The 57,671-nt window shown below is 55.7% G+C and carries 48 protein-coding genes, 2 tRNA genes and 1 other RNA gene (1 of these 51 running past the window's edge); 34 read left to right on the top strand and 17 right to left on the bottom strand.

The features are described from left to right. The 3 genes from ACI77I_RS19195 to ACI77I_RS19185 all read left to right on the top strand — a co-directional run. Positions 1 to 114 carry the 3' portion of an ATP-binding domain-containing protein gene (locus tag ACI77I_RS19195; RefSeq protein ID WP_406998185.1) on the top strand. 2,580 nt of this gene lie to the left of the window's left edge, so 114 of the gene's 2,694 nt are visible here — the last part of the coding sequence; its start codon lies beyond the left edge, outside the window; the stop codon is at positions 112 to 114. 84 nt (positions 115 to 198) lie between these two features. After that, positions 199 to 2,064 carry a site-specific DNA-methyltransferase gene (locus ACI77I_RS19190; protein ID WP_406998184.1) on the top strand — a complete coding sequence of 622 codons (1,866 nt, stop codon included), beginning with the start codon at positions 199 to 201 and terminating at the stop codon, positions 2,062 to 2,064. Positions 2,065 to 2,074: 10 nt separating this feature from the next. Further along, positions 2,075 to 5,125, top strand: coding sequence for a type III restriction-modification system endonuclease (locus ACI77I_RS19185; protein ID WP_406998183.1), 3,051 nt, complete (start codon positions 2,075 to 2,077; stop codon positions 5,123 to 5,125). Positions 5,126 to 5,545: 420 nt separating this feature from the next. On the opposite strand, the gene ACI77I_RS19180 is transcribed toward ACI77I_RS19185, so the two are convergent. The 3 genes from ACI77I_RS19180 to ACI77I_RS19170 all read right to left on the bottom strand — a co-directional run bounded on the left by ACI77I_RS19180 (position 5,546) and on the right by ACI77I_RS19170 (position 7,519). Further along, positions 5,546 to 6,469, bottom strand: coding sequence for a hypothetical protein (locus ACI77I_RS19180; protein ID WP_406998182.1), 924 nt, complete (start codon positions 6,467 to 6,469; stop codon positions 5,546 to 5,548). Beyond that, positions 6,438 to 7,067 carry a histidine phosphatase family protein gene (locus tag ACI77I_RS19175; protein WP_406998181.1) on the bottom strand — a complete coding sequence of 210 codons (630 nt, stop codon included), beginning with the start codon at positions 7,065 to 7,067 and terminating at the stop codon, positions 6,438 to 6,440. Before ACI77I_RS19175 ends, ACI77I_RS19180 begins: the two co-directional genes overlap by 32 nt. 92 nt (positions 7,068 to 7,159) lie before the next feature. Beyond that, positions 7,160 to 7,519, bottom strand: a complete 360-nt coding sequence (locus ACI77I_RS19170) for a hypothetical protein (RefSeq protein WP_406998180.1) — start codon at positions 7,517 to 7,519, stop codon at positions 7,160 to 7,162. 247 nt (positions 7,520 to 7,766) lie between these two features. On the opposite strand from ACI77I_RS19170, the gene ACI77I_RS19165 reads away from it, so the two are divergent. Further along, complete coding sequence (locus tag ACI77I_RS19165; RefSeq protein WP_256858702.1) at positions 7,767 to 8,111, top strand: helix-turn-helix domain-containing protein; 345 nt, start codon at positions 7,767 to 7,769, stop codon at positions 8,109 to 8,111. Between the two features lie 50 nt (positions 8,112 to 8,161). On the opposite strand, the gene ACI77I_RS19160 is transcribed toward ACI77I_RS19165, so the two are convergent. The 4 genes from ACI77I_RS19160 to ACI77I_RS19145 all read right to left on the bottom strand — a co-directional run bounded on the left by ACI77I_RS19160 (position 8,162) and on the right by ACI77I_RS19145 (position 11,622). Beyond that, on the bottom strand, positions 8,162 to 9,073 hold the full coding sequence (locus ACI77I_RS19160; RefSeq protein WP_406998179.1) for a hydrolase or metal-binding protein: 912 nt from the start codon (positions 9,071 to 9,073) through the stop codon (positions 8,162 to 8,164). Between the two features lie 74 nt (positions 9,074 to 9,147). Further along, positions 9,148 to 10,152, bottom strand: coding sequence for a YqaJ viral recombinase family protein (locus ACI77I_RS19155; RefSeq protein ID WP_406998178.1), 1,005 nt, complete (start codon positions 10,150 to 10,152; stop codon positions 9,148 to 9,150). Positions 10,153 to 10,231: 79 nt separating this feature from the next. Beyond that, positions 10,232 to 11,200 (bottom strand): DUF932 domain-containing protein, encoded by a 969-nt coding sequence (locus ACI77I_RS19150; protein WP_406998177.1) that lies wholly within the window; start codon positions 11,198 to 11,200, stop codon positions 10,232 to 10,234. Positions 11,201 to 11,292: 92 nt separating this feature from the next. After that, positions 11,293 to 11,622 carry a hypothetical protein gene (locus ACI77I_RS19145; protein ID WP_406998176.1) on the bottom strand — a complete coding sequence of 110 codons (330 nt, stop codon included), beginning with the start codon at positions 11,620 to 11,622 and terminating at the stop codon, positions 11,293 to 11,295. Positions 11,623 to 11,996: 374 nt separating this feature from the next. Between ACI77I_RS19145 and ACI77I_RS19140 the strand changes: the two genes are divergently transcribed. Genes ACI77I_RS19140 through ACI77I_RS19130 form a run of 3 tightly spaced genes read left to right on the top strand, consistent with a single transcriptional unit; the run spans position 11,997 to position 17,561 of the window. Continuing rightward, positions 11,997 to 13,967 carry an ABC-three component system protein gene (locus ACI77I_RS19140; protein WP_406998175.1) on the top strand — a complete coding sequence of 657 codons (1,971 nt, stop codon included), beginning with the start codon at positions 11,997 to 11,999 and terminating at the stop codon, positions 13,965 to 13,967. A 1-nt stretch (position 13,968) separates the two neighbouring features. Beyond that, a complete protein-coding gene (locus ACI77I_RS19135) occupies positions 13,969 to 14,568 on the top strand; it encodes an ABC-three component system middle component 1 (protein ID WP_406998174.1) in 600 nt (199 codons plus the stop codon). Further along, positions 14,565 to 17,561 carry an AAA family ATPase gene (locus tag ACI77I_RS19130; RefSeq protein WP_406998173.1) on the top strand — a complete coding sequence of 999 codons (2,997 nt, stop codon included), beginning with the start codon at positions 14,565 to 14,567 and terminating at the stop codon, positions 17,559 to 17,561. Before ACI77I_RS19135 ends, ACI77I_RS19130 begins: the two co-directional genes overlap by 4 nt. 320 nt (positions 17,562 to 17,881) lie before the next feature. Here ACI77I_RS19130 and ACI77I_RS19125 read toward each other — a convergent pair whose 3' ends face one another. From ACI77I_RS19125 to ACI77I_RS19100, 6 genes are all read right to left on the bottom strand, one after another. Next, positions 17,882 to 18,811, bottom strand: coding sequence for a hypothetical protein (locus ACI77I_RS19125; RefSeq protein WP_406998172.1), 930 nt, complete (start codon positions 18,809 to 18,811; stop codon positions 17,882 to 17,884). Between the two features lie 133 nt (positions 18,812 to 18,944). Further along, positions 18,945 to 20,201, bottom strand: a complete 1,257-nt coding sequence (locus ACI77I_RS19120; protein ID WP_406998171.1) for an integrase domain-containing protein — start codon at positions 20,199 to 20,201, stop codon at positions 18,945 to 18,947. Between the two features lie 185 nt (positions 20,202 to 20,386). Next, positions 20,387 to 20,783: a transfer-messenger RNA gene (gene ssrA / locus ACI77I_RS19115) on the bottom strand. A gap of 104 nt (positions 20,784 to 20,887) precedes the next feature. Continuing rightward, on the bottom strand, positions 20,888 to 21,169 hold the full coding sequence (locus tag ACI77I_RS19110; RefSeq protein ID WP_094951694.1) for a hypothetical protein: 282 nt from the start codon (positions 21,167 to 21,169) through the stop codon (positions 20,888 to 20,890). Positions 21,170 to 21,305: 136 nt separating this feature from the next. Further along, the gene (locus ACI77I_RS19105) at positions 21,306 to 24,116 is read right to left on the bottom strand and encodes an FAD-binding and (Fe-S)-binding domain-containing protein (protein WP_406998170.1); all 2,811 of its coding nucleotides are present in this window, start codon (positions 24,114 to 24,116) and stop codon (positions 21,306 to 21,308) included. A gap of 71 nt (positions 24,117 to 24,187) precedes the next feature. Then, the gene (locus tag ACI77I_RS19100) at positions 24,188 to 25,882 is read right to left on the bottom strand and encodes a lactate permease LctP family transporter (RefSeq protein WP_263274017.1); all 1,695 of its coding nucleotides are present in this window, start codon (positions 25,880 to 25,882) and stop codon (positions 24,188 to 24,190) included. 250 nt (positions 25,883 to 26,132) lie between these two features. On the opposite strand from ACI77I_RS19100, the gene ACI77I_RS19095 reads away from it, so the two are divergent. Then, positions 26,133 to 26,900 (top strand): FCD domain-containing protein, encoded by a 768-nt coding sequence (locus ACI77I_RS19095; protein WP_094951697.1) that lies wholly within the window; start codon positions 26,133 to 26,135, stop codon positions 26,898 to 26,900. A 38-nt stretch (positions 26,901 to 26,938) separates the two neighbouring features. On the opposite strand, the gene smpB is transcribed toward ACI77I_RS19095, so the two are convergent. Beyond that, a complete protein-coding gene (smpB, locus tag ACI77I_RS19090; protein ID WP_003176160.1) occupies positions 26,939 to 27,421 on the bottom strand; it encodes an SsrA-binding protein SmpB in 483 nt (160 codons plus the stop codon). A 166-nt stretch (positions 27,422 to 27,587) separates the two neighbouring features. Between smpB and ACI77I_RS19085 the strand changes: the two genes are divergently transcribed. Then, entirely contained in the window at positions 27,588 to 28,022 is a 435-nt protein-coding gene (locus ACI77I_RS19085) for a type II toxin-antitoxin system RatA family toxin (protein WP_406998169.1), read from the top strand. Then, entirely contained in the window at positions 28,015 to 28,317 is a 303-nt protein-coding gene (locus ACI77I_RS19080) for an RnfH family protein (RefSeq protein WP_406998168.1), read from the top strand. The genes ACI77I_RS19085 and ACI77I_RS19080 overlap by 8 nt, the downstream gene beginning before the upstream one ends. Positions 28,318 to 28,380: 63 nt before the next feature. Here ACI77I_RS19080 and ACI77I_RS19075 read toward each other — a convergent pair whose 3' ends face one another. Beyond that, positions 28,381 to 28,908: an outer membrane protein assembly factor BamE gene (locus ACI77I_RS19075; protein WP_406998166.1), complete on the bottom strand. Its 528-nt coding sequence runs from the start codon at positions 28,906 to 28,908 to the stop codon at positions 28,381 to 28,383. Between the two features lie 98 nt (positions 28,909 to 29,006). On the opposite strand from ACI77I_RS19075, the gene fur reads away from it, so the two are divergent. Beyond that, positions 29,007 to 29,411, top strand: coding sequence for a ferric iron uptake transcriptional regulator (gene fur, locus ACI77I_RS19070; protein ID WP_083360362.1), 405 nt, complete (start codon positions 29,007 to 29,009; stop codon positions 29,409 to 29,411). 87 nt (positions 29,412 to 29,498) lie between these two features. Here fur and recN read toward each other — a convergent pair whose 3' ends face one another. Continuing rightward, positions 29,499 to 31,172, bottom strand: a complete 1,674-nt coding sequence (gene recN / locus ACI77I_RS19065) for a DNA repair protein RecN (RefSeq protein WP_094951701.1) — start codon at positions 31,170 to 31,172, stop codon at positions 29,499 to 29,501. A 254-nt stretch (positions 31,173 to 31,426) separates the two neighbouring features. On the opposite strand from recN, the gene grpE reads away from it, so the two are divergent. The 8 genes from grpE to ACI77I_RS19025 all read left to right on the top strand — a co-directional run bounded on the left by grpE (position 31,427) and on the right by ACI77I_RS19025 (position 41,893). Further along, positions 31,427 to 31,987, top strand: coding sequence for a nucleotide exchange factor GrpE (gene grpE, locus ACI77I_RS19060; RefSeq protein WP_094951702.1), 561 nt, complete (start codon positions 31,427 to 31,429; stop codon positions 31,985 to 31,987). 102 nt (positions 31,988 to 32,089) lie between these two features. Further along, positions 32,090 to 34,006, top strand: a complete 1,917-nt coding sequence (gene dnaK / locus ACI77I_RS19055) for a molecular chaperone DnaK (protein ID WP_094951703.1) — start codon at positions 32,090 to 32,092, stop codon at positions 34,004 to 34,006. Between the two features lie 316 nt (positions 34,007 to 34,322). Then, positions 34,323 to 35,447: a molecular chaperone DnaJ gene (gene dnaJ / locus ACI77I_RS19050; protein ID WP_406998165.1), complete on the top strand. Its 1,125-nt coding sequence runs from the start codon at positions 34,323 to 34,325 to the stop codon at positions 35,445 to 35,447. 10 nt (positions 35,448 to 35,457) lie between these two features. Next, complete coding sequence (gene dapB / locus ACI77I_RS19045; RefSeq protein WP_094951705.1) at positions 35,458 to 36,264, top strand: 4-hydroxy-tetrahydrodipicolinate reductase; 807 nt, start codon at positions 35,458 to 35,460, stop codon at positions 36,262 to 36,264. Between the two features lie 259 nt (positions 36,265 to 36,523). Continuing rightward, complete coding sequence (carA, locus tag ACI77I_RS19040; protein WP_094951706.1) at positions 36,524 to 37,660, top strand: glutamine-hydrolyzing carbamoyl-phosphate synthase small subunit; 1,137 nt, start codon at positions 36,524 to 36,526, stop codon at positions 37,658 to 37,660. A gap of 105 nt (positions 37,661 to 37,765) precedes the next feature. After that, a complete protein-coding gene (carB, locus tag ACI77I_RS19035) occupies positions 37,766 to 40,987 on the top strand; it encodes a carbamoyl-phosphate synthase large subunit (protein ID WP_094951707.1) in 3,222 nt (1,073 codons plus the stop codon). Continuing rightward, entirely contained in the window at positions 40,984 to 41,460 is a 477-nt protein-coding gene (gene greA / locus ACI77I_RS19030) for a transcription elongation factor GreA (RefSeq protein WP_406998164.1), read from the top strand. Before carB ends, greA begins: the two co-directional genes overlap by 4 nt. A 28-nt stretch (positions 41,461 to 41,488) precedes the next feature. Next, entirely contained in the window at positions 41,489 to 41,893 is a 405-nt protein-coding gene (locus ACI77I_RS19025; protein WP_094951709.1) for an MFS transporter, read from the top strand. Positions 41,894 to 41,913: 20 nt separating this feature from the next. Here the strand turns inward: ACI77I_RS19025 and ACI77I_RS19020 are convergent, their stop codons facing one another. Continuing rightward, positions 41,914 to 42,222, bottom strand: coding sequence for a YhbY family RNA-binding protein (locus tag ACI77I_RS19020; RefSeq protein WP_017139256.1), 309 nt, complete (start codon positions 42,220 to 42,222; stop codon positions 41,914 to 41,916). 106 nt (positions 42,223 to 42,328) lie between these two features. On the opposite strand from ACI77I_RS19020, the gene rlmE reads away from it, so the two are divergent. From rlmE to pnp, 15 genes are all read left to right on the top strand, one after another. Further along, a complete protein-coding gene (gene rlmE, locus ACI77I_RS19015) occupies positions 42,329 to 42,979 on the top strand; it encodes a 23S rRNA (uridine(2552)-2'-O)-methyltransferase RlmE (RefSeq protein ID WP_065892263.1) in 651 nt (216 codons plus the stop codon). 200 nt (positions 42,980 to 43,179) lie between these two features. Then, complete coding sequence (gene ftsH, locus ACI77I_RS19010) at positions 43,180 to 45,090, top strand: ATP-dependent zinc metalloprotease FtsH (RefSeq protein WP_242152587.1); 1,911 nt, start codon at positions 43,180 to 43,182, stop codon at positions 45,088 to 45,090. A gap of 8 nt (positions 45,091 to 45,098) precedes the next feature. Further along, a complete protein-coding gene (gene folP, locus ACI77I_RS19005; protein WP_406998163.1) occupies positions 45,099 to 45,950 on the top strand; it encodes a dihydropteroate synthase in 852 nt (283 codons plus the stop codon). A gap of 16 nt (positions 45,951 to 45,966) precedes the next feature. Further along, entirely contained in the window at positions 45,967 to 47,304 is a 1,338-nt protein-coding gene (gene glmM / locus ACI77I_RS19000; RefSeq protein WP_263274013.1) for a phosphoglucosamine mutase, read from the top strand. A 66-nt stretch (positions 47,305 to 47,370) separates the two neighbouring features. Beyond that, the gene (tpiA, locus tag ACI77I_RS18995) at positions 47,371 to 48,126 is read left to right on the top strand and encodes a triose-phosphate isomerase (RefSeq protein ID WP_083356722.1); all 756 of its coding nucleotides are present in this window, start codon (positions 47,371 to 47,373) and stop codon (positions 48,124 to 48,126) included. Positions 48,127 to 48,130: 4 nt separating this feature from the next. Then, positions 48,131 to 48,514 carry a preprotein translocase subunit SecG gene (gene secG / locus ACI77I_RS18990; RefSeq protein WP_406998162.1) on the top strand — a complete coding sequence of 128 codons (384 nt, stop codon included), beginning with the start codon at positions 48,131 to 48,133 and terminating at the stop codon, positions 48,512 to 48,514. A 22-nt stretch (positions 48,515 to 48,536) separates the two neighbouring features. Then, positions 48,537 to 48,622 (top strand) — tRNA-Leu (locus tag ACI77I_RS18985). Between the two features lie 96 nt (positions 48,623 to 48,718). Then, a tRNA-Met gene (locus ACI77I_RS18980) sits at positions 48,719 to 48,795 on the top strand. 140 nt (positions 48,796 to 48,935) lie between these two features. Beyond that, the gene (rimP, locus tag ACI77I_RS18975; protein WP_032865935.1) at positions 48,936 to 49,394 is read left to right on the top strand and encodes a ribosome maturation factor RimP; all 459 of its coding nucleotides are present in this window, start codon (positions 48,936 to 48,938) and stop codon (positions 49,392 to 49,394) included. Between the two features lie 47 nt (positions 49,395 to 49,441). Continuing rightward, positions 49,442 to 50,923, top strand: a complete 1,482-nt coding sequence (nusA, locus tag ACI77I_RS18970) for a transcription termination factor NusA (RefSeq protein ID WP_078739144.1) — start codon at positions 49,442 to 49,444, stop codon at positions 50,921 to 50,923. Positions 50,924 to 50,950: 27 nt separating this feature from the next. Continuing rightward, positions 50,951 to 53,476 carry a translation initiation factor IF-2 gene (infB, locus tag ACI77I_RS18965; protein WP_242152577.1) on the top strand — a complete coding sequence of 842 codons (2,526 nt, stop codon included), beginning with the start codon at positions 50,951 to 50,953 and terminating at the stop codon, positions 53,474 to 53,476. A 159-nt stretch (positions 53,477 to 53,635) separates the two neighbouring features. After that, the gene (gene rbfA / locus ACI77I_RS18960) at positions 53,636 to 54,031 is read left to right on the top strand and encodes a 30S ribosome-binding factor RbfA (RefSeq protein ID WP_016973761.1); all 396 of its coding nucleotides are present in this window, start codon (positions 53,636 to 53,638) and stop codon (positions 54,029 to 54,031) included. A gap of 3 nt (positions 54,032 to 54,034) precedes the next feature. After that, positions 54,035 to 54,952, top strand: coding sequence for a tRNA pseudouridine(55) synthase TruB (gene truB, locus ACI77I_RS18955; protein ID WP_016976825.1), 918 nt, complete (start codon positions 54,035 to 54,037; stop codon positions 54,950 to 54,952). A 115-nt stretch (positions 54,953 to 55,067) separates the two neighbouring features. Further along, positions 55,068 to 55,337, top strand: coding sequence for a 30S ribosomal protein S15 (gene rpsO, locus ACI77I_RS18950; RefSeq protein WP_003176135.1), 270 nt, complete (start codon positions 55,068 to 55,070; stop codon positions 55,335 to 55,337). 194 nt (positions 55,338 to 55,531) lie between these two features. Further along, a complete protein-coding gene (gene pnp / locus ACI77I_RS18945; RefSeq protein WP_094951715.1) occupies positions 55,532 to 57,637 on the top strand; it encodes a polyribonucleotide nucleotidyltransferase in 2,106 nt (701 codons plus the stop codon). Positions 57,638 to 57,671 lie beyond the last annotated feature (34 nt).

The raw sequence follows: 57,671 nt of genomic DNA, 5'->3' as shown, positions 1-57,671 counted from the left end.
TACTTGTATGTGGGCACTACCCGTGCGGCTAATTATCTGGGCGTGACCTGTGAGGGCATCTTGCCATCGACTATCGAGAGTTTGCGTGTGCACTTTTGCCAGGACTGGCAATAAGACAACTGAATTTATCAAAACGAACTTGAACAATTGAGCCTCTGAGCTTCTTTCACGGAAGCACGGAGGGCAGAGGAAAAGAATATGGAAAAACTGAAAATGCACTCACCCGATCTTACGCAGGGCAACGTCGCCCGTATTCGCGAGTTGTTCCCGAACTGTGTCACCGAAGCTAAGGGCGAAGATGGCGCTTTGAAGCTGGCTGTGGACTTTGATCAACTGCGCCAGGAGCTTGCTGAATCGATTGTCGAGGGGCCGCAAGAGCGCTATAACCTGAACTGGCCGGGTAAGCGCGAGGCGATGCTGACGGCCAATGCGCCTATTGCCAAAACATTGCGCCCTTGCCAGCACGAAAGTGTGGACTTTGATAACACGAAGAATCTGTTCATCGAGGGAGATAACCTCGACGCTCTAAAGCTGCTGCAGGAAACCTACCTCGGCAAGGTCAAGATGATCTACATCGACCCTCCGTACAACACAGGCAACGACTTTATTTATGAGGACGATTTCGCGGAGGAGACTGAAGGCTATCTGCAACGTTCAAATCAAAAAGACGATGAGGGGAATAAACTAGTAGCAAACACTGCATCGAACGGGCGCTTCCATTCTGACTGGTGTTCCATGATGTATTCGCGCCTTCGTCTCGCAAGAAATCTTCTTAGTGAAAACGGTGCCATCTTTATTTCGCTCGACGATGGTGAACTTGCAAATCTTCGCAAGATTTGTGATGAGATCTTCGGTGAAGACAAGCTTATCGCGACGTTTATTTGGAAGAGCAGGCAAAACAAAGATAACCGCTCAAAGAACGGAGCGTCGGTCGATCACGAGTATGTGCTTGCTTATGGCAAGTCAATTCGGGGTTCGGACAGAGATCTGACTGCGTATTCGAATCCAGACGGCGATTCGAGGGGTGACTGGACTAGTGCAAATATGGTTGGCCTTGCTACCGCAGATCGTCGACCGAACCTTCATTACGATTTAATCGACCCAGCAACCGGTATTAACTACGGACGTCCGCCAATGGGGTGGCGTTATGACCGAAATACAATGGCTAAGTTGATTGCAGAAAATCAAATTCTCTGGCCCGCCGCGTCGGATGGAAGACCTAGGAAAAAAGCGTTTGTTCAAGAGTTAGGTTCTGAACAGACTGGGTACTCTTCAATAATTGGCAAAGACATTTACACTAGGAATGGTACGTCTGATATTGAGGCGCTTTTTGGAAGTCGCGTGATGGATTTTCCAAAGCCAGTGTCTCTGCTAGAAGAACTGATCAAGCAGGCAAATGTAGAGTCAGACGAAATCGTTCTGGACTTTTTTTCAGGTTCAGCGACAACCGCGCATGCAGTTTTAAAGCTGAATGCAGCCGATGGAAAAAATCGAAGATTTCTAATGGTTCAGCTCCCTCAACACTGCGATGACACATCTGAAGCCTCCAAAGCTGGATATGGAACCATTGCTGATATGTCGAAAGAGCGAATCCGACGTGCAGGGCAATCAGTTATTGATACGGTGAGAGCTCACGAAAACTGGAACAAAGATGTGGGTTTCCGCGCCTTTAAGATCGATACATCTAACATGGCCGACGTCTACTACGCACCAGATTCGATGGACAAAGCAAAGTTCGACTTGTTCGTTGACAACATTAAAGTGGATCGCACGCCAGCAGACCTGCTGTTCCAGGTGATGCTGGATTGGGGAGTCGACCTGGCCCTGCCCATTAATAATCAATCTATTCAAGGCAAGGAAGTCTATTTTGTTGATGGCAATGTGCTTGCCGCCTGCTTCGACGCCAGCGGTAGCATCGACGAAGATTTTGTGAAGGAACTGGCCAAGCAGCAGCCGCTTAGGGTGGTGTTCCGCGATGCAGGTTACAAAGACAGTTCGGTCAAAATCAACGTCGAGCAGATTTTCAAGCTGCTGTCGCCGTCTACCGAAGTCAAATGCATTTGAGGCACGCGCGATGAAACTTAAATTCAAGATGCAGGCCTATCAGACAGCAGCTGTGCAAGCTGTCATCGACTGTTTTAAGGGACAACCACCCACGTCAGCAGAGGCCATCAGCTACCGCATCGACCCGGGCAAGGCCAAGAAGGGAATTGAGGACCTATTTGCAGAGGGCGGATTTAAGAACGCCGATCTGAAGCTGACTGAACTTGCCGTTCTGGAAAACATCACCCAGGTGCAGCATCAGCAAAATCTGCCGCTGTCCACCAAGTTGGTGAATACCAAAGTCAGCAAAGTCAATCTCGACATCGAGATGGAAACCGGCACCGGCAAGACCTACTGCTACATCAAGACCATATTCGAGCTTAATAAACAGTTTGGCTGGAGTAAGTTCATCATCGTGGTGCCCAGCATCGCGATCCGTGAAGGAGTGGCCAAGTCGCTGGAAATTACGGCTGAGCATTTTCTGGAGACATATCACAAGAGGGCACGCTTCTTCATTTACAACTCCAAGCAGTTACACCACCTGGAGAGCTTTTCGTCGGATGCAGGTGTCAACGTGATGGTGATCAACGTCCAGGCGTTTGCCGCCCGGGGTGCTGACAACCGGCGCATCTATGACGAGTTGGATGATTTCCAGTCCCGCCGCCCGATTGATGTTATCAGCGCCAACCGCCCTATCCTGATCTTGGACGAGCCACAAAAGATGGAGGGTGCGGCAACCTTGAAATCGTTGGAGGAATTTAAGGCTTTGATGGTGCTGCGCTATTCGGCCACCCACAAGACGACGCATAACAAGATCCACCGACTGGACGCGCTGGACGCATATAACCAGAAGCTTGTGAAAAAAATTGCTGTGCGTGGCATCTCAGTGAAAGGGTTGGCTGGTACCAATGCCTACCTTTACCTGCAGTCCATCGATATTTCGACCAAGAAGCCGCCCGAGGCCCGCGTTGAGTTCGAACAGAAGCTCAAGAGCGGCGAGATCAAACGCGTGGTGCGCAAGCTCTCCAAGGGCGACAACCTCTTCTCTGATGGCTTTTCAAACGAGCTGGATCAGTACCGTGGCTATGTGGTCGCGGACATCAATGCCAACACCGATACCCTGAGTTTCACGAACGGCATCGAGCTTTTTGTTGGCGAGGCCACCGGGGATGTCAACGAAGAAGCGCTGCGCCGCATCCAGATTCGGGAAGCCATCAAGGCACACTTCGATAAAGAGCTGGCCTTATTCCAACAAGGTATCAAGGTGTTGACCTTGTTCTTCATCGATGAAGTGGCCAAGTATCGCGATTACTCGGTAGCGGACGAGAAAGGCGACTACGCACGTATCTTTGAAGAGGAATACCTTCAGTACCTGAACGAGGTGATGGACCTGGATGAAACACCGTATATCAAGTACCTGAAGGGAATTGATGCAAGCAGGACGCACAGCGGCTACTTCTCCATCGACAGGAAGACCAAACGGTTGGCCGATCCAAGTGTGGAGAAACGCGGAGAAAACGCAGGGCTGTCCAATGATGTGGACGCCTACGACCTGATACTAAAGGACAAGGAGCGCTTGCTGTCATTCGAAGAGCCCGTGCGTTTTATCTTCTCGCACTCCGCTTTGCGTGAAGGCTGGGACAATCCTAACGTGTTCGTTATATGTGCGCTCAAGCACAGCGACAACACCATCTCGCGGCGGCAGGAAGTAGGTCGCGGTTTGCGCTTGTCCGTTAACCAGAGCGGTGACCGGATGGATAACCCCGCCATCGTCCATGACATAAACGTGCTAACCGTGGTGGCAAGCGAGAGCTATAAAGACTTCGTATCTGCGCTGCAGAAAGACATCAGCGAGTCTTTGTCGGCGCGTCCTAAAATCGCTGACGAAGCCTATTTCACCGGCAAGGTGCTCAAGACTCCGACTGGCAATATTGAAGTTACGCAGCAGCTGGCCAAACAGCTCTACAAGTACCTGCTCAAGAATGACTACAGCGACGATGCGGACCACATTACAGGCGCGTACCACGAAGCTAAGAAGGAAGGCACCCTGGCTCCGCTGCCTCCGGAACTGCAGGCTCATGCCGAGCAGGTATACCAACTGATCGACAGCGTCTTTAGCGACAGTCTGATGTTTGAAATCAGCGACGACCGTCGGCCAAAGAAGAATCCGCTCAACAGTAACTTCGACAAACAGGAATTCAAGGAACTGTGGAATCGAATCAATCGCAAGGCAGCTTACAGTGTCGACTTTGATTCGGCGGAACTGGTCAAGAAGGCGGTCGAGGAGCTGGACAAGAGCCTACGAGTGACGCCCTTGCAGTACACGATCCAGAAAGGTGAGCAGATCGATCAGGTAACTGCCGATGCGATGAAGAGCGGTGATGGTTTCAAGGTTTCTGAAACGACTGTTGAGTACGACAAACAGTCAATTCATTCAACGGTGAAGTACGACCTCATTGGTAAGGTCGCCGAGGGTACGCAACTGACGCGACGCGCTACGGCGGACATCCTTAAAGGCATCAGTGTGGCGATATTTGCGCAGTTTCGTACCAATCCTGAAAGCTTCATCGCCGAAGCAATTCGACTGATCAATGAGCAGAAGGCGACGATGATCATTGAACACTTGGCCTACGACCCCGTTGAGGACAAGTTTGATTTGGACATCTTCACCTGTGGCCAGACCAAGCAGGACTTCAGTAAGGCCGGTGACAAGCTCAACCGTCACATCTACGACTACGTAATCACCGACTCCGGCATCGAACGCGACTTTGTGAAAGAGCTGGACACCTGTACTGACGTGGTCGTGTACGCCAAATTACCGCGCGGCTTCCTGATCCCCACGCCGGTTGGCGATTACAACCCCGACTGGGCAATTTCGCTCAAGGAAGGAGCGATCAAGCATGTGTACTTTGTGGCTGAAACCAAGGGCTCAATGTCATCAATGGATCTGCGCCCGATTGAGGCTACAAAAATCGAATGTGCACGGAAGTTCTTCGACGAGATCAATAGGAAGTATGCCCCCGAGAACGTCAAGTACGATGTGGTGAACAGCTTCGGGAAGCTGATGGAGCTGGTTAAGTAAGCAGAATTAACGCCCAGACAGATAAAATTAAAAAATGATCTGTTGCTTATCAAGGGCGGTGAAAAAAGAAAAGTCCTGTATTGAGCCGTTAAAGCGTTACTCAGACAGGGCTTTTTTATTCAATATGTTTTCGATAATATCCTCAGTTCAAGTGGAGAACTCGGAGCAATTTCGCGATTGCGGGTATATTTCACACCGACGCGTCTGTTGACGCGGCGGGCGGATGATTTTGTGCTGTAGCCTAAATGTAAGTTGCAATGGGTGTTGTGTACGTAAGGAAAAATATCTTTCTCTCTTGAATTGAGAATCACGGCGAGCTAAATAGCTAACGGTCTGTTGTTTCGGTTGTGTTATTTTTTTTAGTAACGAAGGTCTTCATATAAAAATAAGGCATGGGGGAAGCTCCCATGCCTATATGTATCAATGAATTCCTACCGGTTTATCATTTTTGTCATAGCAAATTGGATACTCACAGTGCCCGCCAGAATTGAGCACTTCTAGTTCATATACCGCCGGCAGGTATTGCTTGAGCTCCGCCTTGGATACTTTCTTGCCATTGATGGTGCATTCATCGTCTGCACGCGGGTTGCACCAGGCTTCTTTTACTTCGATGGCTTTTGTGGGTTTTGTCATGGGTGTCTTTTCGACCTGTGGCACGTCATCGACTGACGAATCACTCGTTGCATTCGCATCCAACGAGTAGGCATTAATAGAGTCTTTTGCGCTCGCTTTGCTGATGCCGTGATCTAGCAAAAAGTCTTGAAGTATTTTTCGGGATTGTGCGTAGGTAACCTCTTTCCCCTTTTTATTTGGCCCACCATCCATGCGATAGGCAATCGGATAACCATCCTCACTTTCATAGATGTAATAGTAAATTGAGAGACTAAAGCTGAGGTCTTGGCCGTACGTTCCATAGATACCTGAGCCATTGGATGCACGGCAAGTGCCTCGTACGCATTTGCCGCTGATGTGGTTGCTGAAGGTGACGTTGCGCTGCTGCTGTGCATTCCACTGAGTAATGTTTCTTGGGATGCTATACCAGGTGCAACGGAAGAACTTTGCCCCGTACTGGTTTTTGGCCTCTGCGCACGGAATGGCATAAGGTAAATCATTCATATTTTGTTCATTTGGTAGCACGGGCGGATACATGTACCCGTAGTCAACTTCGGCTTGTGCGTTCAATGAAAGTGCAAGTGCCAAGCAGCTTGCTGCTTTGAGTGCAGTTGATTTTATATTCACTGTCTTAAACTCAGGGTGGGAGGAAGGAAACAGTTGGGTTTTTTGTAAGGTTCTTTGTGAATGGCTTTTGGTTTTAAAACGGTGATGGGTATTTACGGACTTCATCAGCATTTAACTTGCCGACAATCTGTATTTCATTTTTGCTTGTTGCTTTTGCAAATAGGAGGCTCCCGTATTCGGGGCTCCATGAATACCTGTGTCCGCTGGATTTTATTAAATCTTTCATGCAGGTGTTGTGGGTCATCACTATAAGATTTCTGCCGGAGTTCTTGTGTTCGAGTAGCTTATCCACGATGTCGTTTCCGCAAATGGCCTCTCTATCGGATAGCAGGCTCGCTTTACCTAGCATGAAGTCGGATGTTTGAACTGTTCTGGTCATTGGGCTGGTAAAAATGTCAGCATCTTCAAAATCAAAGTGTGCTTTTAAATGAATGCCTGTTTCTTTTGCTCTTTCGCCTCCAAGAGCAGTGATTCCTTCGTCTGGGCCTAAGCAGGGATTGTTTGAGCGATCACAGCGCTCTTCGTGCCTTATTAACAGAATAACGTTCCCACTTTTCCAGTGTTCAGAAAGTCCAGAGCCGATTAGTTTTTTATGTGAGTCTAAATTTGCTACGGCGTTTCTTGTAAAAGCCTCGTAAGCAAAGAGTGTTGTGCTTATAAAGCCAGCGATTAGTATTGTTTTTGTTAAGCTGATATTTATCATTTGAAGTGTCCAATATTTTAGTTTTATTGGTTGTGTTCGGTATGTATTGACTTTTTAGCGTGAGTACGAGCGCAGACTGACTGTGTTGCTTGCTATTTTTTGTAGACAACTCTCAGTTTTTTATTGATGTAGTCTTTTATGATTTCGTAATCGGGGTTGTAGGTGGCTAGAGTGTGGCCAGTACTGGCCAAGGTAGCAGCAGCTGCTAATGCTACGCCGACGGGTAAAGAAGCTGCGCCGATGAAAGTGCCCAATATGCCGCCTTGAGCGATAGCGCCTTTCATGTCGCTTTTAACTCGGCATTTTAATCCAAGACGCTCAATTTCGTTTTCTACGGACTTTATGGACGCCGTGAAGCTTCCTCTAAGTCCGATAACTTCAAACGAAGACTTGTTTAATAAAAGCTTGATTATTTCTGCTTTATTAAGTCCCGTTATAATTGGTGATGTCATATCTTCCTCTCCTATCTTTTTCAAATTTATCGTTCTGTGGGTATCCCATACGAGCTCTAAAAAGCTAATCCCTGCTTCTGAGCTGACTGCTTCGTCTCGGAGGGATTCGTGCACCAAGCGACAATTTCGACTTGAGGAAGGACTGTTGTTGGTGTGTCTGTTGGTTTCATACCGACCCTCGGATGGAAGCGGCTAACGTTCAAAAACCCAATACTACCAAAACGGTAGTATTTAGCTAGCGATTGCCATGCACGATCATTTTTTTGGTCGGGCTATGTCGATGTCAGTACTCGCAAAACGAATCAAGGAAGCGCGTATTCGTGCTGGTATGTCGCAGGAACGCTTGGGTTTAGATGCTGGCCTTGATGAAATGTCTGCCAGTACACGTATGAACCGCTACGAGCTTGGCAAACGCACCCCCGCACCAGATTTTGTTGAGCGTCTGAGCAAGGTACTCCACGTCCCTGCGGCGTATTTTTACGCTGTCGAAGACAACGAAGCAGAGCTGCTGATTAAGTTTCATCTCCTGAGCAATACAGCGCAGGCAAAGGTGTTGACATGCATCGAGGAGATCTCGAAAACTGTTGATTAGCATGCGAGGGCGCCCGTCCCTGGTGGCGTCTATTACCAATACAGTGACGTTCAATCAGCTTTTGCGCTGATCGAGGCAAGTGCTTCAAGCTTTCGGGCGAGCTGTGTCGCTGGCACAGATCCTTTGGATGCGCCAGCGGGGCCGGTGCAGGAGTCACTGTCGGTACCGGTAAAAAACTCCTCGATTACCGCACCACCGTCTTCCTCGTTATCTTCAAAAATCCCATTGCTAAAGCCTTTCTGAGCGGCTGCATCTAGAGCCGATTGTAGGAAGCCTGCTGCCTGGCGTATTTCATCCAACTCTTTCCCGGCCTGCAGTGCTTCTTCCAGGCTCATGCCGCTGCGCACGGTGATGTCTGCGTAGAAGATTGGTGTGCCATGGCTCTGCCGAGTGGATTTTCCGCGTAGGCGCAGTTCCAGTGGTAGGCACGCCAGGCGGTTGCCAGACACCGCCTGGAAGTACTGCAAGCGGGCCGCCAGTGTACGAATGCTATTAAAGCCTGTTGTGCGAAACACGAAGCTGCCGAGTGTGTCATCGTTGCCGATCACCACATTAAGTCGTCCGTAAGGCTTGCAGGCATTGCTCTTGGCCAACAAGCAGGCGTCTGGTGAAGGGCAGGGCAAGGACTTGATGCCGTCCTCACATTGCCGCTTGCAGGTCTCGCCGTTACCGACACACAGCGGGCGACCCGTGTTGCGGTCGAACAGGGTGTACTCAGCCCTGAAGTTGAGCTCTGGATCGTTGAACAGCACGCGAATGGGGATGCTCCGTAGCTTGGTGTCAGGCGTCTCGCGTAATTCGTCATTCAACGGATGCAGCAGCCAGCCGTCCCTACTTTGCACCTGTGAGGTGATCGTGAATTGATCGTCTTTCTCCGGTAGGCGCTTACCGTTTTTCTCGACGATTTTGCCAATGGAAATACGTCCGAGCACGGGCGGTGTAATGACCAGGCCTTTGAGCATGGTGGTTCTCCTTGGAAGTGAAAATGGCCACCCGAAAACTGAATCGCGTAGGGACGGCCAGACAGGAAAAAAGATCAGTTGATAAGGAAGCGGCGGCTGCCTTCCTTGCGCATGCTGAAGCGGACTTGCAGGTAGGGCTTCTCCTTCAGCAGGCGCTCGACATCGAGCACGGTGCTGTCTTTGGAGCGTTTCCAACTGATAAAGCCATTGCTGAACTGCGCACGTGTGGCTTCGCCCATGGCTTGCAGCAGGATCTGTTTCAGTTGAGATTCGCGGCTTTCTTTTGCCGTAATGGACTGCCGAACAGCCTTGAGTTCCAAGTAGGTCGCGGCCAATCCAGCATGGGCGCTGAAGTCCACGGTTTGGCCGTTGTCGTGAGGGTAAAGGCAACGCAGCGCCGCTTCAGATGAGGCGCTACCATCGACGGGAGGTGGGGTGTCGGTTTGTACGTAATGCCAGAATTTGCGTTCCAGTTCGATCAGGCGAGCAATCATTTGCTCGTCCCGTTCGATGCGGTAGATCTCTAAATGCTGGCCACCAAGCAGAACTGCAACATCAGCCGCCTGCTTGCCGGTGACGGCCAACTGGTGCATGACCTGCAATTGCACATACTCAGGCACGCCTTCTTTCCAGAGGCGTGCTCCGTTTATGCCGGCAGTTTTGCATTCAAGGATTTGTACATCGTCGGCACCGTTCACTTCGCGGTCAATATTGGCGAGCATCCAGGGTAGTTCTGGATCAGGATGCTGCAGCACGGCGTTAATCCGTCGCACTTTCTTGCCGGTGCGTTTGCTGTAATGCCAGGCAACGATGGGCTCCAGCACATTGCCCCAGTAGGCAGGGCTTTCCTCATCATGAGGGTCTATTTTCGGTAGCGCGGCATCCCGGCCCGTCTTTTCAAGCCACAACTCAAGCTGCGATTTATAAGGGTTCAGGCCAACCGCTGCGCCCGCGTCTGAGCTGCCAATGCCTTGTTTGCGTACGGTGAGCCAGTCTTCACGGGGCAGTTCTTTGGTGCCAATTAAACGAAGGGCCGGACGGCTCTTGTAAGCATTTTCATTTTTAGGAATCGCTTTCATGAGGGATACCTTACGGATGTAAAAACGCCCGTTGAGCTGGATGCTGAACGGGCGTTATGGTTGAAGGGTAGAGGTCATTTCAGGCAGCGAGTTGTTGGGCAGCCTCCAATGCCCGTTGTTTGATTTGCGCCCCCTGACCGAACCAGGCGGAGTCCATGCGGTACTCGTTGCTACGTGCTCTGCGCTCGTGGTCGACATACTCGGTCACGGCGTTGAGCAGACCCCAGGCAGTGCCTTGTGACGACTCAAGCGTTGCGCCACGTCCGCGTCCTTCGTACAGGCTTTGTACTTTGCGCAGGGCACGTTCGTTGGGGAGGACTTCAGGTAGTTTGCTATTGGGCGTTACTTCACATAAGACGTTCATGAAGAACCCCATAGCTTCATGCCACTGGACTTTACGGTCGGCCAGCACGCGCATGCGATACATGAACTCGTCCCATTGCGAGACGGCTACACCCAATTGCTTTTTGACGGCCCGGGCATCGAACCGGGTGCTGTGCGGCACCTTGATGGCGCGTGTGGTGCCATCCAGGGCGATGGTCAAAGTGTTGTTGCAGACCACGCGAACGGTAGTCGGCGTGGCGGTAGTGGCGAGCGTGCCGTCGCAAGAGGTCGCCAGCAACAAGTAGCCATTCACCACGTCGTTGCCTTTCAGTGCTGTTCTTTGCCCGGTTCGCGCTAATGCCCAGAACTTACGACCGCCTTTGAGCACTCCAGCGGTTTCCAGCTCATAGCCGGACACTTCAGTCAGGTCTCGGTAGAACTCCATCACCTCACGTGGCTGAACGATTTGATAGCGGTTAGAAACCACCGACAGCGGTGCCTTGGTGTCGGAACGGTACAGCACCTTTTGTTCCGGGAATGAGTGAATGCTGCCCATATGGCCGATAGCGTCGGCCTTGAAGTGAACCGGACTTTCCTGAATCTGCCAGTCCATACCGGCTTCACGCTGCCAGACTTCGATCGGCTGTTTCTGTGTCAGTTGACGGCCGAGGCCGTGCCACGGGGTTGCGCCAATGTAAGCCATTTGTTCGATTTGATGAGCCATGATTAAGGTTCCTTGGGGTGCAGGCCGGCATAAACGCCACGCATCGCGTGGCACTGTCCGGAGGTAATAGAAAGAAAGGAGTAGAAGACGGATTAAGCAGGGAGGTTGAAGCGGTGCCCGCAGATCAGGCAGAGGTTGTGGGCGAGTACATGGCGGTCAAGCTTGCCGCCTAGTTGAGCTCCTAATGCGCAGCCGCCAGCGCCGCCGACAAGTCCGCCTAGGATGGCGCCAGAAACGGCTCCGAGTGTGACGCCGAACGGACCGGCAATAGCGCCAACGGTGGCACCTGCCTGACCGCCAGCAAGTGCTGCACTGACGCCGCGTGCTGCTCCGCCGACCGTACCGATGGCCGCTGCAATTTTCATGGCTTGGTGGAAGGAAGCGATTTTGGGTGAGTTACAGCGAGGGCACTGCAATGACATGGTTTGAGGCTCCATGGTGGGGGTGTCATGGCAGTGATGTAGAGTTGAGTTTTTTTCGAATCGAATATCCGTTTTTGATGAATGATTTGAACTGTGCGGCAGAAGTAGGCATACGCTGTGTAAAAACAGAGGCGCCGTTTTATGGCTATTGTGTTTTTGCGGCTACGCCCCGTTGATTGAGACGTTAGAACACACCAATTTGTTTAGTCTCCGTTGATAATCTTGAGTGATGCCGGAGCCCTCCTTCACTAAAGGCGAAGCGTCAGCGGGAACCTTTTGCCGATTCTCTATATCTCGTGTCTAGCACAATCGTTACTATGTGGCACACTGCCAGCGGAGCAGGGTGATGGCTTTTGGATTGAAAGGATTCCAGGATGATCAAGAGGTTCCGACTAGAGCAGAAGTCTCATTACGAGCGCCTCGTTATTGCTCAAAGATTGTCGGACATGCTGGATAAGTTTCTCGGCGGGAGACTTGCGCCGATTGAAATTGGCGCTGAACAGGGGGGAATCAAGGAGTGGGATGACGTGGTCATCCTGCATGCTTCTGGTCAGTACGAGCATCTGCAGATAAAGCGGCAGACGACACCGTTTTGTACTAAAGCCCCCGACAAAGGCGAGTATCTTGCTTCGCGGAGCCAAAAGAAGAAGCAACAGCAGACCAAGACACCATCGGACCCCAACCTCCCCTCAACCCCGGAGTCAACTGACAAGCAAGACGCTGTTGAGGGCTCAGTGCTCGATTCAGCCTTTGGGCACTTGGCCAGTTGGTCTGCTTCTGATGAAGGTCAACTCGCACCTGACCGTACGTTTTCGCTTACCCTCTTGGGTGCGCACCTCGGGATTAAAAATAAACTCACCGTGAATCACTTGGATGAGTTTTGTGGGCTATGCCGCCAGGACGGCGTCGATCTTGAAGCACTTGCTGCTCGGGACGATGGGCCTACGAAAAGCATTTATCAGTGGCTCACCACCTGGTGTGGCTTCACGGACTGGGCACACATTCAGAACACGATGAAACGTGTAACTGTTGTCTGCGTCGGAAACGAGGCGAATCTCGAAAAGCGAGCAATTGAGTCCCTTGAGCGCCACTTCATCAATCCGAAGCAAACCCTTGATCTACTGATAGCGTACATCACCAGCAACACCTCTGATGTATCTGCGGTGCAATGTCACGCAGTAGTCCGGCACCTTCGAGCGATGTTGCGCCCAGATATTGAAACTTGGACTCAGTACCTTCTGGGCCAGCCAGCCTCAGGAAATAATCCATGGTCTGTCTCAGGTACTCACAATGTTGAGGGCGCGACCTCAATCGCAGGCTGCTCCAACGCTGTAGTTGAGCACCTGTGGAGCACCGTTTCACGGAATAGCAGGCTCCGGATCTACGCCAAGCACTCCGCCCCAGCTGGGACAAGTCTGACTTTGCCCTCTGCCATACTTCGCCTGGCACTGCATCTGCAACAGGGTAGCCAAAGTCTGTTGCTCGATGAAAGTTCTTGGCGTACCAGCGCAGGCCACCAAATTGGCCACACGCTTGGTAACGGGGAGCGAGACCTCAAAGACCTTCCGTGGTTTGAGAACCCAGAAAGCCTCGTTTGTGCGGCCCAGCGCGACCTCACGACTCAAATCGCCGCGCGTACCGAGGCCGAGGCGCTTGCCAGGGCAATGGACGAAGTCGTCTGGAAACAGCTCAGGGAGAGCGTCTCAGCGCGTTTGGGCGAGATCAAAGATCTAGCGTTATTGAACGCGATGGACATGACCTGGCAATCCTGGTCATCAGAGTTGACTGTCGACTGCGTAAGCCGTCAGCTTCTCTTGGAGCAGCTGTTATATCCAGCGACCGAGGGAATGAATGCCACACACGCATTGCGTGTCGGACCTCGCACTATAGAAATGATGGACGTTGCAATTGTAACCCTTCTGTTGGTTGCTGTTGCGGTCGGCGGTGATGGAGCCAACTGGCGGTCGTTCCCCAATTGTGGGGAGGTGCTCAGCATTGCTCTCAAGCATTGGTCGGGACCCGCGACTGACAAAGGATGTGTGCGGGAGCTGTCAGAAGACGGTTTGATGGCAGTCGTAGGGCCTTCGCCTGCGTCTGTTGTCATCCTTTCAGGTGTCAGTGCATCACCAACAACGTTACTTGATGAAGGGATGGCGGACGATGCCGGGACATCTACAAGTATGGCTGCGGAACGCCGGCCTCAGTTATTGGTGACGAGGTTTAAGGCTATCCAGTTCTTGCGCCAAGGAACCCTACAAAGCGTACAACAGTATTTTGGAATGCAGTGGCAAGATCGGCAAATGGCCCGAGAGGCCGCGATCAAAGCCAATGGGAAAGGAGTCTGAGATGGTGACAATTGAAACGGTGGTCAACGCCATCTCCGAGCGTGCTGCAGATCGGTATGAGATTCAAAGCGCTGATTCAGAGGCGCTCGCTTTGCCGGGAACAGCCCTCGACTCTGTTGTTTGTAGGCTCAAGCGCTTGAGCACCACAAATGCTGGTTGGCGAACCATCTTGATTGCAGAGTTGCCTTTCGAGCCATCTTCAATTCAAGCAGCCTTTCGCTGGGCGGCTGATACCCGAGATGTCCTCCCCGAACCTCAGACAGCCGATCTCTACATGTTCCTGCTGATCAATGGAATAACTGAAGAAGACGCTGCCCGGATCGAAACGGATGATCGATTCTGCAGAAAGGTGGTAGTACGGGACTCAGAGCCGGCCAACGATTTCTTAGATCGTACCTTCCTAGCCTCTCTTTCACCGGTCGGGGGAGGGGACTCGATCAGCGATCCTCTATTGGCCGCACTGAGTTCTCTTTCAAAGACCCATCCTTGGACGGCTACGCATCTCGATGCTTGGTATGAATCACTACTGTCCGGCAAACCCGGAAGCGAAGTGGCTAAGGTCTTGAGCGAAGTGGCTTTTGGTGTCGAGGAGGCAAAATGACGAAGCTGAAATCTGTCACGCTTTCGAATATACGACGATTCGGCTCAGAAGCTACGATCGAATTAAGTCCCGGGGCTACCATCTTGATCGCTCCGAACGGTACGGGTAAAACGGCAGTCTTTGAAGCCATTGAGTTGGCTTTGACGGGAAAGATCAACCGTCTTGGTGACGACCTCTCCCCTATTATTCGAGATTCGCAAACTCACGCTCAGGTAAGCCTGAACTTCGACGGCATCATTGCTTCGTCCCGAGTAAACTTGGCTGGCGAGGTTGTCCAAGGAGGAGACCTGAGCGCTATATTTCCCGATACGGCACCTGGCGACTTACCGTATTTGTTACGGCTCACGCATTTGCTGGATCAACGTGAGCGCGACTGGCTAGTTCAGACCGACCCAAAAGCGGCGGGTGCTCAACTCGCGCGACTGCCTATTGGTCGGGATGGGGCTCAAGCTAGTACAGTGCTCGCAGGTATCCGTCGCTCTCTTACAGAGCAGGTTAATCAAGCCAAAGTACTGCTGGCAGCCATTGAGGTAGAACAGAGGGATTGGCAGAGCTTGGCCCAAGAGCGGGATATAGCTGCGGCCCAATCCCAGGGGGCGTTGAGAACCAGAGACACCATCGCCCGCACGATCTCTGATATTGCGAACCAGACACAAAGCCTTGCGCTGCTGCCGCCGGGTCTTCTTACTGAGCCTGTTCGGCAGGACTCACTAGAGACTGTCCACTTAGCTTTGGCAGAGATGCTCCAAGTTAAGGTTGCCCGCCTGCGAGAACAGATCTCGGCGCTGACTGAGGTCGATGACCTGATCGGGAAATTCCTTTCTGATCAGTCTCAAGTGCAAATTCTGAGTCAGGCGAACACGTCCGCGAAGGTCGCTCTCGATGACAAGATGCAGGAGCGCGCCGACACCTCTATTGCCCATGATCTTACTCACAACGATATTGTACTAGCAGAACAGGAGCGCGCAGCCGTTGATCAGCAGTTGGAACAGCATGTTAGCGAGGCTAACTCCAAGCAGGAAATCCTTCAGCGTACTGCGGCACTTCAAGAGGCTAGTGGCACCTTAAACGATTGCGAGCGAGCCTGTGCCAGGCTTCGTGATCTACACCAGAACAACGAACAGTTGCGTAACCAGCATGAGCTGCTTGATAAACAGCTCCAATCTCTGGCTCAGACCGAATCTGATCTTCAAAGAGGCTTGCAGATAGTAGAACTCTGGGCACAGGCACTAAAGCGCGCCGAAGTTGTGGCAACTGAAATTGGTCTCGCCCAAGAACGATTGGAGGTGATGGGCAAGCAGCTCGTCGATGCGGTGTCTTCGCGCAGCATTTGCGAAACCGAGGAGACTCAGGCGAGAAGTAACCATCAAACGCTGAGTTCAGCCGCAGATACTATTCGCCAGGCAGTGGCTTCCATTGCCGCGCATTTGCCACCTGATCGTGGTGATTGCCCCTTGTGTGGAGAGCCGCATGGAGCACAGAAGCTACACGAACGTGTAAACAATGCGTTGCAGGCTATTGACCCGAGTATTGTCGAAGCAGAGCTCAGACTAAAGAGCGCGACCGATCAACTCCGGGCCAGCCAGGACGCGGTGGCTGCTGGCCAGACTGCCATGCAAGCGGGTCAAGAGGAGCTGTTCGAGCTGGAGGCTGATCAAACCAATTTAGTTTCGCAGATCTGCGAGTACCAATCTGAGTCCATTCTTGCAAGCGATACGCTGCCCTTGGCGAAGGAGTCAGTTCGGCTTCAGTTGGAGGCAAATAACACCGGTAAACACCAACTCTCTGAAAAGAAAAAAAGTCTGGCAGTGCTTCCGACAAGGGAAGATTTCGATCGGACGAAGAATGCCTATGAGCTCGCTACTCGGTCACTGGAATCAGCGAGACAAGCCCAATCCGACGCAAGCACACGTCTAGATCAAGCCACCGCATCGCACGCTGCAATTATCGCTGATGCGCCTCCGTTGCGCTCGCAGGATGAGCTTTCCGCCGATAAAAATCGAATTGTCCAGCGTATTTCAGACCTTCAAGCGAAAACCATCATTGAGCAATCGTTGTTGGATAGGCAACAAGCTCAGTTGGGAGAGCTAACCTTTTTGGCTTCGGGTGCGGCGACCCAATTCACGGAGGCGGTGACACGACTTGCGGCCCTTAGAGGTACTTGGCGTCAACTTAGCTTGACCGGTGACCCTGGTGCTGAGGTGGCGCGCAGTCATGAGGCTAAGTTGAACGCGGACCTTGTAGAGCTGGAGCGGCATTCTGAGTCGCTTGAGACTATCAAGATAGAGATTTCCGCTTGGGCCAACCTTGAGCAAACACGTGTAGCTCAGGGACTATTAGATCATCGGCGCGGAGGACTGTCTGAAGAAGAGTTCTCCAGTCAACTACAAAAGCGGATTGATGAAAAAAGAGCGTCACTAGGGCGCCTCACGAAAATGTCTACTGCTATGGACGCATTCAATCAATACCTGAAGCAGGAAATTGAGAATGTGCAGAAGCACGTAGTTGCGGTTGTTCCCCGATGGCAAGCACTGCTGAAACGAATAGTTAGAGACCAGCGCTTCTCCGCTACGAAAATGGACTTTTATAGTGCTTGGAAAAAAGACCGCGCAGAGGTCTCGGTGCCGCTCCATGGCAACGATGTCCCAGTGCCGGCAATCGCCAGCGAAGCCCAACTGACCGATTTACAACTCACGTTCCTGCTCTCCATGGCCGTCAATCATCGTTGGTCGCCTTGGAAAGCTCTGCTCTTGGATGATCCGACTCAGCACCATGACCTGGTACACGCCTCCTCGGTGTTCGATGTTCTCCGTGACTATATTGTCGACCACGGTTTTCAGGTGGTGATCGCGACACATGATGCTCTGCAGGCTCGATATTTCATGCGAAAACTGCAAAACGATGGGATTGATGCTCGAATATGGTCGCTCGTGCCCACGATTGAGGGAGTTAAGGCTGAGGAGAGCCAATGGCCTGGGAGAGTTAGTCAATAGTAGGCTGCGTTAATATCTACTATTAAACGGGAATACGTAAAAGACATACGTCGATAAATTGATAGCTTCATGGTTGAGCTGAGCCTGCTTTGCTCAGACTCAGGAGCGCGGACGATCTAAGCGTCGTACAGAAAGGACTACTGTGAGGTCAAAAATAGGGACGCAGATCTTGAATTTTGCGGAAAGATAAAGTGCGCGTTAATGCAGCCCTTTTCAATCTCCGCGAGTTAACTGGCCCCCTGGTCATTGGACTATCCAGTCCTCCTCAGAGTAAAAGCAGTCCCGCTGAGCGCTCTGGAGGCGAGACGGGAATAGCAAACCTACTCCGCGATCACCTGTGCATTCGGAGTCGAACCTGCGGGTTCACGGAACAATAAGGTGAGCTCCAATGCCAACTGGAAGCCTTCTTCAGCTTTTTCCTCAATCTCGGCATGACCATCGATATCGATTGCCAGGCGTGACTCACTGCCGTGCACAAGGCTGGATCGTAATTTGTAAAGTTTTTCGAACTCTTCGGCTTTCTGCTCTCCGAGGAGCGCTTTGACCAGGCGTTTCCCTGCTTTTGAAATCGATTCCCTTTTGGCTTCACCCAACACACTTTTAAGCCAGTTTTTAACCTCATCGGTGGATTGTATCTCCGATACTTTTTTCTTGAGGGTATCAAGCGCGTCCTGGAAGTTCTTCTCTACGCGTCCTCTATCGCTGAGAGTTTCTACTGCAGTCATTGCCAGAATGAGCTTGGATTTAGCATGTGGGTCAGCCAAAGCAAGCCCAAGCACATTCAACGCTTCCAGCGTGCGAATCGTGCCGAAGTTGAATTCAGTATCAGGAAGGGCGATTTCTGTGAGTGATCCAAGATCGAACGTGGTGCCTGTAGGCATGGCGCCAGGCCAATGTTGGCTGCGCTCGGTTTCATAGACCTGGGGCTTGTAGCTCACCGCGACAATGTTAGATTTCTCAAAGAAGCTACCAATGGTATTTGTCGCTAAGCGCTGAGTAGTGTCGAAGGACAGCCAATCAAGGTGAGCAATCTTGAGCTTAAGCAGTGTGATTTTAGTTTTCATCATCATCGTAGCCAGATGCTGGAGTGCGCCCTCCTTGCTTGAGTAGCCATCGGATGAGATCAGCAAGACGTTATCCTCTTTGCGTTCAACCTTGACAGCTTGATTTTCGCTGTCGAATAGGGCTTCAGGGGACTTTGTACCGATGTTGCGATCTGTTAGTTTCACTGCAAAGGAATAAGAAAACACCGTTGATCCCTCAAGGTTAGATTTGGACGTAATTACGTATTCCATATAACGAGAAAAATGGCTAGCGCCATGTGCTTTTCAAGTAAATGCAACCCTCCACAACGCCTGTTTTGAGTCGAAAGCTGCCCTTGGTTCAACGTATCGAAACGACTTTTTTATCTCGATTTTCTCTGATAGCTGACACAGACAAGTTACCGGTAGCAGCTTCTTGGATATGGCCGCTCCACCAGGCCATCATTGGGCGTCTGCGCTCAATGTAGTCCGCTCGGTTATAGGCGCTGCGTACCTCGTCTTTATCGACGTGGGCAAGTGCGACTTCTATCAATTCAGGATCCCAGCCCTGCTCGTTGAGAATAGTGCTCGCCATTGAGCGCATTCCATGACTTACGAGGCGCCCCTCGAAACCCATCCGCTTCAGGGCCATGTTGGCCGACTGACTGTTGCAGTGGGTGCGTGGATCTCTGTCAGCGGGGAATACGAACTCTCTATGGCCGCTGTAGGGTTTGATCGTCTCAAGGAGAGCAAGTGCTTGTTCAGTCAGTGGTATGACGTGCGCACGTCGCTTTTTCATGCGCTCAGGTGGGATGGTCCAGATCTTCCTTTCGAAGTCGATGTCAGTCCAGGAAGTTGTAGCTGCTTCCGCAGGGCGCGTCATGGTGTGAAGCTGCCACTCGATCAAGCAGCGTGTTGTTCTTTTGATGCTGGCATTGGCGATTGCAATCATCAGTTCTGGCAGTTCTTCTGGCCGAAGAGCGGCCATGTTCTGCTTTTTCGGTTTCTTGAAAACGGCCCGGATGCCGCTGAGTGGGTTGGCAAAGATCATTCCCGAGTTCACTCCGTAGGTCATGATCTCGTTGAGTCGTTGGGTCAGTCGCTTCACTGTCTCCAGGCTACCTTTAGTTTCCAAAGGGCGCAGCAGTTCGATGACCATCGGGGCATTGATCTGCGAGATAGGTGTTGTTTCCAGTGAGGGAAAGACATGCAGTGTGAGCGAGCGCCAGATGTCCTCGGCATAAGCCTGAGTGACCGAATCCTTTTTCAGTTCAAACCAAGCAGACGCCACGTTCTCGAATGTGTGCTCGGTAGCCTGCCTTTTTGTCTGCTCCAGCTCGCTACGTCGTTCTTTCGGGTCGATGCCCTGGGCGAGAAGCTCTCTGGCTTCAACTGTTTTCTTCCTGGCTTGCGCGAGTGAGAGTTCTGGGTAGGTGCCTAGGCCCATATTGATGCGATTTTTGGTAATCGGCTGCCGGTAATTGAAGTTCCATAGCGTAGAGCCATTGACCCTAACGCGCAGCTGTAAACCGTCTCCATCGCTGAGGACGTAGTCCTTGTCTTTCGGCTTTACCGCTTTGAGCTGGCGGTCAGAGAGGCGGGTGGCTTGGGCGCACATGAGGTATTCCATGACATCAATTGGTATTCCAAAAATTATCACTGAAAGGCTTGGAATACCATCTGGAATACCAGGTGGCGTGGATTGTGCCGGACGTCCATGGACGCTAGTAGACCCTAAAGCCCCGTATTTACTGGGTTTCAGGCACAAAAAAAGACGTCCGTGGACGTCTTTAGATGTTGAAGTGGTGGAGCCGGGGGGATTTGAACCCCCGTCCGCCAGTACTCCGCTGTCGGTACTACATGCGTAGCCGTTTCTATTAAGTTAACCCTCAGCGACCCGAAGGGCAGGGTGCTTTGGGCGAGTTGTGTAAGTTTTAGCCGCTTCGTCCACAACGTACTGCACGGCGATTCTGTTCTATATGACAATCACTTTGGGTTTACAGACATCCCCTGGTGATTGCTGGACCCGAAGGTACCAGAAGCTCAGGTCTAAGGCTGCTTACGCAGCGATAGCGAATTCCTGGCCGTAGTTTTCGTCATTGGCAACTATAAGAAGTTGCAACAGTGGATTTACGAGTTCTGTTACCAACTCGGCATGCACCTAAAGTTTCGCGACCGGCGTCGAATCCTAAACGGCCCCGTGCTTGTAACTCGTTGTTTCTTAGTGAGTGACAAGCCTGTGCAGTGTACGCCAAACGTTCGCAGAAGGCCAACCCGAAGGTTGGCCGCGAGCGCGTCAGGGGCTTACTGGCCGCCTTTCTCGCTGTTCTGCAAGTCCTGGATGGCTTTGGAGGTGATCTCGATGCACTTCTTGTCATCGCCAGCCGCGTGGGCAGCCTTAGCCTGGGAGACGGCGGTGTCGATTTCGCCGCTTTTGCCACTGGTGTCGGTGGCCAGTAGCGCTTTGCCGTTGTTGATTTTGTCCAGGTTGATTTGGCAAAGCTCGTCTGTTTTACCGGCTGCAAACACCGGGGAGGCCATCATCGCAGCGGTAATAAACAAGCCAGCAAGAGCGGAACGCTTCATAGGGTATCTCCTTGCGAAAAAGGGCTCGACGCTGCTGGCGTTCAAGGCCTGCCAGCGACATCACTGATGAGCCTCGTTCACCGAGGCCTATGCAGATGACTACGCCGGCACGCAGGGGTTCGGTTTTGTTGGCTGATTAAAGCGCCCGCGCCTGGGTTACCCGGTCCACCAGGTACACCAGCCCGTGGTAATCAATGCCTCCATGTTGGCTCAGGCCGATCTCGCAGGTGCGGCTGGTGGAGATGCCTTCGCTGCAATATTGCACGGCGTCCTTGAGCGAGCGCAGGGCGTGGGCGTTGAGTTCCGGCGTGGTAAAGCCTTTGTCGCCGGCAAAGCCGCAGCAGTGGATGCCTTCCGGGATCACCACGGTTTTTGAGCAGCGTCGCGCGAGATCGATCAATGCCTGGCTTTCACCCAGGTGCTGAGTGCTGCAGGTGACGTGCACGGCGATGGGCGCTTCCTGGGGCGTGAAATCGAGGCGGTCCATCAGGTGGGTGCGGATAAACCGTACCGGGTCGTAGAGGTCCAGGCGCGTTTCGCCGAGGTCTTGCACCAGCCGCAGAGTGCAGGGGCTGGTGTCGCAGTAGATCGGGTCGAGGCCGCCACGGCTGGCGTGAAGCAGGGCGCCGATCAGTTCTTGGCGTTTGTGTTCGGCCTGTTCGGCATAGCCTTTGGAGGCGAAAGGCTGGCCGCAGCACAGGCTGTCCTGGTTGTCGGGGATGACGACTTGGTAACCGGCTTTTTCCAGCAGGCCACGGGTTTTGTCGTACAACGACATCTGTTCTTTATCACTCGCCGCTGGGCCCATGGCGCGTGAGACGCAGGCCGCCAGGTAGACCACGCGAGGTCGCTCATCCGTCACGGCCGGGCTGAAGCGGATAGCTTTCTCCGGCTGCGGCATGGCGCTGGTCCATTGAGGGATTTGCCCTTTGGACAGTTTGGTCACCGTGGCTGACAGCTTGGCCAGGCGCGGCGCGCCCAGAAGCATGCGCGCACCATTGGCGACATGCAGAGTAAAACGTGCGCCTTGCAGTGCTGTGGCGAAATGGCTGGCCAGCCAGTCGGCGGTTTTCGTACGGTCGGCGTCGCGGGCGCGCAGCTTTTTTACCAGGTCGCCGGTATTGATGCCTACAGGGCAGCGTTGGGCGCATAACCCGGTGGCGGCGCAGGTGTCGATGCCTTGGTAGTAGTAAGCCGCTTCCAGTTCGGTGGTGTCGGCGCCCGCGCGCTTCTTCGCCTGGATGTCGCGCCAGATCACAATGCGTTGGCGTGGGCTCAAGGTCAGGCCCTTGGAAGGGCACACCGGCTCGCAGAACCCGCACTCGATGCACTTATCCACAAGCTCGTCGGCGGCGGGCAATGGTTTGAGATGCTTGAGGTGGATTTGCGGGTCTTCGCTGAGCACCACGTCGGGGTTGAGAATGCCGTTGGGGTCGAGCAGGCGTTTTAGCTGCCACATCAACTGATAGGCATCGCTGCCCCATTCCAGCTCAACGAACGGCGCCATATTGCGGCCAGTGCCGTGCTCGGCTTTCAGCGAGCCACCGAACTCCACCGCCACCAGTTGCGCGACGTCGTCCATGAACGCTTGATAGCGTGCGACTTCTTCGCTGCTGTTGAAGCCTTGGGTGAACACAAAGTGAAGATTGCCTTCCAAGGCATGTCCGAAAAGGATGGCTTCGTCGTAGTGGTGTTTGTCGAATAACTCGATCAAGCGGTTCACGCCGATGGCCAGTTGCTCGACCGGGAAGGTCACGTCTTCGATGATCACCGTGGTGCCGGTTTTACGCACGGCGCCGACGGCGGGGAAGGTGTCTTTGCGGATGGCCCACAGGCGTGCGTTTTCGACCGGGTCTTCGGTGAAGTCGACCTGTTTTTCCACTGGGAAGGGCGCCAGGGCCGCCATGATCAGCGCCAGTTGCTCGTGCAGCAAGGACGACGATGCGGCGCGGGATTCGATCAATAGCGCGCAGGCATTTTCCGATAGCTGCTGTACGAAAGCAGGCATGCCCGGCTTGTCCTGTACCGAACGCATGCTGCGCCGGTCCAGCAACTCGACGGCCGAGACCGGTTGGGATTTCAACACGGTCACGGCGTTGCAGCAGGTCTCGACATCCGGGAACACGATCAGCGCCGAGGCTTTGTTCGGGTGATCGATCACGGTGTCGTAAGTCACTGCGCTGATAAAGCCCAGAGTGCCTTCGGAACCCACAAGCAGGTGGCTGAGGATATCCAGCGGCTCATCAAAATCGACCAAGGCATTGAGCGACAGGCCGGTGGTGTTTTTCAGACGGTATTTGTGGCGGATTTTGGCGGCTAATTCAGCGTTTGCCCGCGTCTCGCGGCCCAGTGTTGCCAAGCGCTCAAGCAGCGCACAGTGCTGTTCACGAAAGGCAGCGACGCTGGCTGCATCTTCGGTGTCCAGGCGGCTGCCATCGGCGAGTACCAAACGGATACCCGCGAGGGTGTGATAGGTATTTTGCGCGGTGCCGCAGCACATGCCGCTGGCGTTGTTGGCGACGATGCCGCCAATTTTGCAGGCATTGATCGACGCCGGGTCCGGTCCGATCTTGCGCCCGAACGGTGCGAGCCACGCATTGGCCTGGGCGCCAATCACGCCAGGTTGCAGGCGGATCTGTGTGCCTTGCCCGCGAATCTCACGGCCGTTCCAATTGTCACCCAGCACGATCAGCACCGAGTCGCTGATGGCTTGGCCGGACAAGCTGGTGCCCGCCGCGCGGAAGGTCACGGGCACGCGATTACGCTGGGCCAGTTGCAGCAGCGCCACCACTTCGTCTTCCGACTCCACGCGAATCACCAGCTGTGGGATCAGTCGGTAAAAGCTGGCGTCGGTGCCGAAGGCGAGGGTGGAAAGTGGATCGTCGAAGCGACGATCTTTCGGGATCAGTTGTGCGGCGTCGCTCAGGAAAGCAGCAGGCAGGCTCATCGGTCCTCCAGAAATAGCTGACGCCGGCATGGTTGTCCGGCGTCGATTCTTACCCTATTACGCGCAGGTTTTTAGTGCACCAGCATACCGGTGAACCAGTAGGCCTGCGCCAGCGTGATCAGCCCGACGATGGTGGCAAAAAACAGGCTGTGCTTGAGGGTAAAGCGGAACAGATCGGATTCCTTGCCCACCAGCCCGGTAGCGGCGCAGGCGACGGCGATCGACTGCGGCGAGATCATCTTGCCGGTCACGCCGCCGCTGGTATTGGCGGCGACCAACAGCACGTCGCTGACGCCGATCTGATGCGCAGTGGTGGCTTGCAGCGAGCTGAACAGTGCGTTGGACGAGGTGTCGGAACCTGTCAGAAAAACCCCCAGCCAGCCGAGGAAGGGCGAGAAGAATGGGAAGGCAGCGCCGGTGCCAGCCAACACCAGCGCCATGGTCGAGGACATGCCGGAGTAGTTGGTGACGAAGGCGAACGCCAGCACCATGCCGATGGACAGGATCGGCCAGCGCAGCTCGTAGACGGTCTCTTTAAAAGTGGTCAGACCAGTTTTTATGTCGATCTTCAACACCAACATTGAAACCAGCGCGGAGAAGAAAATCGCGGTGCCGGTGGCTGAAATTGGGTCCAGCTTGAACACGGCTGGAATCGCCGTCGGGTTGGTGACGATGGGGGCGACCTTGATCACCAGTTGGTCCAGGTGTGGGATCGCGAAGTTGAACACCCAGCTGTACATCGAACCGCCCGCCGCGAACATCGCCTTGAACGGCTTGAGGGTCCAGATGGTAACCAGCACGGTCAGGATCAGAAACGGCGACCAGGCTTTGAAAATCCGCCCCAGGCTGTAGGGCGACGCGACGGTTTGGCGTGGTTGACCGAAGCCGCCGACACTGGCGGTAACCGTTGTACTTGAGGTGGCGCCGGCAATCTGTGCGCCTGCGGTGCGCTTGGGCTGCCAGACTTTCAGGAACAGGGTCAGGGAAATCAGGCTGGCCAGGGCCGAGGTGATGTCCGGCAGTTCCGGGCCGATGAAGTTGGAGGTGAAGTACTGAGTGATGGCGAAGCTCAGGCCTGCCACCAGGGCTGCCGGCCAGGTTTCGCGAACGCCGCGCAGGCCGTCCATCATGAACACCAGCCAGAACGGCACGAACAGCGACAGCAGCGGTAGCTGGCGGCCGGTCATGGCGCCGATCTTGAATGCGTCAATGCCGGTGACTTGCCCGGCGACGATGATCGGGATGCCCAGCGCGCCGAAGGCGACGGGCGCGGTGTTGGCGATCAGGCACAGGCCTGCGGCGTACAGCGGGTTGAAACCCAGGCCGACCAGCAGTGCGGCAGTGATCGCAACGGGTGCACCGAAACCGGCTGCACCTTCCAGGAAGGCGCCGAAGCAAAAGCCGATCAGCAAGACCTGTAAGCGTTGGTCGTCGGTGATCGATAGGACCGAGCTGCGGATGATCTCGAACTGGCCGCTCTTGACCGTCAGTTTGTAGAGGAACACGGCCGCGACGATGATCCACGCGATAGGCCACAGGCCATAGGCAAACCCATAACCGGCGGCGGCCAGCGCCATGTCCACTGGCATTTGGAAGGCGAAGATCGCTACCAGGATCGACAGCGCCAGGGTGATGCTACCGGCGACATGGCCTTTGAGGCGAAACACAGCCAAGGCCAGGAAGAAGAAAACGATCGGAATAACCGCGGCCAATGCGGACAGGCCGAGGCTGCCGAGAGGGCTGTAGAGCTGTTGCCAGGTTTGCATATGGGGTGGCCCCTGATTGTTGTTGTTTGGTCAGCTTGGATAATTGGTAATACCAATTTACAGTCGCTGTCGGCTAGAGTAAAAGCCTTGGATGGGGTGTGTCAATTTGCCGCTCGCGAAACTTTGGTCTTAGGTCGCGGGTGGAGTGTTCTGGTCTGATCAATCGAAGGCGTTCTGATAGGTGCCGCAAGCGCGGCGATAGGCCAGAATAGAGGGCCCGGCGAGTGGTCGGGATTGTGGAGAGTGAGTTATGGGGTTTGATCAGGTGCGTCAGCGCCGTTTGTCTGACGATATTGTCGAGCAGCTTGAGGGCATGATCCTTGAGGGCACGCTCAAGTCAGGCGAGCGCTTGCCGGCCGAGCGCGCTTTGGCTGAGCGGTTTGGCGTGTCGCGCCCGTCGTTGCGCGAGGCGATCCAGAAGCTGGCGGCCAAGGGGTTGCTGGTCAGTCGCCAGGGCGGCGGTAACTATGTGGCGGATTCCTTGGGGTCGACGTTCAGCGATCCGCTGCTGCACCTGCTGGAAAATAACCCCGAGGCCCAGCGTGATTTGTTGGAGTTTCGCCAGACCTTAGAAGCTTCGTGTGCTTACTACGCGGCGCAGCGCGCCACCGAGGTTGACCGTGAGCGGCTGACCGCCGCCTTTGAGGCGTTGCAGGATTGCTACACGCGGGTTGATGAGGTCAGCCGGGTGGAGGAGGGCGCGGCGGATGCGCGGTTTCACTTGGCCATTGCCGAGGCCAGCCATAATGCAGTGTTGCTGCACACCATCCGCGGCCTGTTTGATCTGCTCAAGCGTAACGTGGTGACCAACATCGGCGGCATGTACCAGCAGCGTACGGAAACCCGCGACATGCTGATCAGTCAGCACCGGGATTTATACTTGGCGATTATCGAGGGGCGGGCCGAGCAGGCACGCGAAGTTTCAACACGTCACCTGCTGTATGTGCAGGAAGTGTTGGAGGAGGTGCGTCAGGAAGTTCAGCGCGTGGCGCGGGCGGAGCGACGTAAAGGCATGTAGCCTGGGGTGAGCCACCCAAGGCTACATTGTCACAAGGATTACTCTTCCTTGCCCTTGTTACGCACGGCGCGATGCAGCTCACGGTTGGAGTCGCGTTCACGCTCGGTATCGCGCTTGTCGTATTCCTTCTTGCCCTTGCCCAGTGCGATCTCGCACTTGACCAGGTGCTTGCTCCAGTACCAGGACAGGCAGATGCAGGCATAGCCTTTCTGCTGTACGGCGGCAGCGAGCTTTTCCAGTTCGCGCGCGTTGAGCAACAGCTTGCGCGTGCGCACCGGGTCGGCAATCACGTGGGTGCTCGCGGTGGTCAGCGGGGTGATATGACTGCCGAGCAGCCATGCCTCGCCATCTTTGAGCAATACGTAACTGTCGACCAGTTGCAGTTTGCTGGCGCGCAGACTTTTTACTTCCCAGCCGGCCAGGACCAGACCAGCCTCGAACCGATGTTCGATGAAGTAATCGTGTCGCGCCTTTTTATTTTGCGCGATGGTCCCTGTGGGGTGTTTCTTTTGTTTAGCCATAGGGGCGGCATTATAGGGAGTTGCGAGCGTGTCGGCTACGGTCAACCTGCGTGCTTGAGCGTGTTGGACGAATCCCGGACAATACCGGCAGTTCTTTGGTTTTTTTCTCTCGCGGATTGGGCTGTTCTTTCGCGATGTTTGCCTCAGCAGTGGAAGTAACGCTCACATGACGACGCATATTCAACGTTCGGCTTTATTGCCTTATCCGGCGCAGGCGCTCTATGACCTGGTCAACGACGTGGCGCGTTACCCGGAATTCCTGCCGTGGTGCAACACCGCCGAGGTGCTGGAGAGCAGTGATGAGCACATGGTTGCCAGTGTCGGGGTGGCCAAGGGCGGTCTTAGTCAGCATTTTGTTACGCGCAATGTGCTGGTGCCTGGGCAATCTATCGAAATGGATCTGCAGGAAGGCCCGTTTACCCAGTTGCATGGGGTGTGGGTCTTCAGGGTGTTGACTGACAAGGCCTGCAAAATCAGCCTGGACCTGTCCTTTGATTACGCGGGGCCGATTGTGCGGGCAACGTTGGGACCTTTGTTCAATCAGGCTGCCAACACCTTGGTGGACGCATTCTGTCAGCGGGCCAAACAACTGCATGGTTGAGATTGAAGTGGTGTACGCCGCCGAGGATCGCCAGGTCTTGCTGGCGGTGACGGTGCCGTCGGGTTCAAGCCTGAGGGCGGCGGTGCAGGCGTCGGGAATAGCCGCGCAATTTCCGCAGTTGGTGTTGGCTGAATGCCCATTGGGGATATTCGGCAAGGTAGCCGCCGACGCAGATGTGCGCGCTGTGCAGTCGGGTGACCGCATTGAGATTTACCGGCCCTTGCTGGCAGACCCTAAAGAGGTGCGCCGGCTGCGCGCGGCTAAGGCGGCGATGGCCAGGCAGCAAAGTTCATAAGCCTGCCAATCGGCAGGCAACAAAAAGCCCGGCACGCCGGGCTTTTTATCGAGCACCGCAAAATTACTGCGGGCTGGTGTCCAGAGGCTGAGGCGTCGGGACTGGAACGGTTTGCACGCCGTCGACGTCTTTCTGGATCTGATCCAGCAACGAACCTGGCTTGGCAGGTACTTCGGACTTCGGCTTCTGCGCTTCCTGAACAGGCGCAGCCACGTTGGTGCCGTTGTCCTTGCCCAGCAAGGCTTCATCGCGGCTTACGCCGGGCATGAAGTCACCGGACAGGCTGACAAGCTGGTCACTGCCATTGAAGATGACGCTAACGCGTTCCTGCTGGCGTTCACCGCCGCCTGGCTGGATGCTGTAGAGATAATCCCAGCGATCGGCATGAAAAGTGTCGGTCAGCAGGGGGTTACCCATAATAAACCGTACTTGCCGTCGGGTCATTCCCGGACGTAACTGGTCTATCATGTCCTGCGTGACGACATTGCCCTGCTGGATGTCGATTTTGTAAACCCCGGGGAATGAACAACCGGCGAGTGCGAGCAGTCCCACAAGGGTGAAACTGGTTAGCAAGAGCTTGGTGTTTTGCATCGGTGGGCGACTTCCACTATCTTGGCTGGGACAACGTAAACGCCGATCATACCCGTATTAAGAGAAGCTGCGAAGCAGCATCCGCGAGAAAGCTAACCATGGTTGAAAATAGCGAACTACGCAAAGCCGGTCTTAAAGTGACTCTGCCACGAGTCAAGATTCTACAAATGCTCGATTCTGCTGAGCAGCGCCACATGAGTGCCGAGGATGTTTACAAGGCACTGATGGAGTCTAACGAGGACGTTGGCCTGGCCACGGTTTACCGTGTGCTGACCCAGTTTGAAGCCGCAGGGCTGGTGGTTCGTCATAATTTCGACGGCGGTCATGCGGTGTTCGAATTGGCTGACGGTGGTCATCACGACCACATGGTTGACCTGGATACCAATGAGGTTATCGAGTTCACCAGTCCGGAAATCGAGAAGCTCCAGCACCAGATTGCTGAGGAGCATGGATTCGATTTGGTGGACCATAATCTGGTTCTTTACATCCGTAAGAAAAAGTAAAAATCGACACAGATTCGCTCTGTGAAACGATAGAAGGCGACCCTAGGGTCGCCTTCGTGCTTTCTATAAGGCAGAAAAATGCTCGATTCAGGCCTTGGCGGCCACGACCATTTTTTTCGCGTGAGCCAGGGACTCTTTCGTCAGGTCGATACCGCCCAACATCCGTGCCACTTCCTCCACGCGTTCCGATTTGTTCAGCTTGGATACGGCCGTGTGCGTCGCATCGCTGCCGCGTACTTTATGTACAAACAAATGCTGATGCCCTTGGGCGGCCACTTGCGGCAAGTGAGTCACCGTAAGCACCTGGCCGCGATCCCCGAGTCGGCGCAACAACTGGCCAACAATCTCGGCAGTCGGCCCGCCGATACCCACGTCCACTTCATCGAATACCAGTGTGGGTACCCGTGAGGTCTGCGCGGTGATTACTTGGATCGCCAGGCTGATCCGCGACAGCTCGCCACCGGACGCCACTTTCGCCAGCGCCTTGAGTGGCTGGCCAGGGTTGGCGCTGACCAGCAGTTCCACCTGTTCCAGGCCGTGGGGTTGCAGTTCGTTGCTGGTGTTGGCGTGCAGCTCGATAGTGAAGCGCCCGCCGGGCATGCCCAGGCGCTGAATCTCCTGCTCTACGGCGCTGGCCAGGCTTGTAGCCGCTTGTTGGCGCAGGTCGCTCAGTTCGCGGGCCTTTTCTTGGTAGTGCCGGGCAAACGAGGCGAGTTCGTCGCCCAGCCGCTCAATGGATTCGTCGTTGGCGTTGAGGGTTTCGATTTCATCCAGGAGTTTTTGCTGCATCGTGGCCACTTCGGTGGGCTGGATGCGGTGCTTGCGCGCCAGGGTGTAGATGGTATCTAGGCGCTCCTCTATTTCCTGCAAGCGGGCAGGGTCGGCGTCGAAGTGGTCGAGAAAGCGATTCAACTCTCCCACGGCTTCTTCGACCTGGATCTGTGCACTGGTCAGCAGGGTCGTGGCCTCGCTCAATGAGCCTGATCCACTGTTCACGCTGGACAGGCGATTGAGGCTGGCGGTCAGTGCATTGAGCACGTTGCCCGAATCACTTTCGCTGCATTGCTCCACCACCTGGCGGCAGATACCCAGCAGGGTCTCGGCGTTGGTGAGGTTCTTGTGTTCCTGCTCCAGTTGCTCCAGCTCGGTCTCGCCCAGGCCGAGGCTTTCCAGCTCTTCCAGTTGGTAGCTGAGCAGTTGATGACGGGCGCGCTGCTCATCGCCGGAATTGGAGAGGCGTTCCAGCTCCTGGCGTGTCTGCCTCCAGCGCTGGGCGGCAAGCTGTACCTGCCGGGCCAGATCGGTGGCGCCGGCGTATTCATCGAGCAGTCGGCGATGGGTGTCGGTTTTCAGCAGGGATTGGTGTTCGTGCTGGCTGTGGATATCGATCAGCAGCTCGCCCAGGGCTTTCAAGTCGCCAAGGGGGCAGGGCGTGCCGTTGATGTAGCCGCGCGAGCGCCCTTCTGCGGTGATGACGCGGCGCAGGATGCACGGGCCTTCATTATTAAGGTCGCGCTCGGCCAGCCAGGTTTCGGCTTCGGGAATGTCTGCCAGGTCGAAGGTGGCCAGGATATCGGCCTTGTCCGCCCCGGGGCGCACCACGCCGCTGTCGGCACGGTCGCCGAGCGTCAGGCCCAGCGCGTCGAGCATGATCGACTTGCCGGCACCGGTTTCGCCTGTGATTACGCTCATCCCGCGATCCAGTTCGAGGTCCAGATGTTCAACGATGGCGTAGTTATGTACAGACAGGTGCACGAGCATAGCGGCCGCTCCGAGGCGTTAGGTCTGGTTATTTATACAGTGTTTTGTTTGGGGCTGACAATCCTGGTGCTTAGCTCGATTTGCTTGATCGAATCGTTTTTTTAGCTCAGCAGGGAATGAGGGCGCAGGAATTGATCTACGGCAGGCGAAAGACTTTTGGTAACGCTTGCGCTCTTGAACCTGGAAATTGTGGCCCCATATACCGGAACAGAAGCGCGAGTTGAGTTCGCGCATGATTTTGAAAGGAGAAATCTATGGCTGACGAACAGACGCAGGATACGCAAACTCCAGACGCCAATTCGGCTGTCGGTGATGAACTGGCGACTCGTGTGCAAGTGCTCGAAGAGCAATTGGCTGCTGCGCAGGATCAGTCTTTGCGTGTTGCCGCCGATCTGCAGAACGTCCGCCGCCGCGCCGAGCAGGATGTTGAGAAGGCTCACAAGTTCGCGTTGGAAAAATTCGCCAATGACCTGCTGCCGATTATCGACAGCCTGGAGCGTGGCCTTGAATTGTCCAACCCGGACGATGAAAACATCCGCCCAATGCGCGAAGGGATTGAGCTGACCCTGAAAATGTTCCAGGACACCCTGAAGCGTTATCAGCTGGAAGCCATCGATCCGCAAGGCGGCGAGCCGTTCAATGCAGAGCATCACCAAGCCATGGCCATGCAGGAAAGCCATGACCTGGAGCCCAATAGCGTATTGAAAGTGTTCCAGAAGGGTTATCAGCTCAACGGTCGTTTGTTGCGCCCGGCGATGGTGGTGGTGAGCAAAGCTCCTGCACCCGTTGCACCTTCTATTGATGAGCAGGCTTGAAATCCGCCGCAAGGCCCCCATTTATAAGTCAAGCGTTTAAGTGCTACCGCAGTTAGCCACCACTGCTGCGGCATCCAAATTAAAGTTTCGGGAGAGTAAATCATGGGCAAAATTATCGGTATCGACCTGGGGACTACCAACTCCTGCGTCTCCGTGCTGGAAAACGGTGTTGCTAAAGTTATCGAAAACGCCGAAGGCGCGCGTACCACGCCGTCGATCATTGCTTACGCCAACGACGGTGAAATCCTCGTCGGTCAGTCGGCCAAGCGTCAGGCTGTGACCAATCCGCATAACACCCTGTACGCGGTGAAGCGTCTGATCGGTCGTAAGTTCGATGAAGAAGTCGTACAGAAAGACATCAAGATGGTCCCTTACAAAATCGCCAAGGCTGACAACGGTGACGCCTGGGTTGAAGTAAACGGCCAGAAAATGTCGCCGCCGCAAATCTCGGCTGAAATCTTGAAAAAGATGAAGAAAACCGCCGAAGACTACCTCGGTGAAGCAGTGACTGAAGCGGTGATCACCGTTCCGGCCTACTTCAACGACAGCCAGCGCCAGGCGACTAAAGACGCCGGCCGCATCGCGGGCCTGGACGTAAAACGTATCATCAACGAACCCACCGCAGCTGCACTGGCTTACGGTATGGACAAGGCCAAAGGCGACCACACTGTGATCGTTTATGACCTGGGTGGCGGTACGTTCGACGTCTCCGTGATCGAGATCGCTGAAGTTGACGGCGAGCACCAGTTTGAAGTGTTGGCCACTAACGGTGACACCTTCCTGGGTGGTGAAGACTTTGACATTCGTCTGATCGACTACCTCGTTGAAGAATTCAAGAAAGAAAGCGGCATGAACCTCAAAGGTGACCCGCTGGCGATGCAGCGCCTGAAAGAAGCCGCTGAGAAAGCCAAGATCGAGCTGTCTTCCGCTCAGTCGACCGACGTGAACCTGCCGTACATCACTGCAGACGCCACCGGTCCTAAGCACTTGAACGTGAAGATCTCGCGTTCCAAGCTGGAAGCGCTGGTTGAAGATCTGGTTCAACGCACCATCGAGCCTTGCCGCATCGCGCTGAAAGACTCTGGTATCGACGTTGGCGCGATCAACGACGTGATCCTGGTTGGCGGTCAGACCCGTATGCCACTGGTTCAGAAGCTGGTTACCGAGTTCTTCGGCAAAGAAGCGCGTAAAGACGTGAACCCGGACGAAGCTGTTGCCATGGGTGCTGCTATCCAAGGTGCGGTACTGGCCGGCGACGTGAAAGACGTGCTGCTGCTGGACGTCAGCCCGCTGACCCTGGGTATCGAAACCATGGGCGGCGTGATGACCGCGCTGATCGAGAAAAACACCACGATTCCTACCAAGAAATCGCAAGTGTTCTCGACTGCCGACGACAACCAAGGCGCAGTGACTATTCACGTGCTGCAAGGTGAGCGTAAGCAAGCTGCTCAGAACAAGTCCCTGGGCAAGTTCGACCTGGCTGAGATTCCGCCAGCACCACGTGGCGTGCCACAAATTGAAGTGACCTTCGACATCGACGCCAACGGCATTCTGCACGTAGGTGCTAAAGACAAGGCCACTGGCAAAGAGCAGAAGATCACCATCAAGGCCAACTCCGGTCTGTCTGATGAAGAAATTCAACAGATGATTCGTGATGCTGAAGCCAATGCTGATGCGGATGCTAAGTTTGCTGAGCTGGCCGGCGCCCGTAACCAAGGCGATGCCCTGGTTCACTCGACGCGCAAAATGGTCTCCGAAGCGGGCGACAAAGTGACCGCTGAAGAGAAAACCGCAATCGAAGCGGCAGTGGTTGCCCTGGAAACCGCCATTAAAGGCGACGACAAGGCTGCCATCGAGGCCAAGGTTGAGGAGCTGTCGAAAGTCTCCGCACCGGTTGCTCAGAAAATGTACGCCGAACAAGGCCAGCCGGCAGAAGGCGCTGCACAACACGCAGAACCTGAAGCCAAGCACGACGACGTTGTCGATGCCGAGTTCGAAGAAGTTAAAGACCACAAGTAAGTTGGTCGCCCGGTTGACCGCTATCAAGCGGTGACTGGTAGGATGTCGCCGCGCGGGAGCTTGCTCCCGCGTTGGCGTGTCTGGGGTATGCGAATTTTTACAACATGCGACAAGGTTCGGGTGTTGGCGGTGTGACTGGGAATGCTCCTGCTTCCTGGCGGCAGTCACCGCGTTTTTGGCCGGGTCCCTGGCTAAAAGCAGTAATGACCAGGATCGTTGAATTGACGTGAGTTGGGTCCGGGCCTGTATTGGGGCTCAACGAGTTTGGCAAGGCTCAGGAGGGTCTGGCCGAACGTCCTTAAGAGTGCAAAAACTTATGGCAAAGCGTGACTATTACGAAGTATTGGGTGTGGAGCGCGGTTCCAGCGAGGCGGACCTGAAAAAGGCTTACCGTCGCCTGGCGATGAAGCACCACCCGGACCGTAATCCGGATAGCAAAGAATCCGAAGAGATGTTCAAAGAGGCCAATGAAGCCTATGAATGCCTGAGTGATCCGAACAAGCGTGCGGCCTACGACCAGTATGGCCATGCCGGTGTCGACCCAAGCATGGGTGGCGGCGGTGCCGGTTTTGGTGGTCAGAACTTCTCCGACATTTTTGGCGACGTATTCAGCGACTTCTTCGGTGGCTGTCGTGGCGGCCAGCGTGGCGGTGCCCAGCGTGGCAGCGACTTGCGCTACACGCTGGAGCTGAACCTGGAAGAAGCCGTGCGCGGCACTACCGTGAATATACGTGTGCCGACGCTGGTCAATTGCAAGCCATGCGACGGTTCGGGGGCCAAGAAGGGTTCCTCGCCGATCACATGCCCCACCTGTGGTGGTATCGGCCAGGTGCGCATGCAGCAGGGCTTCTTCTCGGTGCAGCAGACTTGCCCGCGTTGCCATGGCCAGGGCAAGATCATTTCCGATCCGTGCGACTCCTGCCACGGCGAAGGCCGCGTCGAAGAGTACAAGACCCTTTCGGTGAAAGTGCCGGCGGGTGTCGATACCGGTGATCGCATTCGCCTGTCGGGCGAAGGCGAGGCGGGGGCTCAAGGTGGCCCTACGGGCGACCTGTACGTGGTGATCAATGTGCGCGAGCATTCGATCTTCCAGCGCGACGGCAAACACCTGTTCTGCGAAGTGCCTATCAGCTTTGTCGACGCGGCCCTGGGTGGCGAGTTGGAGATTCCGACGCTGGACGGTCGAGTCAAGCTCAAGATCCCGGAAGGCACGCAGACCGGCAAACAGTTCCGCATCCGTGGCAAGGGTGTTGCGCCTGTGCGTGGTGGCGGTGCTGGCGACCTGATGTGCCGCGTAGCGGTGGAAACGCCAGTTAACTTGGGTCGCCGTCAGCGCGAACTGCTGGAAGAGTTCCGCAGCTCGTTGGAAGGCGATGACTCGCATTCGCCGAAAACCACCGGCTTTTTCGATGGTGTGAAGCGCTTCTTCGGCGACCTCTAAGGAAGTGAGTATGCGACGTATAGCCGTAATGGGCGCTGCCGGGCGCATGGGCAAGACCTTGGTCGAGGCGGTGCAGCAGGGCTCGCCGGCCTCCGGGCTAACGGCGGCGATTGTTCGCCCCGGTAGCACGTTGATCGGTGCGGACGCCGGTGAGCTGGCCTCGTTGGGGCGCATCGGTGTTTCGCTGTCGGGCAACCTTGAGCAGGTGGCTGACGAGTTCGACGTGCTGATCGATTTCACATTGCCGGAGGTGATGCTGAAAAACCTGGCGTTCTGCCGCAAGGCGGGCAAGGCCATGGTGATCGGTACTACGGGCTTGAGTGCTGAGCAGAAGCAGTTGCTGGTGGAGGCGGGCAAGGATATTCCGGTCGTCTTCGCTGCCAATTTCAGTGTCGGCGTGAACCTGTCGCTCAAGTTACTGGACCTGGCGGCGCGTGTGCTGGGTGATGAAGCGGATATCGAGATCATCGAAACTCATCACCGGCACAAGATCGACGCGCCGTCGGGTACTGCGTTGCGCATGGGTGAGGCAATTGCCGATGCGCTGGGGCGGGACCTGTCGAAAGTCGCCGTGTATGGTCGTGAAGGCCACACCGGTGCGCGTGCACGTGACACCATCGGCTTTGCCACCGTGCGTGGTGGTGATGTGGTCGGTGATCACACTGTGCTGTTCGCCACCGAAGGCGAGCGCCTGGAGATCACGCATAAGGCATCCAGCCGCATGACGTTCGCCAAGGGTGCGGTGCGTGCCGCGCTTTGGTTGGAAGGTCGTGAGGCGGGGCTGTATGACATGCGTGATGTGCTGGATCTGCACTAATCAGTAGCTAAAACGGGGCCTCAGGATTATCCTGAGGCCCCGTTTTTACCCGCTAAGCGACGTCCTGTCGCATTCCCCTGCCTTTAAGGCTCATTAGCGGTGGACCAAAAAAGCCTTTTTCTGTAAGCTACAGCTTTAGTGTGTCCACTAAAAGCGCGCAGAATAATTCAGTGAAGAAGCGGGGTGACGTGTCCATACGTCACTCCGCTTTTTTACAACCTGCGATCGCCCTTTCAGGCTTTATTTACGGGAGGTCTTCTTGACTAAGCCAGCCATACTCGCCCTTGCTGATGGCAGCATTTTTCGCGGCGAAGCCATTGGAGCCGACGGTCAAACCGTTGGAGAGGTAGTGTTCAACACTGCCATGACCGGCTATCAGGAAATCCTTACCGATCCTTCCTACGCCCAACAGATCGTTACCCTGACCTATCCGCACATCGGCAACACCGGTACTACACCGGAAGACGTCGAGTCTGATCGTGTCTGGTCGGCCGGCCTGGTCATTCGTGACCTGCCACTGGTTGCGAGCAACTGGCGTAACACGATGTCGCTGTCCGATTACCTGAAAGCCAACAACGTTGTGGCGATCGCCGGTATCGATACGCGCCGCCTGACACGCATCCTGCGTGAAAAAGGCTCGCAGAACGGCTGCATCATGGCGGGTGACAATATTTCCGAAGCAGCGGCAATTGCCGCAGCGCAAGGCTTCCCTGGCCTGAAAGGCATGGACCTGGCGAAAGAAGTCAGCACCAAAGAGCAGTACGAGTGGCGCTCCACTGTCTGGGACTTGAAGACCGACAGCCACGAGACCATCGCTGCTGCTGACCTGCCTTACCACGTAGTCGCCTACGACTACGGCATCAAGTACAACATCCTGCGCATGCTGGTCGAGCGCGGTTGCCGCGTGACCGTGGTGCCAGCGCAAACCCCAGCCAGCGACGTGCTGGCCCTGCAGCCGGACGGTGTGTTCCTGTCCAACGGCCCGGGTGACCCGGAGCCTTGCGACTACGCCATCAAGGCGATCAAGGAAGTGCTGGAAACCGAGATCCCGGTATTCGGTATCTGCCTCGGTCACCAGCTGCTGGCCCTGGCTTCCGGTGCCAAGACCCTGAAAATGGGGCATGGCCACCACGGTGCCAACCACCCGGTGCAAGACCTGGACACTGGTGTGGTGATGATCACCAGCCAGAACCACGGCTTTGCGGTGGATGAAGCGACCTTGCCGGCTAACGTTCGCGCAATTCACAAGTCGCTGTTCGATGGTTCCTTGCAAGGCATCGAGCGCACTGACAAGAGTGCGTTCAGCTTCCAGGGCCACCCTGAAGCAAGCCCGGGCCCGAACGACGTAGCGCCGCTGTTCGACCGTTTCATCAATGAGATGGCCAAGCGACGCTGACTGAGTGGCTTGCGGGCGGCCCCGAACCTCGGTGGCCCCCGCAGGCTCTTCAAAGAGTGTTCAAGACGGCTTGCCGACTGACCTGCGGATTTGAGTGACAAACCCATGCCAAAACGTACAGACATAAAAAGCATCCTGATTCTCGGCGCTGGCCCGATCGTGATCGGCCAGGCCTGCGAGTTCGACTACTCCGGCGCCCAGGCTTGTAAAGCCCTGCGCGAAGAGGGTTACCGCGTCATCCTGGTGAACTCCAACCCGGCCACCATCATGACCGACCCGGACATGGCCGACGCCACCTACATCGAACCGATCAAGTGGCAGACCGTTGCCAAGATCATCGAGAAAGAGCGTCCGGACGCACTGCTGCCGACCATGGGCGGCCAGACTGCATTGAACTGCGCCCTGGACCTGGAGCGCGAAGGCGTCCTGGAAAAATTCGGCGTAGAGATGATCGGTGCGAATGCCGACACCATCGACAAGGCTGAAGACCGTTCGCGTTTCGACAAAGCCATGAAGTCCATCGGCCTTGACTGCCCGCGTTCCGGTATCGCCCACAGCATGGAAGAGGCCAACGCGGTTCTCGAAAAGCTCGGCTTCCCGTGCATCATTCGTCCATCCTTCACCATGGGCGGCACCGGTGGCGGTATTGCTTACAACCGTGAAGAGTTCGAAGAAATCTGCGCGCGTGGTCTGGACCTGTCGCCGACTAAAGAACTGCTGATCGACGAATCCCTGATCGGCTGGAAAGAGTACGAAATGGAGGTTGTCCGCGATAAGAAGGACAACTGCATCATCGTTTGCTCCATCGAAAACTTCGACCCGATGGGCGTGCACACGGGTGACTCGATCACCGTTGCTCCGGCACAGACCCTGACGGACAAGGAATACCAGATCATGCGTAACGCCTCGTTGGCGGTATTGCGTGAGATCGGCGTTGAAACCGGCGGTTCCAACGTTCAGTTCGGTATCTGCCCGGACACCGGTCGTATGGTTGTGATCGAGATGAACCCGCGTGTATCGCGTTCTTCGGCGCTGGCATCGAAAGCGACCGGTTTCCCGATTGCGCGCATCGCTGCCAAGCTGGCGATCGGTTACACCCTGGACGAGCTGCAAAACGAAATCACTGGCGGCGCTACACCGGCCTCCTTTGAGCCGTCTATCGACTACGTTGTGACCAAGCTGCCGCGCTTTGCATTCGAGAAATTCCCGAAAGCCGACGCACGCCTGACCACTCAGATGAAGTCGGTTGGTGAAGTCATGGCCATCGGCCGGACCTTCCAGGAATCCCTGCAGAAAGCCCTGCGTGGTCTGGAAGTAGGCGTTTGCGGCCTGGACGAGAAGCTCGACCTGAGCAACCCGGAAAGCATGAGCGTGCTCAAGCGCGAGCTGACCGTGCCGGGCGCCGAGCGCATCTGGTACGTAGCCGATGCTTTCCGCGCCGGCATGACCGTCGAAGATATCTTCGGCATGAACATGATCGACCCGTGGTTCTTGGTGCAGATCGAAGATCTGATCAAGGAAGAAGAGAAGGTCAAGACCCTCGGTCTGTCCTCTATCGACCGCGACCTGATGTTCCGCCTCAAGCGCAAAGGTTTCTCCGACATGCGCTTGGCCAAGCTGCTGGGTGTGACCGAGAAGAACCTGCGCACGCATCGCCACAAGCTGGACATCTTTCCGGTCTACAAGCGCGTTGACACCTGCGCCGCCGAGTTCGCAACCGACACCGCGTACCTGTACTCCACTTACGAGGAAGAGTGCGAAGCCGCGCCGTCGGGCCGTGACAAGATCATTATCCTGGGTGGCGGTCCAAACCGTATCGGCCAAGGCATCGAGTTCGACTATTGCTGCGTACACGCCGCCCTCGCCCTGCGCGAAGACGGGTACGAGACCATCATGGTCAACTGCAACCCGGAAACTGTTTCCACTGACTACGATACTTCCGACCGTCTGTACTTCGAGCCAGTAACGCTGGAAGACGTGCTGGAAATCTGTCGCGTCGAGAAGCCTAAAGGCGTGATCGTCCAGTACGGCGGCCAAACCCCGCTGAAACTGGCTCGCGCCTTGGAAGCCGCTGGTGTGCCGATCATCGGCACCAGCCCTGACGCCATCGACCGTGCCGAAGACCGTGAGCGCTTCCAGCAAATGGTTGAACGCTTGAACCTGCGTCAGCCGCCAAACGCCACTGTGCGCAGCGAAGACGAAGCCATCCGTGCAGCCAGCAAGATCGGCTACCCGCTGGTCGTGCGTCCGTCCTACGTACTGGGCGGCCGGGCGATGGAAATCGTCTACGAAGAAGAAGAGCTCAAGCGTTACCTGCGTGATGCGGTGAAAGTGTCCAACGACAGCCCGGTGCTGCTGGACCACTTCCTCAACTGCGCCATCGAAATGGACGTGGACGCGGTGTGCGACGGTACCGACGTGGTGATCGGCGCGATCATGCAGCACATCGAACAAGCGGGCGTTCACTCCGGTGACTCCGCCTGCTCGCTGCCACCGTACTCGCTGCCGGCGCACATCCAGGACGAGATGCGTGAACAGGTCAAGAAAATGGCCCTGGAACTGGGCGTTGTCGGCCTGATGAACGTTCAGTTGGCGCTGCAAGGCGAAGACATCTACGTCATCGAAGTCAACCCGCGTGCTTCGCGTACCGTGCCATTTGTTTCCAAGTGCATCGGTGTGTCCCTGGCCATGATCGCCGCGCGCGTGATGGCGGGCAAGACCCTGAAGGAAATCGGCTTCACCAAGGAAATTATTCCGAACTTCTACAGCGTGAAAGAGGCGGTGTTCCCGTTCGCCAAATTCCCTGGTGTGGACCCGATCCTGGGCCCAGAGATGAAGTCCACCGGTGAAGTGATGGGTGTGGGCGATACCTTCGGTGAAGCGTTCGCCAAGGCGCAGATGGGTGCCAGCGAAGTGCTGCCAACCGGTGGTACCGCGTTTATCAGCGTGCGTGATGATGACAAACCACTGGTTGCAGGCGTAGCCCGTGATCTGATCAACTTGGGCTTTGAAGTCGTGGCCACTGCCGGGACCGCTAAGCTGATCGAAGCTGCCGGCCTGAAAGTGCGTCGCGTGAACAAGGTGACGGAAGGCCGTCCGCACGTGGTCGACATGATCAAGAATGACGAAGTCACGCTGATCATCAACACCACAGAGGGTCGCCAGTCGATCGCGGACTCCTACTCCATTCGTCGTAATGCCTTGCAGCACAAGATCTACTGCACCACCACTATTGCTGCTGGCGAAGCCATCTGCGAAGCGCTCAAGTTCGGTCCAGAAAAGACCGTGCGTCGCTTGCAGGATCTACACGCAGGATTGAAGGCATGATCAAATACCCAATGACTGTCCAGGGCGCCAAGGCCCTGGAAGAGGAACACGCCCATCTGACCAAGGTCGTCCGTCCGAAGCTGAGCCAGGACATCGGTACGGCCCGCGAACTGGGTGACTTGAAGGAAAACGCTGAATACCACGCTGCTCGCGAGCAGCAGGGTATGGTCGAGGCGCGGATCCGTGACATCGAAGGCCGTATGCAGAATGCGGTGGTCATCGACGTCACGACCATCCCGAAGTCCGGCAAAGTGATTTTCGGCACCACCGTGGAAATCGCCAACGTCGAGACTGATGAGCGCGTTGTTTACCACATCGTGGGTGAAGACGAAGCCGACTTCAAACTCGGCAAGATCTCTGTTGGTTCCCCACTCGCCCGTGCCTTGATTGCCAAGGAAGAGGGTGACGTGGTGGCTGTGAAAACGCCCGGTGGCGTTATCGAGTACGAGATTGTTGAAGTTCGTCACATCTGAAAGACGGCGCCCGCTTCATGCGGGCGCCATGCTTTGGCAGCTTGCCCAGATGCTTTGGGTGGGCGGCGTGTGGTTGTTACACATTGGTATATTACCGACGCTGGGCCTGATTGGCCTGGCGCCGTTGCTGATCGATGAGATCGACGGATTGCTAAGTGCGCTGCTGGTGGTTTTTGCGGCGGCGTGCGTGACGCTCCAAGTGCTGGTGCTGATCAAGGCCGAAGGCTTGGAGAGTTTGTGGCGGGATATTCGCGGCCAGCTGCTGTTGATGGCGCTGTATGCATGCGCAATGTTCTGCGTGGTGCATGTGTGGCTGCCGCAAGCGTTGCGCTGGCAGCTATTCAGCTATCTTGTGCTAGGGTTCTCCGGCCTGGTGCTGGTTATACAGCCGGCGCCTGGGTGGAGTGGCGGGGCGCGCGAAGCGCGCCCGTGACCCTTGTTGTCATTTGAAAGCTACTTGAAGCGGTGTACGTTCGACAGTTGCTTGTTGACGCTGAAGTTCTTGCGATACAGCAGCGCCATCTTGCCGATGACCTGAACCAGGTCCGCTTTGCCGACCTTGCACAGTTCTGCAATGGCGGCCAAACGCGCTTCGCGGTCAAGGATGTTGACCTTGATCTTGATCAGTTCGTGATCGCCCAATGCGCGTTCAAGTTCGGCTAACACACCTTCAGTCAAACCGTTGTCTGCCACAATCAGAACTGGTTTCAGATGGTGGCCAATGGATTTGTACTGTTTCTTCTGCTCTTGAGTGAGCGGCATAATCTGACCCCTGCGTCTGATCTTGTAAAAAGCGGCGGCCAGTTTACCCGAGCGAGTCCGGGACCGCCCAGTTAATCACGACCCGTTTTATTTTTCGAGGTGGCCCGTGGCCCGTTCCAAAACTAGTCTTAAGTGGCTGCAAGAGCATTTCAACGATCCTTACGTCAAAAAGGCGCAAAAGGACGGCTACCGTTCGCGGGCCAGCTACAAGCTGCTGGAGATCCAGGACAAGGACAAATTGATTCGTCCGGGCATGAGCGTTATTGATCTTGGCGCGGCCCCCGGTGGCTGGTCCCAAGTGACCAGTCGTCTGATTGGTGGGCAGGGCCGCTTGATTGCTTCCGACATCCTGGAAATGGACAGCATCCCGGATGTGACCTTTGTTCATGGTGACTTCACCCAGGACACCGTGCTCGCAGAGATCCTCGAAGCCGTGGGAAATTCGCAGGTAGACCTTGTGATTTCCGACATGGCCCCCAATATGAGTGGATTACCGGCCGTCGATATGCCGCGAGCGATGTTCCTTTGTGAATTGGCTCTGGATCTGGCAGGTCGGGTTTTGCGTCCTGGTGGTGATTTTCTGGTGAAAGTCTTCCAAGGCGAAGGTTTTGACGAGTACCACAAGAACATCCGCAAGCTGTTCGATAAGGTGCAGACGCGTAAACCTGACTCTTCACGGGACAGGTCTCGAGAGCAGTACCTGCTGTGCCGTGGGTTCCGCGGTGTCGAAGGCGCGGCGAGCGAAGAGCGTTTTTGAGAAATTCGAGGAGGGCGATAGGTTTTTTTATGTCGCTTTCGTCACGAAGCTTTACGAATATTGTGTAGTCAAAGTTTCACAAAGGGTTACAGACGGCGCCTGCCAGAGTTGTAGGTAATGTAGTAAGTTAGGCCGGTGAATATCATGCGAAGCGCGCGCCAGTAGCGGAGCTTGCTTCAGAGGGTAGTTAATTGAACGATATGGCAAAGAATCTGATCCTGTGGTTGATCATCGCGGCTGTCCTGGTGACGGTGATGAACAACTTCTCCAGCCCTAATGAGCCGCAGACCCTCAACTATTCCGACTTCATCCAGCAAGTTAAGGATGGCAAGGTCGAGCGCGTAGCGGTTGATGGCTACGTAATTACCGGCAAGCGCAGCGATGGCGATAGCTTCAAGACCATTCGTCCGGCAATCCAGGACAACGGTCTGATCGGCGACCTGGTGGATAACCACGTAGTCGTTGAAGGCAAGCAGCCTGAGCAGCAGAGCATCTGGACTCAACTCCTGGTGGCCAGCTTCCCGATCCTGGTGATTATCGCCGTGTTCATGTTCTTCATGCGCCAGATGCAAGGTGGTGCGGGAGGCAAGGGCGGGCCGATGAGCTTCGGCAAGAGCAAGGCGCGCCTGCTCTCCGAAGATCAGGTGAAGACCACCCTGGCTGATGTTGCAGGTTGCGATGAAGCCAAGGAAGAAGTGGGCGAGCTGGTTGAATTCCTGCGCGATCCGGGCAAGTTCCAGCGCCTGGGTGGCCGTATTCCTCGCGGTGTGCTGATGGTCGGTCCTCCGGGTACCGGTAAAACCTTGCTGGCCAAGGCAATTGCCGGCGAAGCCAAGGTGCCTTTCTTCACCATTTCCGGTTCTGACTTCGTCGAGATGTTCGTCGGTGTGGGTGCCAGCCGCGTTCGCGATATGTTCGAACAGGCCAAGAAGCACGCGCCATGCATCATCTTCATCGATGAAATCGACGCCGTTGGTCGCCATCGTGGTGCCGGCATGGGCGGTGGTCATGATGAGCGTGAACAGACCCTCAACCAGTTGCTGGTAGAGATGGACGGCTTCGAAATGAATGACGGCATCATCGTCATCGCTGCGACTAACCGTCCTGACGTACTCGACCCAGCGCTGCTGCGTCCAGGTCGTTTCGACCGTCAGGTTGTGGTTGGCCTGCCGGATATCCGTGGTCGCGAACAGATTCTGAAAGTGCACATGCGCAAAGTGCCAATGGGTGACGACGTTGCTCCGGCCGTGATTGCCCGTGGTACTCCAGGTTTCTCCGGTGCCGACCTGGCCAACTTGGTGAACGAGGCTTCGTTGTTCGCAGCCCGTACCGGCAAGCGCATCGTGGAAATGAAAGAGTTCGAGTTGGCGAAAGACAAGATCATGATGGGCGCCGAGCGCAAATCGATGGTCATGTCCGAAAAAGAGAAGCAGAACACCGCTTATCACGAAGCTGGTCACGCCATTGTGGGTCGCGTTGTGCCTGAGCATGACCCGGTCTACAAAGTGTCGATCATCCCTCGTGGTCGGGCGCTGGGTGTCACTATGTTCCTGCCGGAAGAGGACCGTTACAGCCTCTCCAAGCGTGCACTGATCAGCCAGATCTGCTCGCTGTACGGTGGTCGAATTGCTGAAGAAATGACCCTGGGCTTTGACGGTGTAACCACCGGTGCCTCCAACGACATCATGCGTGCCAGCCAGATTGCACGGAACATGGTGACCAAGTGGGGCTTGTCGGAAAAACTTGGCCCATTGATGTATGCCGAGGAAGAAGGCGAAGTGTTCCTGGGTCGTGGCGGTGGCGGTCAAGCCGCCAGCTTCTCCGGTGAGACAGCTAAGCTGATCGACTCCGAGGTGCGCAGTATCATTGACCAGTGCTACGGCACGGCCAAGCAGATCCTGACCGACAACCGCGACAAGCTGGATGCCATGGCTGATGCGCTGATGAAGTACGAAACCATTGATGCCGACCAGATCGACGACATCATGGCAGGTCGTACACCTCGTGAGCCTCGCGATTGGGAAGGCGGTTCAGGTACTTCTGGCACTCCGCCAGTGGTTCAGAACGAACGCCCTGAAACCCCGATCGGCGGCCCGGCAGCTGACCTCTAAGGTTTGAAATGACTTCTGCGTTGTCCTCCACCCGGTTGCCTTGCGGCAACCGGGTTCTTGATTTGGCCCATACACATGTCATGGGCATTCTTAATGTAACCCCTGATTCCTTTTCTGACGGCGGCCGTTTCAGCCAGCTGGATGCCGCATTGCGTCATGCCGAAGCGATGGTGGCGGCTGGCGCAACGTTGATTGATGTCGGCGGCGAGTCGACTCGCCCTGGCGCTCGTGTTGTTTCTCCCGCCGAGGAGCTGGAGCGCGTGGCGCCGATAGTCGAGCTTATTGCTCGCGAGTTGGACGTAATCATATCGGTCGATACATCCACCCCAGCCGTGATGCGTGAGACGGCACGTCTGGGGGCGGGGCTCATCAATGACGTCCGCTCGCTGCAGCGCGACGGCGCCCTGGATGCTGCGGCGGCAACCGGTCTGCCGGTGTGCCTGATGCATATGCTGGGAGAGCCCGGCAATATGCAGGACAGCCCGCACTACGATGACCTCGTTGGCGAAGTGAGCGGGTTCCTTGCCGAACGTATTGCTCAGTGCGCCAAGGTGGGGATTGCTGCCGAAAAGATCATCCTTGATCCTGGGTTTGGCTTCGCCAAGACCCTTCAACACAATTTAAGCCTGTTCAAGCATATGCAAGCCTTGCATGCCCTTGGTCGGCCCCTTTTGGTCGGCGTTTCGCGCAAGAGCATGATAGGGCTGGCCTTGAGCCGTCCTGTAGGTGAGCGGCTGTACGGTGGGCTGGCGCTGGCGGCGCTGGCCGTGACCAAAGGTGCGCGTATTTTGCGTGTGCATGACGTCGCCGAGACGGTCGATGTGGTGCGTATGCTTGCTGCTGTAGAATCAGCCGAATAAGAATGATGGAGCACTTATGACTAAAAAATATTTTGGCACCGACGGTATCCGTGGCCGTGTCGGCGAATTCCCGATTACTCCTGATTTCATGCTCAAGCTGGGTTGGGCGGCAGGCATGGCGTTCCGCAGCATGGGCGCGTGCCGCATCCTGGTAGGCAAAGACACCCGGATTTCGGGGTATATGTTTGAGTCGGCGCTGGAGGCAGGTTTATCCGCCGCCGGTGCTGATGTAATGCTGCTGGGCCCTATGCCGACACCGGCGATCGCCTACCTGACGCGTACCTTTCACGCTGAAGCCGGTATCGTGATCAGTGCCTCGCACAATCCCCATGATGACAACGGCATCAAGTTTTTCTCGGGCCAGGGCACCAAGCTGCCGGACGAGATCGAGCTGATGATTGAAGAGCTGCTGGATGCACCGATGACCGTGGTCGAGTCCAGCAAGCTGGGTAAGGTCTCGCGCATCAACGACGCCTCTGGTCGTTATATCGAATTCTGCAAGAGTAGCGTGCCGACCAGCACCAATTTTGCCGGCCTGAAGATCGTCGTCGATTGTGCGCACGGTGCAACCTACAAGGTCGCTCCGAGTGTATTCAAAGAGCTGGGTGCCGACGTGACAGTGCTGTCGGCCCAGCCGAATGGTTTGAATATCAACGATAACTGCGGCTCTACCCATATGGAGCAGCTGCAGGCGACCGTTCTGGCTGAGCATGCTGACTTGGGTATCGCCTTTGATGGCGATGGTGACCGCGTGTTGATGGTGGATCACACCGGTACTGTTGTTGATGGCGATGACTTGCTGTTTATCATTGCTCGCGATCTGCATGAGCGTAACAAGCTGCAAGGTGGTGTCGTCGGTACGCTGATGAGCAATCTTGGGCTTGAGCTGGCCTTGGCAGAGCTGGGGATCCCATTTGTTCGCGCCAATGTCGGTGACCGCTATGTAATCGCCGAGCTGCTGGAGCGTAACTGGCAGGTGGGTGGTGAGAACTCTGGGCATGTTGTCTGCTTCCAGCACACCACCACGGGCGATGCCATTATTGCTGCGCTGCAAGTGTTGCTGTCCTTGCGTCGTCGCGAAGAGAGTCTCGCTCAGGCGCGTCAGGCGCTGCGCAAGTGCCCGCAAGTTCTGCTCAATGTGCGTTTCGCCGGTGGTGAAAACCCGATCGAGCACCCTGCTGTCAAAGACGCCTGCGAGCGCGTGACCCAGGCAATGGCGGGGCGTGGGCGGGTGTTGCTGCGCAAGTCCGGCACAGAGCCTTTGGTGCGTGTCATGGTCGAAGGTGAAGACGAAGCACAGGTTCGCGGCCATGCCGAGGACCTGGCAAAACTGGTAACTGAAATTTGCGCCTGAATTCGGCTTGCCAGTGATGATGTGGTTGGGTAACATCTGCGCCCACTTTGACCGACGAGGTACAGCATGCGTCGCACTATGGTAGCTGGTAACTGGAAGATGCACGGTACCCGCGCCAGTGTCGCTGAGCTGATAAACGGCCTTCGTCACTTGGCCTTGCCTAGCGGTGTTGATGTCGCGGTTTTTCCGCCTTGCTTGCATATCAACCAGGTTGTTGATGGCTTGAAAGGTAAGTCGATTCAGGTCGGCGCGCAGAATTCTGCGGTGGAGCCCATGCAAGGTGCGTTGACCGGTGAGATTTCGCCGAGTCAGTTGGTAGATGCGGGTTGTTCCTATGTGCTTGTCGGGCACTCCGAGCGCCGTCAAATGATGGGCGAACGTGATGGGACACTCAATCGCAAGTTCGCAGCAGCACAGGCTTGTGGCCTGATTCCAGTGTTGTGCATAGGGGAGACTCTTGAGCAGCGTGAATCGGGCAAGACTCTTGAAGTTGTCTCGCGTCAGCTGGGCAGCATCATCGAGGAGTTGGGTGTTGGTGCATTTGCAAAGGCAGTAATTGCTTACGAGCCGGTCTGGGCCATTGGCACCGGGCTGACTGCTACACCGCAACAGGCGCAGGATGTGCACGCAGCCATCCGCGCGCAGTTGGCGGCAGAGAATTCTGAAATCGCACAAGGTGTGCGGCTTCTATACGGCGGCAGCGTGAAGGCGGCCAATGCGGTCGAACTGTTCGGCATGCCGGATATCGATGGGGGGCTCATTGGTGGAGCTTCCCTGAATGCAGATGAGTTCGGTGCGATCTGTCGCGCCGCGGGAAACTGAAAAAATGCTGGAAACAGTCGTAGTCGTTTTTCATCTGTTGGCTGCCCTGGGCGTAATTGCCCTGGTTTTGTTGCAACAGGGTAAAGGTGCGGATGCTGGTGCGTCTTTCGGTGCAGGTGCTTCAAATACTGTATTCGGAAGCCAAGGTTCCTCTACCTTTCTTAGTAAGTTTACTGCTATACTTGCCGCCGGTTTCTTCATAACCAGCTTGGGGTTAGGTTACTATGCTAAAGAGAAAGCTCATGTGCTGGCTCAAGTAGGTCTCCCAAATCCAGCAGTGTTGGAAGTACCAAAAGCAAAACCGGCTTCTGATGATGTCCCGGTGCTTCAAGAGCAAAAGTCGGCTTCTCCAGCGACTGACGTACCTCCAGCTCAAGAGCAGAAGTAAGAAGGGTTGTAAGCGCTGTATTGCCGAGGTGGTGGAATTGGTAGACACGCAACCTTGAGGTGGTTGTGCCCATAGGGTGTAGGGGTTCGAGTCCCCTTCTCGGTACCAATTATCAGGAGAGCCCGCTGTTGCGGGCTTTCTTGTAGGTGGAAGGTTACATTGACCCTGTAAAGGATCGGTCGTATACTTCCGCCCCAGCTTTGTCGCGGGGTGGAGCAGTCTGGTAGCTCGTCGGGCTCATAACCCGAAGGTCGTCGGTTCAAATCCGGCCCCCGCAACCAGTTTTAGCGGAGCCCCTTTTAAGGGGCTTTTTGTTAGCTGGACACTTTCAACGCCGCTGTTCGACGGCGTTTCAAGGATGGGCGTTTCGCCCATTTTTTTATTTTGCACAGCATGCACATACATGCACGAGGGGGTTCAGGTGTCGAGCAAGCTAGAAGAGTTGCAGGCCTTGTTGGCCCCGGTGGTCGTGGCCCTAGGCTATGAATGCTGGGGTATTGAGTTTTCGGCTCAAGGTCGCCACTCAATGTTGCGCGTTTATATCGATAAAGAGGGCGGCGTGCTGGTGGACGATTGTGCCATTGTCAGCCGTCAGATCAGCGGTGTGCTGGATGTTGAAGATCCAATCGCCGTTGAGTACACCCTCGAAGTTTCCTCGCCTGGCATGGAACGCCCACTGTTCACTATTGATCAGTTTGCAAAATTTGCCGGTGAACAAGTGAAGATCAAGCTGCGCTCTCCCTTTGAAGGGCGACGCAACTTTCAGGGCCTTCTGCGCGGTGTAGAAGAACAGGATGTCGTGGTGCAGGTAGAAGACCATGAATTCCTGTTGCCGATCGATATGATCGACAAGGCCAACATTATTCCCAGTTTTGACTGAGACGCGGATCCCGCGGATCCAATGGCTTGCGAAAGGCGAGGCGTACGATGAGCAAAGAAGTACTGCTGGTTGTTGAGTCGGTATCCAATGAAAAGGGCGTACCGGCAAACGTGATTTTTGAAGCGCTGGAGCTGGCCTTGGCCACTGCTACCAAAAAGCGTTTTGAAGACGAAGTTGATCTGCGTGTGGAAATCAACCGCCACACCGGTGCCTATGAGACTTTCCGTCGCTGGACGGTCGTCGAAGAAGCCGATCTTGATGATCCGGCCATCGAAACTTGGCCAAGCAAGGTTGCCGAAACGCATCCTGGCGCCAATGTCGGTGATGTCGTCGAAGAAAAGATCGAGTCGATCGAATTCGGCCGTATTGCTGCACAGACCGCCAAGCAGGTCATCGTGCAGAAGGTTCGCGAAGCCGAGCGCGCTCAAGTCGTTGACGCTTATCGCGAGCGCCTGGGTGAGATCATCTCCGGCACCGTGAAAAAAGTTACCCGCGACAACGTGATCGTCGACTTGGGCAATAACGCTGAAGCGTTGTTGGCCCGCGAAGACATCATTTCTCGCGAAACCTTCCGTGTCGGCGTGCGTCTGCGTGCGCTGCTCAAGGAAATCCGCACCGAGAACCGCGGCCCGCAGTTGATCCTGTCGCGTACCGCGCCGGAAATGCTGATCGAGCTGTTCCGTATCGAAGTGCCGGAAATTGCCGAAGGCCTGATCGAAGTCATGGCTGCGTCCCGCGACCCGGGTTCGCGCGCCAAGATCGCGGTCCGCTCCAAGGACAAACGCATCGACCCGCAGGGCGCTTGCATTGGTATGCGTGGTTCACGCGTCCAGGCAGTGTCGGGCGAATTGGGCGGTGAGCGTGTGGACATCGTCCTGTGGGACGATAACCCGGCGCAGTTCGTGATCAACGCCATGTCGCCAGCTGAAGTGGCGGCAATTATCGTTGACGAAGATGCCCATGCAATGGACATCGCCGTTGGCGCAGACAATCTGGCTCAGGCCATTGGTCGTGGTGGTCAGAACGTGCGTCTGGCCAGCCAACTGACCGGCTGGACCCTGAACGTGATGACCGAATCGGACATCCAGGCTAAGCAGCAAGCTGAAACCGGTGACATCCTGCGCAACTTCATCGACGAGCTGGAAGTCGACGAAGACCTGGCGCAGGTACTGGTAGATGAAGGCTTCACCAGCCTGGAAGAGATTGCCTACGTACCGTTGGAAGAAATGCTCAACATCGACGGCTTTGACGAAGACACCGTCAACGAGCTTCGCGCTCGGGCCAAGGATCGTTTGTTGACTAAAGCCATCGCTACTGAGGAAAAGCTGGCAGACGCCCATCCGGCCGAAGACCTGCTCTCGCTTGAGGGTATGGACAAGGATTTGGCGATGGAACTGGCGGTGCGCGGCGTAATTACCCGCGAAGACCTGGCCGAGCAGTCTATTGACGATCTGCTCGACATCGACGGCATTGACGATGATCGTGCCGGCAAGTTGATCATGGCCGCCCGAGCCCATTGGTTCGAGTAACTAGGCGCGGCCTGAGGAGAGAAGTGCATGACGCAAGTCACGGTGAAACAACTGGCCGATGAGGTCAAAACACCGGTAGAGCGCCTGTTGCAGCAGATGCGTGAGGCAGGTCTGCCGCACACCGCCGCCGATGAAGGTGTGAGCGATAGTGAGAAGCAGTCTTTGCTGACTCACTTGAAGAGCAGCCACAAGGCGAAAGTGGAAGAACCGCGCAAGATTACATTGCAGCGCAAAACCACCAGCACCCTGCGTGTTGCTGGTAGCAAGAGCATCAGCGTTGAAGTACGCAAGAAGAAAGTCTTCGTACAGCGCAGCCCGGAAGAAATCGAAGCCGAGCGCAAACGCGAACTGGAAGAACGTCGCGCAGTAGAAAATGCTGCTCGTCAGAAGGCTGAAGAAGAAGCCAAGCGTCGCACCGAAGAAGAAGCGCGTCGCCAGCCTACTGCTGCGCAACCTGCTGGTACTGAAGCGGTCGCCGCTCCTGTAGCGCCTGTTGAAGCTGTGCGTGAGGCCGCTCCGGTTGCCGCTGCACCTGCTCCTGCAGCAGACGCTCGCAAGCGCGACGAACCTCGTCGTCCGGACAAGCCACGTGCCGACGATAACAATCGTCGCGGTGGTGGTGCTGATGGCGAGCGCAAAAACGCTCCGCATCGTGCCTCGGTCAAAGAGAAAGCGCCTGCTCCACGCGTTGCTCCACGTACTACCGACGAAGAAAGCGATGGCTTCCGTCGTGGTGGTCGCGGCAAGGCCAAGCTGAAAAAACGCAACGCCCACGGTTTCCAGAGCCCAACCGGCCCTGTCGTGCGTGATGTGCAGATCGGCGAGACCATTTCTGTTGGCGATCTCGCCAATCAGATGTCGGTCAAGGCTGCTGAAATCATCAAGTTCATGTTCAAACTGGGTACTCCAGCGACTATCAACCAGGTGCTTGATCAGGAAACTGCTCAGCTCGTGGCTGAGGAGTTGGGCCATAAAGTGACCCTGGTCAGCGACACCGCCTTGGAAGATTCCCTGGCCGAGTCCTTGAAGTTTGAAGGTGAAACCTTCTCCCGTGCGCCAGTCGTGACCGTAATGGGCCACGTTGACCATGGTAAGACTTCCCTGCTCGACTATATCCGTCGTGCCAAGGTAGCTGCTGGCGAAGCCGGCGGTATCACCCAGCACATCGGTGCCTACCACGTTGAAACCGAACGCGGCATGGTCACCTTCCTCGACACCCCAGGTCACGCCGCGTTTACCGCAATGCGTGCCCGTGGTGCCAAGGCGACTGACATCGTGATCCTGGTAGTTGCAGCGGACGACGGCGTGATGCCGCAGACCATTGAAGCTGTCCAGCACGCCAAGGCCGCTGGTGTTCCACTGGTTGTTGCAGTGAACAAAATCGACAAGCCGGGCGCTGATCTCGATCGCATCCGTAGCGAGCTGTCGGTTCACGGCGTGACTTCCGAAGAGTGGGGCGGTGATACGCCGTTCGTTTCGGTTTCGGCGAAAGTCGGTACCGGTGTAGACGAGCTGCTCGAAGCGGTTCTGCTGCAAGCTGAAGTACTCGAACTGAAAGCAACTCCATCGGCCCCGGGTCGCGGTGTTGTGGTTGAATCGCGTCTCGACAAAGGTCGTGGCCCGGTTGCAACCGTTCTGGTTCAAGACGGTACCCTGCGCCAAGGCGACATGGTGCTGGTCGGTTCGAACTACGGCCGTGTACGTGCCATGCTCGACGAGAACGGCAAGCCAATCAAAGAAGCCGGTCCTTCCATCCCTGTCGAGATTCTCGGCCTGGACGGTACCCCGGACGCTGGCGACGAGATGAGCGTGGTTGCTGACGAGAAGAAAGCCCGTGAAGTGGCTCTGTTCCGTCAAGGCAAGTTCCGCGAAGTCAAGCTGGCCCGTGCTCACGCCGGCAAGCTGGAAAACATCTTCGAAAACATGGGCCAGGCAGAGAAGAAGACGCTCAACATCGTCCTCAAATCTGACGTCCGTGGTTCGCTCGAAGCGTTGAACGGCGCCTTGAATGGCCTGGGTAACGACGAAGTGCAAGTGCGCGTTGTCGGTGGCGGTGTCGGTGGTATCACCGAGTCCGACGCCAACCTGGCACTGGCTTCCAACGCTGTACTGTTCGGATTCAACGTGCGTGCCGATGCTGGCGCTCGCAAGATCGTCGAGCAGGAAGGCCTGGACATGCGTTACTACAACGTCATCTACGACATCATCGAAGACGTCAAGAAAGCCCTTACCGGCATGCTTGGCAGCGACGTGCGGGAGAATATCCTGGGTGTTGCCGAGGTGCGTGACGTGTTCCGCTCGCCGAAATTCGGCGCGATCGCCGGTTGCATGGTTATCGAAGGTGTTGTGCACCGTAACCGTCCAATCCGTGTACTGCGTGAAGACATCGTTATCTTCGAAGGCGAGCTGGAATCCCTGCGCCGCTTCAAGGATGACGCTTCCGAAGTACGTGCCGGCATGGAATGCGGTATCGGCGTCAAGAGCTACAACGACGTCAAGGCTGGCGACAAGATCGAAGTCTACGAGAAGGTTCAGGTTGCTCGCAGCCTCTAACTCGCGCACTTCAGGAGCCACGGCGCGTGTGGGCATGCAAATGCCCCGCGCAGCGTACGGACTCTAAACGCAACGCCCGGTCTGGCTTTTGTCAGGCCGGGCGTTTGCCGCTTTCAGACCCCACGGGTTTCACCGTGTGGCAGTAACAGGTAACAAGACATGGCAAAAGAATACAGCCGTACCCAACGTATCGGCGATCAGATGCAGCGCGAGCTGGCCCAACTGATCCGTCGCGAAGTCAAAGACCCCCGTGTTGGCCTGGTGACCATCACCGCGGTTGAAGTGAGCCGCGACGTAGGTCACGCGAAGATCTTCATCACCGTGATGGGGCAGGACAGCAGCGAAGAAATCGCGCAAAGCATCAAGGTGCTCAACTCGGCAGCAGGTTTCCTGCGCATGCAGTTGGCCCGTGAAATGAAGCTGCGCAGCGTGCCTCAGTTGCACTTCCACTACGACGAAAGCGTCGTGCGTGGTGCGCACCTGTCGGCCCTGATCGAACGCGCCGTGGCTGAAGACAGCCAGCACCCGTCCACACCTGAAGACGCCAAGGAGTAAGCGGTGGCTCAGGTCAAACGTATCCGTCGCAACGTCAGCGGCATTATTCTGCTCGACAAGCCCATTGGCTTTACCTCCAATGCCGCCTTGCAGAAGGTCCGCTGGCTGCTCAATGCCGAGAAGGCCGGGCATACCGGCAGCCTCGACCCCTTGGCCACCGGTGTACTGCCGCTGTGCTTTGGTGAGGCGACCAAGTTCTCGCAATACCTGCTTGATTCCGACAAGGGTTACGAAACCCTGATGCAGCTGGGCAAGACCACTACCACGGCCGATGCCGAGGGTGATGTTTTGCAGGTTCGTGACGTGACCGTTGGTCGTGCTGATATTGAAGCTGCTTTGCCGGGTTTTCGTGGGCAAATCAGTCAGATACCGCCGATGTACTCGGCGCTCAAGCGTGATGGCCAGCCACTTTACAAGCTGGCACGTGCGGGCGAAGTAGTGGAGCGCGAACCGCGTTCTGTTACTATTGCGCGCTTGGAATTGCTCGCCTGTGAAGGCGACACTGCCCGCTTGGCCGTGGACTGCAGCAAAGGCACCTATATCCGTACCCTGGTGGAAGATATTGGTGAAAAGCTCGGTTGCGGCGCGTACGTTGCAGAACTGCGACGTACCCAGGCAGGGCCCTTCAGCCTGGCCCAGACGGTCACGCTGGAAGAGTTGGAGGCCGTACACGCCGAAGGCGGCAATGAAGCAGTTGATCGCTTCCTGATGCCATCGGACAGCGGTTTGCTGGATTGGCCATTGCTGCACTTCTCGGAGCACAGCGCGTTCTACTGGCTCAACGGCCAGCCGGTACGTGCCCCGGATGCTCCGAAGTTCGGCATGGTGCGGGTACAGGATCATAACGGTCGCTTCATCGGTATCGGTGAAGTGAGCGAAGACGGGCGTATAGCGCCGCGTCGACTGATTCGGTCAGAATGACCGGACGAGTGTGGCTGTTAACAGGCACGGTCAACACTCATTTTTAGATACAGGGATTTGTCCCTGGCCTGTTGAGACTGCCCTTTGGGTGGTTTCCTGAAAAAAGGATTGCCTCATGGCTCTCGACGTTCAAGAAAAAGCACAAATCGTAGCTGACTATCAGCAAGCTGTTGGTGACACTGGTTCGCCAGAAGTGCAAGTTGCACTGCTGACCCACAACATCAACAAGCTGCAAGGTCACTTCAAGGCCAACGGTAAAGATCACCACTCCCGTCGTGGTCTGATCCGCATGGTAAACCAGCGCCGTAAGCTGCTGGACTACCTGAAAGGCAAGGATCTGGGTCGTTATCAGGCTCTGATCGGTCGCCTGGGTCTGCGTCGCTAATCAGCGATTGCGCTAGAGGTTGGTTGTCTGCCGTGTGTCAGTGGGATTCCCGCTGGCCCATGGCAGGCTCCCAGCCTCAAGTTTTATCTGGATACACGTTTTACCCTGGACCAGGCTCGGGCCGATTCCCGACATTGCCCAAGAATTTCGCAAGAAGACAAGTTCCCCAAGAGCCACAAAGAAGGTAGGACACCGTGAACCCGGTTATCAAAAAATTCCAGTTCGGTCAGTCGACCGTTACCCTCGAGACAGGCCGTATCGCCCGTCAAGCCTCCGGCGCAGTGCTGGTCACCGTTGACGACGACGTCACCGTATTGGTGACCGTTGTTGGCGCCAAGACCGCTGACCCAAGCAAAGGCTTCTTCCCTCTTTCCGTTCACTACCAGGAAAAGACTTACGCTGCCGGTAAGATCCCTGGCGGTTTCTTCAAGCGCGAAGGCCGTCCTTCCGAAAAAGAAACCCTGACTTCCCGACTGATCGACCGTCCGATCCGTCCGCTGTTCCCAGAAGGCTTCATGAACGAAGTGCAGGTTGTCTGCACCGTCGTATCCACCAGCAAGAAGACCGATCCGGACATCGCTGCGATGATCGGCACCTCGGCTGCCCTGGCCATCTCCGGTATTCCTTTCGATGGCCCGATCGGCGCAGCTCGCGTTGCTTTCCACGAAAGCACCGGCTACCTGCTGAACCCGACTTACGAACAACAGAAAGCTTCGAGCCTGGACATGGTCGTTGCCGGTACTTCGGAAGCCGTGTTGATGGTTGAATCGGAAGCCAAAGAGCTCACCGAAGACCAGATGCTGGGTGCGGTACTGTTTGCTCACGACGAGTTCCAGGTTGTGATCAACGCTGTTAAAGAACTGGCTGCTGAAGCTGCCAAGCCAACCTGGACCTGGGCCCCACAGCCTGAAGCCACTGCTCTGCTGGGCGCTATCCGTGCCGAGTTCGGCGACGCGATCTCCCAGGCTTACACCATCACCATCAAGGCCGATCGTTACGCTCGCCTGGGTGAGCTGAAAGACCAGGTTGTTGCCAAGCTGTCCGGTGAAGAAGGCCAGCCTTCTTCCAGCGAAGTCAAAGCAGCTTTCGGCGAAATCGAATACCGCACCGTTCGCGAAAACATCGTAAACGGCAAGCCACGTATCGACGGCCGCGACACCAAAACTGTACGCCCTCTGAACATCGAAGTCGGTGTTCTGCCTAAGACCCACGGTTCGGCTCTGTTCACCCGTGGCGAAACCCAGGCCCTGGTTGTTGCAACACTGGGCACCGCCCGTGACGCACAGCTGCTGGACACCCTGGAAGGCGAGAAAAAAGACCCGTTCATGCTGCACTACAACTTCCCTCCGTTCTCGGTAGGTGAGTGTGGTCGCATGGGTGGTGCTGGTCGTCGTGAAATCGGTCACGGCCGTCTGGCCCGTCGTTCGATTGCAGCCATGCTGCCTGCCGCCGACGTGTTCCCGTACACCATTCGTGTGGTGTCGGAAATCACCGAGTCCAACGGTTCCAGCTCGATGGCTTCCGTTTGCGGTGCTTCCCTGGCACTGATGGACGCTGGTGTGCCGATGAAGGCGCCGGTTGCCGGTATCGCCATGGGCTTGGTTAAAGAAGGCGAGAAGTTCGCCATCCTGACCGACATCCTGGGTGACGAAGACCACCTGGGCGACATGGACTTCAAGGTAGCCGGTACCGCTAAAGGTGTTACCGCGCTGCAGATGGACATCAAGATCAAGGGCATCACCGAAGAGATCATGGAAATCGCTCTGGGCCAAGCCCTGGACGCGCGCCTGAACATCCTCGGTCAGATGAACCAGATCATTGGTCAGTCCCGTACCGAACTGTCGGAAAATGCTCCGACCATGATCGCGATGAAAATCGACACCGACAAAATCCGTGATGTTATCGGTAAAGGCGGCGCGACTATTCGTGCGATCTGCGAAGAGACCAAGGCTTCGATCGACATCGAAGACGACGGCTCGATCAAGATCTTCGGCGAAACCAAAGAAGCCGCAGAAGCTGCGCGTCAGCGCGTTCTGGGCATCACCGCTGAAGCCGAGATCGGCAAGATCTACGTGGGTAAGGTTGAGCGCATCGTCGACTTCGGCGCATTCGTCAACATCCTGCCGGGCAAAGACGGTCTGGTTCACATCTCCATGTTGAGCGACGCTCGCGTTGAGAAAGTGACCGACATTCTGAAAGAAGGCCAGGAAGTGGAAGTGCTGGTACTGGACGTGGACAACCGCGGCCGTATCAAGCTGTCCATCAAGGACGTAGCAGCAGCCAAGGCTTCGGGCGTTTAAACACCCGTAGGCTTAAGCTGAAAAAAAGGACCCT

It is taken from the genome of Pseudomonas sp. D47 (genome assembly GCF_045447305.1).
Classification (GTDB): domain Bacteria; phylum Pseudomonadota; class Gammaproteobacteria; order Pseudomonadales; family Pseudomonadaceae; genus Aquipseudomonas.
This window is presented reverse-complemented; position numbering and strand designations above follow the sequence as displayed.

Excerpts from the sequence above, each read along its gene's own strand:
- ACI77I_RS19190 (WP_406998184.1), top strand. The coding sequence starts at position 199 with ATGGAAAAACTGAAAATGCACTCACCCGATCTTACGCAGGGCAACGTC.
- ACI77I_RS19185 (WP_406998183.1), top strand. The coding sequence starts at position 2,075 with ATGAAACTTAAATTCAAGATGCAGGCCTATCAGACAGCAGCTGTGCAA.
- ACI77I_RS19180 (WP_406998182.1), bottom strand. The coding sequence starts at position 6,469 with ATGAAGTCCGTAAATACCCATCACCGTTTTAAAACCAAAAGCCATTCA.
- ACI77I_RS19175 (WP_406998181.1), bottom strand. The coding sequence starts at position 7,067 with ATGATAAATATCAGCTTAACAAAAACAATACTAATCGCTGGCTTTATA.
- ACI77I_RS19170 (WP_406998180.1), bottom strand. The coding sequence starts at position 7,519 with ATGACATCACCAATTATAACGGGACTTAATAAAGCAGAAATAATCAAG.
- ACI77I_RS19165 (WP_256858702.1), top strand. The coding sequence starts at position 7,767 with ATGCACGATCATTTTTTTGGTCGGGCTATGTCGATGTCAGTACTCGCA.
- ACI77I_RS19160 (WP_406998179.1), bottom strand. The coding sequence starts at position 9,073 with ATGCTCAAAGGCCTGGTCATTACACCGCCCGTGCTCGGACGTATTTCC.
- ACI77I_RS19155 (WP_406998178.1), bottom strand. The coding sequence starts at position 10,152 with ATGAAAGCGATTCCTAAAAATGAAAATGCTTACAAGAGCCGTCCGGCC.
- ACI77I_RS19150 (WP_406998177.1), bottom strand. The coding sequence starts at position 11,200 with ATGGCTCATCAAATCGAACAAATGGCTTACATTGGCGCAACCCCGTGG.
- ACI77I_RS19145 (WP_406998176.1), bottom strand. The coding sequence starts at position 11,622 with ATGTCATTGCAGTGCCCTCGCTGTAACTCACCCAAAATCGCTTCCTTC.
- ACI77I_RS19140 (WP_406998175.1), top strand. The coding sequence starts at position 11,997 with ATGATCAAGAGGTTCCGACTAGAGCAGAAGTCTCATTACGAGCGCCTC.
- ACI77I_RS19135 (WP_406998174.1), top strand. The coding sequence starts at position 13,969 with ATGGTGACAATTGAAACGGTGGTCAACGCCATCTCCGAGCGTGCTGCA.
- ACI77I_RS19130 (WP_406998173.1), top strand. The coding sequence starts at position 14,565 with ATGACGAAGCTGAAATCTGTCACGCTTTCGAATATACGACGATTCGGC.
- ACI77I_RS19120 (WP_406998171.1), bottom strand. The coding sequence starts at position 20,201 with ATGTGCGCCCAAGCCACCCGCCTCTCTGACCGCCAGCTCAAAGCGGTA.
- ACI77I_RS19110 (WP_094951694.1), bottom strand. The coding sequence starts at position 21,169 with ATGAAGCGTTCCGCTCTTGCTGGCTTGTTTATTACCGCTGCGATGATG.
- ACI77I_RS19105 (WP_406998170.1), bottom strand. The coding sequence starts at position 24,116 with ATGAGCCTGCCTGCTGCTTTCCTGAGCGACGCCGCACAACTGATCCCG.
- ACI77I_RS19100 (WP_263274017.1), bottom strand. The coding sequence starts at position 25,882 with ATGCAAACCTGGCAACAGCTCTACAGCCCTCTCGGCAGCCTCGGCCTG.
- ACI77I_RS19095 (WP_094951697.1), top strand. The coding sequence starts at position 26,133 with ATGGGGTTTGATCAGGTGCGTCAGCGCCGTTTGTCTGACGATATTGTC.
- smpB (WP_003176160.1), bottom strand. The coding sequence starts at position 27,421 with ATGGCTAAACAAAAGAAACACCCCACAGGGACCATCGCGCAAAATAAA.
- ACI77I_RS19085 (WP_406998169.1), top strand. The coding sequence starts at position 27,588 with ATGACGACGCATATTCAACGTTCGGCTTTATTGCCTTATCCGGCGCAG.
- ACI77I_RS19080 (WP_406998168.1), top strand. The coding sequence starts at position 28,015 with ATGGTTGAGATTGAAGTGGTGTACGCCGCCGAGGATCGCCAGGTCTTG.
- ACI77I_RS19075 (WP_406998166.1), bottom strand. The coding sequence starts at position 28,908 with ATGCAAAACACCAAGCTCTTGCTAACCAGTTTCACCCTTGTGGGACTG.
- fur (WP_083360362.1), top strand. The coding sequence starts at position 29,007 with ATGGTTGAAAATAGCGAACTACGCAAAGCCGGTCTTAAAGTGACTCTG.
- recN (WP_094951701.1), bottom strand. The coding sequence starts at position 31,172 with ATGCTCGTGCACCTGTCTGTACATAACTACGCCATCGTTGAACATCTG.
- grpE (WP_094951702.1), top strand. The coding sequence starts at position 31,427 with ATGGCTGACGAACAGACGCAGGATACGCAAACTCCAGACGCCAATTCG.
- dnaK (WP_094951703.1), top strand. The coding sequence starts at position 32,090 with ATGGGCAAAATTATCGGTATCGACCTGGGGACTACCAACTCCTGCGTC.
- dnaJ (WP_406998165.1), top strand. The coding sequence starts at position 34,323 with ATGGCAAAGCGTGACTATTACGAAGTATTGGGTGTGGAGCGCGGTTCC.
- dapB (WP_094951705.1), top strand. The coding sequence starts at position 35,458 with ATGCGACGTATAGCCGTAATGGGCGCTGCCGGGCGCATGGGCAAGACC.
- carB (WP_094951707.1), top strand. The coding sequence starts at position 37,766 with ATGCCAAAACGTACAGACATAAAAAGCATCCTGATTCTCGGCGCTGGC.
- greA (WP_406998164.1), top strand. The coding sequence starts at position 40,984 with ATGATCAAATACCCAATGACTGTCCAGGGCGCCAAGGCCCTGGAAGAG.
- ACI77I_RS19025 (WP_094951709.1), top strand. The coding sequence starts at position 41,489 with ATGCTTTGGCAGCTTGCCCAGATGCTTTGGGTGGGCGGCGTGTGGTTG.
- ACI77I_RS19020 (WP_017139256.1), bottom strand. The coding sequence starts at position 42,222 with ATGCCGCTCACTCAAGAGCAGAAGAAACAGTACAAATCCATTGGCCAC.
- ftsH (WP_242152587.1), top strand. The coding sequence starts at position 43,180 with ATGGCAAAGAATCTGATCCTGTGGTTGATCATCGCGGCTGTCCTGGTG.
- folP (WP_406998163.1), top strand. The coding sequence starts at position 45,099 with ATGACTTCTGCGTTGTCCTCCACCCGGTTGCCTTGCGGCAACCGGGTT.
- glmM (WP_263274013.1), top strand. The coding sequence starts at position 45,967 with ATGACTAAAAAATATTTTGGCACCGACGGTATCCGTGGCCGTGTCGGC.
- tpiA (WP_083356722.1), top strand. The coding sequence starts at position 47,371 with ATGCGTCGCACTATGGTAGCTGGTAACTGGAAGATGCACGGTACCCGC.
- secG (WP_406998162.1), top strand. The coding sequence starts at position 48,131 with ATGCTGGAAACAGTCGTAGTCGTTTTTCATCTGTTGGCTGCCCTGGGC.
- nusA (WP_078739144.1), top strand. The coding sequence starts at position 49,442 with ATGAGCAAAGAAGTACTGCTGGTTGTTGAGTCGGTATCCAATGAAAAG.
- infB (WP_242152577.1), top strand. The coding sequence starts at position 50,951 with ATGACGCAAGTCACGGTGAAACAACTGGCCGATGAGGTCAAAACACCG.
- rbfA (WP_016973761.1), top strand. The coding sequence starts at position 53,636 with ATGGCAAAAGAATACAGCCGTACCCAACGTATCGGCGATCAGATGCAG.
- rpsO (WP_003176135.1), top strand. The coding sequence starts at position 55,068 with ATGGCTCTCGACGTTCAAGAAAAAGCACAAATCGTAGCTGACTATCAG.